Raw genomic sequence first — 54,511 nt, 5'->3', positions numbered from 1 at the left:
AAGAACTATTTTTTAGCAAGTTGTTGAAAATACAGCAAATCAAGAAAAATCTATCTCGCATTCCATACCTATGTAGATATATTAATATAGAAGATTTAGCAAGTTAGATTTTCTTGTAAAGTGGTGTTGAAATCCTTTAATATCAAAAATAAAAAAGCAAGTAAGATATTAAATTATATCTACTTGCTTTTTATAAATATACTAATTTTCACTCTGCACCTAATGCCTTAAATACAGCATCTTCTGGGCTTTGGTAAAAAGATGTTTGAAATTTAGCAAATAATTCAGGTGGTACTGTTGGTATATCTACAGCTGATGCCATAGGAAGTAGTATTTTTTTAGCTCCTGCATCAAAGCATACTTGAAGTACATTTGCTAATTCTTCTACTTTATTTACAGTTCCACCAATACTCATTGATCCTAAAATAACCATTTGACTTTGAATAGATCTATTCATTGATCCTGAACATAATGCTATAAATGCAGATAAAGACAATTCACTTGTAAGTCCTATTCCATGAATATCTTGTATATGCATCATAAAATCCTTTGTCTTAACACTTATAGTTCCACTTATATTTTTACTATTTGCCTTAAAATAATTGAATGCTGTAGTAATACTTTCTTTTGCATCTCTATCAGAAGCAAGACCTGTTCTTTCAAATTTACCTGAACCATTTACTACTTCTGTTTCAACTTTATAAGCTCCAATCATTCCTGATTTTCCTCTAGCAACAGTATATATATGGCCAGATTTATTCATACCTTCAGGAATTATCTTAGATCCTCCTTGTTCTGGTACAGAAACAAAGTTTTCTTCTAAATTTTCATTATCTATATAAGAGAATTGAACATCATAAAATTCCATTCCACCAATCTTTTTAAGCTGCTCTTTAACTCTTCTTCTTCCAATCAAAGCGTATTTTAATATTTCTTCTATGTCTTCTTTTGTAAATTCTCCATTTGGATAAATTAATTTTACAAGTCCTGATACAGTTTTTCTAACAGCTATTACATCTCTTTGATTTAAGTTATTTCCTAACTTAAAGTATTTATCTATAGAATCTGAAAATGATCTTTTTCTCATTTCTCTAAAAAATTCTGCTATATAGTCTGTAATAAATCCATATTCATTAGTAAAAAATTCTGGCCTAAACTTAGGAATCTCCCATCCTGGAATATAATAATGCATTCTATCAAAGAAAGCACTATCATAAGCCATGGCAGCTGGAAATGGATCAAATAAATGAGATGTCTTTAATAATACATCTACACTTTGATTTATATTTCCAACAAACACCATAGAAGCTGAAGCATTCTTTTCTTCTCTTCCTCTTGCAAAAGATCCTGATGCCATATAATCTTTCATAATTTGAATTCCATCTTTATCTTTAAAAGTAATACCAGCAACTTCATCAAATGCTACTGTATCCCACATACCAACAAGTCCAATTTTTTTACTAGACATATTATAAAATAGGTTCGCAACAGTAGTTTGTCCACCTGAAACAAGTATTGAATTTGGAGAAATTTCTTTATATATATGAGATTTACCTGTTCCTCTTGGACCAAGCTCACACATATTATAGTTATTCTCAACTAGAGGAATAATACGAGCAAGTAAATGCCACTTTACATTTTCATCAATATTTGCTGGTTCCATACCAACAGATTTTAATAAAACATTTATCCATTCATCTTTAGTAAAACTCTTTCTTCCATTGAAAATTTCTTCTAAATCTAGATTAGGCATTTGTATAGGAGTTAAGCTTGATATATTAAAAGGGCTTACATCTTTTACTTCTTCATCAAAATAGTAATCCATCTTTAATATACACCATATTCCACCAGCTAATAGTTTTTCATAATCCTTTACATGATGAGGTGCTATTTCTACACCTTTTAAACCTAAGTTAGAAAACTCAGCTTCGTATATATCCTTTTTTTCATTAAGTTTTACATTTATTTTATCTATTACTGTATATTGACCCAATTCTCTAATCTTAGATTTTATTTTTTCTGCTTCATCGGGTCTTACAAAATTATCAGCAAGAATATTTTTTACTTTTTCTACTCCCTCATTAATGCTATCCGCATCATCTGTTGCACAATACATTCCAAGTAAGTATTCTAAAACATATACAGGGACATTTGCTCCTTCTTTTATTTTTTTAGTTAAATCTTTACGAACAACTCTTCCCGCAAAAAAATTATTAAGTTTTTCATTTAAACTCATCTCTATATCTATACCTTCCACAATCTCACCTACTTCTCATATTAAAAACCAAAATCATTAGTAATTATTAAGTCAATTATAAATGGAATTTTTTCATATATTTTTTCTACTGTTTCATTTTCATCTTCAAGTATTAAATAATATTTTTTAGTTTTATTATAAGGAATATCTTTTAAAGTAAACTTTTCTTTGAATGTACGCTCATTTGGATCAGATGACCTACTATCAGCTATAATAATATTCTCATTTGAAATTCTATTTCCTTCTTCATCAACAAAATAAGCTTTTAAGTTTAAAGATAGCTTTTTATCTTCTACTTTCTCTGTTTGGAAAAACTCTAAACGTGTAATTCTATTAGTAATCTTTCTTGATATATTTGTAAGTTTTACTTCAACCTTCTTAGCTTTAAACTTATCATCTCTCATATTCTTAAATTTAACAACTGGTATTATAATTTCTTGTAAAGATGTACCCCCGTGTACATAATTAGCTCCTGTACCTTGTACTTTAAATCTATTTTCTCCTCTTGGAACAATTGCTTTTACACCGCTATTTTCACCTAATATATAATCCATAGAGATACTTAGTGTGCCATAAATATTTTCACTATCTTTAGTTAATATAAATCTTTTATTTTCATGTATAGAATTTATTTTTTCTTTAGGTATTTTATCACTTTCATTAAGCTCTGATTTTCTATATATAAAGCCATGGTCAGCTGTTATATAAATATTAGTTGCACTTACATTGTTAACTAGGTTTTTAATAATATTATTTAGATCTTCAAAAGTTTTCTGGGCAGCATCAAAAACTTCATCTTCAGTTGAGCCATGGTCTCCTCTAGCATCTATTTTATTATGATAAATATAAACTAGCTTTTTACCTTCAAATAACTCTTTATATCCATCTCTTTTCATATCTTTTATATCATCATATTGAACTGCAATTGATTCCTTACAATAACTTAAAAGAATTTTTTGTCTATTTTCTGTTCCTTGAGTATTTATTTTATCTACGTAAATATCACCTTTATCATTTATCTCAATTTCTTTATTAGGAAGCAAACTTGCCATGCCAAGCTTTGTATAAGAAGGAATTACCCCCTGCATAAAACTAATTTCTGTAGTTCCTCTTCTTTGTGTACTTAAAATATCACTAAACTCTTTTGCAGCTTCATATCTAAATGCATCTGAAATTATTACAAATACTCTTTCATCCTTATTTATATGCTTTGATATAAATCTGTTATAAAAATCCCTTTGTGATATTAATCCTCTTACATTCCAATCATTTATAAGTTCATCTTCTATCATTCTAGACCACTTAATTGATAATTCATCTAAATACCAATGTGCATATGTATGCTCTACTTTTTCAGATAAACTAATAAAATTATCCTTGTTATCTATTTGATTATAAGCTGTATAGAACTTTCTATAAAACATATCTAATAAATAATAATTAGTAGTATAGTTTTCTATCATTTCATAAGCATTACTACCCTTAATAGTTTTCTCTAGCTCTTTTTCCATACGAAGAATTTCCATGGCATAATATATAGCTTCATATTCTTCTTCGAAATCTTTAAACCAACGAGTAGCTTTTCTATGATTTATTATTTTTCTATATTTTTCAAACTCTCCTACATTTTCAAGAAGATTTTCTATTAATTTTGAAATTATTTCTTCATCAAATATTTTGAATGTATCACAATCAATATAACTTTCTATGTCCAGCTTATTTAAATATTCTTTTATATTAAGTTTTGACTGAATATCATATGATATTTTATCAAAATACTCTTTATCAGTTGCATTGTTCATAAAATGACTCATAAACACTATAGAATTTGCTTCATTTTTAGATATATACTTTTCCCAAGTGCTTGGAATTTTAACTTCTAAATTATAGTTTAGATTAGTTATCATAAACATAATTATAAGATTTTCTAAAGTTTTTTCTTCTAATGTATATCCATATTTATTTTCAGCTAGTTTCCAAACTGAATTTAAATCCCCATGCTTCTCTATATTTTTCAAATATCTATTTTCTTCATTTAATTCTTCTTTAATTAAAGTCTTAACTATTAATTCAAAATCAATTATAGGTAGTTTGCATAAGGCACAAAGAATTGCCATATCTATTTTCTCTTCTGTATAATCTTCTATATTATAAGAAGCAAACTTTTTATATCTTTCTTTATTATTAAAAAACTTCATATACTTTTTAAATACATCTTTAAGAGAAAAGTCTTTAACTCCTAGATTTCTCATTATAACTGTAGTTTTATCTGTAGAAAATTCACTGCTGTATTTTAGTATATCAAGTAAGAAGTTTTCTCTTGGTGATGGCTTTGGTATTGATGAATATATAAGATAATTTGAAGTAGTATCAACTTTTTCAAGTTGATACTTTATAAAAAAGCTGTTATTGTCATTAAGCTTTAGCATTTTTGCATTATCTAAATTTATTTCATCTATTTCCTCTATAAATTCACCATCTTCATCATACCAAAACACTATATTTCTCTTTTTTCCATCAGATAATTCTTTATTTAAATTTTCATTTAGTACTTTTTGTATTTCATTTAGTTCCATTACTTCACCTGCTTCATTAGAATAAAATTTCTCCGTCCCCATTATCATTAAGATAAATCTTTCCATATACCGCATTAGAATTTAGAAAATCAAACTTAACAATTCCATCTTCCCATTGTTTTATCAATCTCATATTTTCTACATTTTTTAAAATAACAGAATTTTCATTTTTAATGTTTGATATTTTTTCTTCTCTAAATGCACTATAAAATTCTATATTCTCAAAACTTTCAATACCTAGTAATCCCGAAATAGCAAGAACATTTGAAACTGCACCTTTAAATTGTTTCAATGATTTTGATAGTGTTCTAATATTTATAGTTTTCTTAAATTCTATTATCTTAACTTTCCATAATCCTTTATCATTTCTTTGAAGTATAATAGCATCCGCACATTTTCTATCCTTTAGATATTCAAATATATACTTATCTGCATTCAAGAAAGCAACAGTATAATCACTTACTTTACATTTAAGTTTTGATTTTCCACTTTTTTCTTTTTCTTCAATTATAAATTCGTCTGAAGATACAACCACCTTATTGCTTAAATTCAACAAATTCAATCTATCATCAAAATTTAGATTAATCATCTTCCCCTTCCTCCAAAGTCATTACTTCATTAGTAAGTTTGTAAATAACTTCATTAAAAGTTGGAGATGGAAAACCAGTTTCGCTTCCTTGCAATTCAATTACTTTTGTTTTATCATTTTCAATATCGAATTCATAAACTCTTATATCATCAACATCTAAGCATTCATTTTCAGTGAATCCAAATTCTTTTAACAATTCCTCTTTATTATTATGAGCATTTAATTTTATTAGATTATTTATTTGTTGAAAAAATGTATCACTATGAGTAGTAAGCCAAACATTAGTGCCTTGATTTATAAGCATTGCTACTACCCTGGCCATAATAATTTGTGCTTTTAAATGCAAATGTGCCTCAGGCTCTTCTATAACTAGTGTCTTAAAATAGCTATTAGCATCACTTAAAAATAATATTAACGGCGTTACTTCTGTTACAAGTGATGAGGTTAAATATAAAGGTAAGTTATCATTTAAATTACTTGGCTTATAATAAATATTCTTTACTGGTGATTCATCCTTTACGATTCTACCTTTAATTAATTCTTTTTCAATAAATTTTACAGCATCAAGATATTCTTTATTTGCATCTACATCTAAATTTACAAACCTATTTAAAAAATTAATAATAGGTGTTGTGAATTTGCTTCTATCACTTTTTTCATTCCCAAAACTACTTCTTACACTTTCTTTAAGCAAAGTTTTATAAGTTAACATAAATCCTGTTCTTGATGCTGGTAAAAATAATGGCTCTTCTACATTAGTTGCAAGTTTCTTATAATCACTAAATAATACGTAGTAACATAGATTAGCCAATATTATATTTTTGTCTTTTTCTACCAAATCAAATATACTCATTTGTCCTTTATTGTATATTCCTTCTAAATGATCTAGATTAACCTTAAAATCTTCGCCCTCAATTAATCTTAAATTTATATTTCCTATTTCTACATATTTATTAAAAATATTTTCACTTAAATCTTCTTTATTTTTATCAAGAATTTCATTAAACCAAGATACTATCATTTGCTTAACATGGTTATCTATAAGCACATCTTTTCTATTATCTAATGAATGTAACCACTTCTCACATTGTTTATATGAAAAAAAGTCAACATCATTACCATCAATTAATAATGTATAACTTTTATTAATCAGTCCCCATAATAAACTCATAAGATAACTTTTACCACTATTATTATCACCTAAAAAAATCATCAAAGGACTTACTTCGATTTCAGCCTTTTGTATTTTACCAAAATCTTCAACATAAAGACTCCATCTTTGCTTCACGTTATCCCTTCTTTCTTATAATAACTTCTAACTCATAATTAGATAGAGTTAGAAGTTATTAATATTTTTACTTATATCTTAGCTAATAAATTAGCTACCTGCTTAGATATCTTCTTAATAGATTATCTTAAAAATTATTATTCAATAGCATAACATGCCCATGAATCTCTTATCTCATCTGCCTCAATAATAATTTTTTCCTTCAATCCGCATTCATCTTCAATTAATCCATCTAAACTTTCATCTGGATATATCTCCAGATCATTTAATTTGCGGATTACTCTCTCCATTGCTACTTCTTCTTCGCTAAAGAATTCACTTCCTCTTATCCTAATAAATCTCCATCCTAACCTCTCTAGAATTGCCTGTCTATTCATATCTTCTTCTAATTTATCTTCTCCATGCCATTGTTCACCATCACATTCAATTGCTACTTTACTATCTTTATAAATTGCCACCATATCTATTCTAAATGAACCAACTTCCCATTGTGGCACTATTTTATATCCTCTTTCGATAAGATATTTCATTACTCTTTTTTCAAACTCAGATTCGGCTTTAATCACATTCTTTTCAAACTCTACTTGTCTTGATTTGTAATTTTTACAGTAATCAATCAATTCTTTTCTAATATCTTTAAGTTTTAAATCATTTTCCGAATCTACAGAGTGAATAAGCCACAGTTGATCTTTCGCACGGCTAACTGCAACATTATATCGTTTTTTATACAAATTATCAGTTCCATATGAAGTTAATCTCATAGGCCCTATACCTTCATTTGCATCAACCATTGATAAGAAAATGATATCTCTCTCATCGCCTTGAAAGTTGGCTGGATTTCCACACAAGATATTTCTATTGCTATACTCAATTGGGTCCATCTTACTTTGCAGCAACCTATCTATCAATGTAGCTTGTTTTTCTCCTTTTAAAGTTATTACTCCAAAGGTTTTACCGTTATATTCTTCATTTTGACAACAAGCTAATATCAATGATACTATGGCTTCAACCTCTTTTTGATTAGTTTTATTTATAACCGTGGCATCCGATATTCTGTATGTTATAATTGCTGGTTTTGTTTTAACCTCACTAGTTTCCCTCAGAGCCTTTATTTGTCCATTATAAGATAGTATATTTGAATACTCTATAATTTCTGGTACACATCTAAAATGTTCCTTTAGCCTAACTGGTTGATATCCTGATGCTTGTGCTAAATCATATATTGAAAATTTACCAGAGTATAAAAAATGATTTGGCATGTCATATAAGTATTCTTTTGTTAGTCTTTCTATATCCTCTGTCTTTTCTCCAATAGCCAATGGACTTACTTGTTCATTATCACCAACTATAATTACTTGTTTAGCTAAATATAAAGCAACTAATGCCATAACATCAGCTTGACTTGCTTCATCAATAATAACTACATCAAACTTATTCTCCTTAGGATTAAAGTTCTCTACAACTTTATTTAATGGCATTATCCAAACTGGAACTGCACTCTGACACTGTGGCATAAGTTTTCTTGCTTCTGCTTTTAATCTTTCAGCATTCTTTCCTTTTCCTGCTCCTATCTTTCTTATTAATTGTCTCCATCCTTCAATTGCTTGTACCTGTTTTTTATTATTATTGAATTCACCCAACTTGCATAGCCATGCTTTATTAAATGCTAACTCTGCTGTATTACTTTTTAATACTTTTTCTAATTCTAATATTCTTTGCTGTAGTTCATCTATAGACATTCTATTTCTATATTTAATTTCTTCTACAAATTGACAATATAGCCAAGCTTCTTTAACATTATTTGGTACATTTCCTTTTGCAAACTCACCTTGTCTTCCTTTTATTTGTTCTGCCCAAGCAGGTGCACTTGCCTCCAGTTTATTTAATAGTTCTCTTCTTCTTTCAATATCTTTACCTAATTCCTTTATTGCTTTTATTGACTCATAGCACTCCTTATATAAAGCTACGTCTTCTTTCATTACAGCTGTTTGTAATTCATTAATTATCTCGCTATTTTGATTTTTAGAATATTCATTAACAATACTTTCTATTTTCTTTTTATTATCGTTTATTTCATTATATTGCACTCTATATATTTGAGCCTCTATAATATCTATTAGATTTTTTCCCAACTCTAACTTTATATATTTAAGGTTGCTGAATTTGTCACTTGAAAGGTCTGGTTTGTTTTTTAGTTTTTCTAAGTTTATACCAAAAGCTTTTAAATCCTTTATTATTGGGTTCCATATTTCTTCATACCAATTTATATTATCTTCAATTATTGAACAGTACTTTTTACATGTTAATTCAAAATTTTCACCCATATTCTCAGCTGCTTCTGCTCCTAAAGTTGCAATTTGTCTATTCCATCTATTTTTCAACTTTTCCCTTGCTATCATTAATTCATGATAACTATTTAATGCTTTAAATTCATTTATATCAGTTGGTATATGGCCATTTACTCTACAAGCATTTATGAAATTCTTTAATGCTTTATTAAAAAATAAATTTATTTTTGTTATCTTTCCTCCATTTTCAAGCTTTTCAATTATTGATTTTAATGATAACTTTATGTCAGTCTTCGGATCTACTCCTACAAATTCTGGATTATAATTTAGTATACTTTCTGAACAATCAAGATATAATTTATATGTTTCCTGTATTTCATTTATTAATGAAATCCAATTATTTTTCAAAACTTCTTCTTTAGCAGACTCAATTGTTTCTAATGTCCATGGCATATCTATATCTATATTTGCTAGCGCTTTAATTATTCTATTATTAATTGAATCTAAATTAGCTATTGAATTTTTTTCTTTTCGCTCACTATCCCAATATTCTAGACCACTTGATAATTTTTCACTACTAAATGTGTTCTTTTTGCTTATTATTTCATTAAATTCAATTGGTGTTATTAGTTCATTTAAATTAGGTAATTGGCTGTCATATTCTTTTTCCTCTTCTAAGCTAACCTTAATATTACTAGTATATAATTCACTAATTTCTTCTTCACTCAATGACAAACTTTTCCCTAAGCTTATAGGAGTAGGCATCCAATTTGCATCATTTTTATACTTGTTAATATACTTTGCTGCATCAATTGGTTTATACTCTTCTCCACCAATAATTATTGGTCTATATTCATTAGTCCTTGCATTTTTCAAATCTATTTTTAGCTTATTTAATTTATCTATGTGTTCTTTCCTTTGTTTTTCTAATATCTCAATTTTTTCTTCTAAATAACTTGGTTCTAGTCTAGCCCTATTTTCATTAATAACATCTAGACTTTTTTCCATTTCACGTCTACTTTCAGTAGTCGAAAGTAGGCTTAAGCATAGTGATTGTAGATCTTCAACTACTTTTTCCTTTAATACTGATAACGCTTTTTCACTATAACTTGTAACTAATATACTCTTACCTTGAGATAATAGATGCCCCACCATATTAGCTATTGTATGAGTTTTTCCTGTGCCTGGAGGTCCTTGAACTAAAACTGCTCCATTTCGCTCTAAGTGCTTTGCTACTGCTAATTGCTCTGCATTAGCTGGTTTTGTTAATAATACATTTTCATCTATTCCATTAGCACTTAAAAAATTATTTTTCTGATCATTGCTTACCTCTTCTTGCGAATTATCATATTCAATACCTGCTATATCCCTTAAAAATCCTGGTATTTCTTCTGCATTACTCAAATCTTCTATTATTGAATCTATAGCTACTCCAAATCCTAGATTTCTTTTTCTAACAAATAATACAGGTCTTCTATAAATTTGAGGATAACTATTTGCTCCTTCATATTGTTGTATTGACTCTAAAAATTTTCCATCTGATGCTAGAGCATGAGAAAGTCTATTTAAAAATGAATTACTTTCTGCAAGTTCATATGGTGTAAATTGACTAGTATCAAATTCCTCATATATGCTTAATAATAGCTCATAATTCAACTCTGTAATATTGCTAAATAAGCTCTTATATAGCTCTGGACCTCTGTCTTCTGATACATTAACCTTAAACTGTGGTATATTAGCATCAAATTCTAAATTTACAGCTTGAAGTAATATTGGATGATTTATTTTTTTATTTCCTAAATAACTTAAAATTCCATCTCCTAAAACCAGTTCCACAGCCTCTGCTTCTTTTTTTAACAGTGAATAAAGTGAATATAAACCATTAAATATTACGTCCGCTTCTCTTGCCTTGCTTTCTTCCTCAACCCACTTTTCTCTTAATTTTTCCCATTTATCAAGAGATACTACTCTATTTTTATCATCTTCAAAATTTATTGTTACTAATTTTTCTATTTTTTTATTAGTATCATCTATTTCGTATTCAATTTTTTCTATTTTTTTCTTCACTACAACTTCTTTACTTATATTGTGCCACTCTTTTTCTAACCAATCTTTAATTTCTTCTGGCGGAGTTGGGCATTCTGTTAACTTCGGTTTATCAATACTAAATAAAGTATCACTATCGTTTTGAAAATTATATATATTGTTTGTTATACTTTCATGTTCTGGAATACTATCCATCCATTTTATCCACTGCTGGTTATTTATATCTGATATTATCGGATTTTTTATATCATTAAATCCTTTTAAAAATTCAAATAGCTTAATAAGCTTCTCTTTCTGCAAATTATCTGTCATCTACCTTACTCCTTCTATCCCTTTTTACTTAATTCTAAATTTCTTCTAATTTTTTAAAACTTTCTTGGACTGATTTATATTTTTCCCAAGATATATTTCTTAACATGTTATCAATAGTTGTAAATACCTTATCTGGATACATAACAGCAAGGGTAGTAGATAACTCGCCTTTTACTCTTAATCTTTCTGTATTCAAATATTTAGTTAAATTAAAATCATTAATGAAAGATTTACATCTATTGATTAACACTTTTTCTTCATCCCCTAGCTCACTTATTGCATCAAGTAAAAATGTTTCTAATGCTCCTTTTTTATCAAAAGGAATAATTAAAGTTAAACATTTTACACTCATTTCATCATCAAATTCATTCTTATATATTCCATCTATCCATTCATTATTTTTAAGATTTAAAAAGCATTCTTTATCAGAAAAACTCTTATCTAAATCATTTGAAATATCCTCATCATTTTCAAAATTATCTCTATCTCTTAAAATAATAATTTTGTTAAAAACATCTTCTTCATTAGCTATTTTATTAATATCAATAATTTTTGAAATAGCATAATCAAAATTATCTTTTCCACCTACTGCCCAAATTGATAATAAATCATCATTTAACTTATACCAATTAACTTCTTCTGTATCTTTATTTCTAACAGGAATATTTAATTTTTTCTTATTATCCCTATGATAGTTCCACCCTTTTACTTTTCCTAGATAATAGCTTAAAATTATAGCGTCTGTTTTTCCCTCACAAAGTAAAATACTTCTCATCATCTCAACTCCAGATTATATTCTTCTCTGCTTTTGTAAACTTCGAAGCCATCTAATATTCTTACTTTTATATCTGAATTTTCATTTTTCTTTAGAGTAATAACTCTTAAAGATTCTTTTAAACTATCGCTATCATCTATACTTTCAATAATTGCATCTACAACTTCTATACTGTGTGAAGTCATAAATACTTGAACATTAAACTTTTTACATACTTTTATAAACCATCTAAATATTTCTACCAAAGCACTATAATGAATTCCTGTTTCGACTTCATCTATTAATAGTACTCCATCTTTAGCTTGAACCACAGCTGATGCCATTAGTAATACTTTTCTAAGTCCGTCTCCATAAGTAGATAATGGCATTAACCCCTTATATTGGTTCTGAATATATGTAACTATTTTTTCTTTTTCTCCTATCATTTCAAGCCCTATGATATCTTTATCAAAAACTCTTATTATATTTATTAGTTCTTCTTTATTACCAGATTTTATAACATTATTAGTTAAATCTTTTAGCATATAATCAAAAGATGAAATATGAACTATATTAGTAGTCTTAAAGCTATCTTTAGGATTTATTTTTAAAGCTTTAGTATTTTCATCTATAGATATTTTTTTATCTTTATTATTAAATTTTAAAATTCCTTCAAATGCAGTTGTTACATAATGCGGATCTTCCAATACTTCAACTTCTTCTCCAAAAATTCTAAAATCTATTTTTTTATTTTTTATCAATGCATTTATATCAATTTTCATTTCTTGATTATCATTGTTTTTATTGAATGTATTAATAAAACTTGAATAATAACTTAACTTACTACTTCCAAAAGTATCTCTTTTGGAAGTAGCTTTTATATAATTTCCTATTTCACTAGGATATTCTAATACACTAATAGCTTCTAATATAGAAGTTTTACCACTGTTGTTTTTTCCAAGAAGTATATTAATATTTGCTAAGTTTTCAAGTTTCAAATTTTGTATACCTCTAAAAGAATTAATATTTAACTTTTGAATGTGAGTCAACTTTTTCACCTCTAATATTTTTAGATTTTGGCTAATAAATTAGCTTTTTTATCTTTCTTATTTTCTCCTTGAGAAATCACTATCTCTTGGAATTTAGCATAATTCACATTAACTCCATCATCTAAATCTATTTCTGCTTTCTGATCTGCAACATGTGCAATAACCTCATCATATGCTACACACTCAATCATTTGCTTACTTATCTTATCTTTCTTTTTCTTAGCAGCACTTTTTTCTCTAGCTGAAACCTCTGAATCTATAGTAATATCTAGTCTATTCATTTCTGAATCGTATTTCTTTTGAAGTTCATGTAGATAATCCGTTCTTACTCTTGCAACAGTTGATGAATCATATCTGTGCATATATACAAGTGCCTTAAATCCATCTTGCTTACCACTATCAAACATCCAATATATAGGCTTTTTCTTATATGTTTTTAAATGGTCTTTATAGAAATCTTTTAAGAAGTATCTTCTTATAGCTTGTCTTGATGTTTCACTTGATTTCTTATTTAGTTTATCTGCTATATAATCAAGATTTTCCTCTATTGTTTCTTCTCCAAATGTTATTTTTACAAACTCTATAAATCTACCAACTATATCATCCTCAAAGTACGAATCATCTGTTATAGGTATTACATTATCTTCATCTACTTTAAATGTTTCGTATCTATCTTTATCAAACTCTCCACCAGCAAATACAAGTCCTTCTTCATCAAGTGAATATCTTCCGAACATACATCCTACTACGTAAGATATAAATGACTTTATATCCCTTACTTCATCTGCTTTATTTATTGTTACATCTTTATCTTCAACTTCTGGAGTAAGTTCTTCTTGAAGTCCGTATATGTCAATGAATATTCTGTTTAGTTCTTCTTCGTTATGTTTTAATTGTTTAAATTGATTATCTGCAAATTCTGACCAATTATTAAATGATTGTTCTATTGTATTTGCACCTTGCTTGTATGTAAGTAGTGGATGCTTTTTAAAATCCCATGATGTTTCAAATGAATCCCAGTCTTCTTTAGATAAATTTATACACTTTGCTCCTATGCAGTCGATATTTTCTTTTATATTTTCATTTACTATTGTTGGTATATTTCCTACTGCTCCAACTGTAAAACTCAATGTAGGTGCTAATACTTTTAAAAATTCCATAGAAACTTTTGAATTTAATAAACTTATAAAATAGTATATATTTTTATCAGAAGGGAATATCGATCTTCCCATACTATTAAATGTGAATCCTTTTCCAAAATATCTACAACTAAAATTTCCTGAGCTTATTCCTGCATATGTTATCCCTGAATTAAAAAAATAATCTAAATTTCTTAAACTAGATCTTAATTTACCTTTATCATCTCTAAAATTTCTAATTTCATATCCATCATTCATCCAATCTACTACATAATCGTTGTTTCCATACCATTTTCTATAACTTCCACCTTTATTATGCGGAAACCATCTATATCCATTTACTTCACTTTCTTTCCTACTATTAGTATTATAACCAATCTTTTTTATTGATACCTCATGCCATATTTTTAAGAATCTATCATTATTTCCTGTATTTATGCCTTCTTTCACAGGACTTTCATCTATTAATTTTTTACAATCTATAAACTTTTTTATCATAGCATCAGATAGTGTGTACGCATATACATAATCAGGCATATATTTAAAATTTTTCTGATTATATATATATTGAATTTTAGTTGGTAAATTTATTTTTATTTCATTTTCTTCTCTATCTTCATTAATAATACTTTTAGAAGTATCTACTTGGTAATTATTAAAATCAAACTTAAAATATATATTTTTCTTTGAATATAAAAATATTTGTTCTATATCATTCATATCAATATATTGGAAAGTTCTATTAAATAATTTGAAATATCTACCTTTATAATTATTTTCAACCTTATTTCTTAATGTAAATGCCGAAGATCCAAAATCTATACCAAATATTCCTCTTCCCATATGTAGCATACTTTGAATTGATGTATTTTTTACAACATATTCCCTTAATATTTTAAACGAATTAGAATTTAACCATGTAGGTTGAGTTATCAAAGATAAAAATCCATTTTTAGAGGTATATTCTTTTGCTACTTTAATAAATACTGAAAATAAATCTATATCATATTTTTTATATTTTTTATCAGCAAAACTTGCTAATTTATTCGACATACCTTTTTTTCCCATATACGGCGGATTCATTATACAAATATTATATTTTTCACTCATTATTCTTCCCTGCTTTATAAGAGCAGGTAACTTTTCAATTATCTCATTCTTATAACCTGTTTCAAATAAATTTTCATTATAACTTTCTCTTATCTCCTCAAGCCTATTAGCAATACCATCAAAATTAACCTTCTCCACATTAAGTATTGACCCATATTCCTTAGCATCTTCAAATACATCTACAAGATATGTAGTATCTTCTTTTAACTTTTCATTATTATTTGCAAAGTAATTTATAGCTTCTTTTGATATTCCATTACTTTCACTAATTGAGCAAATATTTAAATCTATACATTTCCTAAATATTCTTCTGTTCTTACTTCTGGCTTTCATCATTAATGCAAAGTATGCAAGTTGCCCTGCTCTATCGTCTATATCAAGTCCATATAAGTTTTTCTCAAGTATTAAAGCTGGTATTTCTCTTTCACTGTATCCCGCACTTGAGTAAATATCATAAAGTACATCAAAAGCATAAACTAATATATGACCACTTCCCATGGCAGGGTCAAGTACCTTTATATCCTCAGGGCTTAAATCTTTATTTATTATTTTTTCTAACTGTTCCTTAACTTCTGGCTCTTGCTCTGCTTCTTCTAAGTAGTATTTCCAGCTTTCTTTAAGTTCTTCATTTGGATGAGATTCTAGCCATAGTCTTCCCAGTGAGTTTTCAACCATATATTTTACTATCCATTTTGGTGTAAATAGTTGAGTTGCTGCTGGTATATTTTCTTTAGTTATCTTTTTATTTTTCTTAAGTCCTGCAAATACTTCATCTTTCTTTTCTGATATATAGTATTGATATAGCCAGCCTATTATCTCAACTTCTTCTTTGAAATCATCTTCTTCTATACCGTCTACTAAATCTCTTATTATTGAGTTTTCTGCTAGTAGGTTATCAGGAAGTAAAAGTTCAGTATAGTCTGCTATTTCTTCAAACATATAAGGCATTATTTTACCTAGTTCATTGCACTGTTTAACTAATAAATATCTGTATAAATCATGGGTTTCATTGTTATCTAAAAGTCTATATATTATTTCTTTATCTACATCTAAGTCTATATTTTCAGCTTCAGTTATAATGTCGGGTTCAGTTTTGTTATCCTCTATTGAGGATAACACTCTGACACCACTTGGAAGGTATTCATTTACTTCCATAAATCTAAGGGCAATGAATCTATTAAACCAAGTATAAGAGACTTCTTCTATTACTTGCTCTATTCCCTTTTCACTTATTATTCTTATAAGTTGTTCTCTCTGCTTTATCTCATGCTTTTTGAATATTTTGCTGTTTTCTCTATCTTTAACTCTAAATCCACCTTCAAATGTTTCTATTTCTTTTGTTTCTTCTTTAGTTATTCCCAGTTCATAAGCTTTTTGTGTTATATTATCTATTAGCTTTGTTCTTGCATTTATTGCAAAGTTTTTGATAGCTGACTTATTCATAATTTTACCCCCTGATGTTATATAAGTTTAACTATTGTATCTTCTTTTAATTCATCTTCTAGTTTTCTTCTTATTTCATTAAGTAAATTATCTATATCTTGTTTGCTTTCTATGCTCTTTGCTCCATGTAATATATTAGACATACTGACATTTACAGTCTTCTTGATTTTAGGTATATATGGTTTTTCACCATCTTTTGCTTCTATTTCTTTCTTTTGATTTTCTTGTTTTTGGTTTAATAATTTTTCTTGAATTTTTTGATTAATTCTATCAAAGCATCTTATCTTTAATCTATCAGATTCTTCTTTCATTGCTATGGCTTCATAGAAGTTATTAGCTGAGTCTAATCTATTTAATAAATCTTCAAATTGATTTTTAAATTGATTATAAAGTTCCTCTTTTAAATCATATAATTCCAGTTCACCAATTACTTTCTTATAATCGCTTTCAATTACATTTTTTACTGGTTTACACTCTTCTTCTAAAAGATCTGTAAATTTCTCTACAAATTCATTTATTAAATCTGGTAGTTTTTGAATTTCATTATATGGTTTCTTAGAATTTGCTATTTTATCTATTTTGTTTACTATTTCTATAGTTTCATTATCTAAAACGTAAGTTTTATTTTTTGAATAAATACTCAATTGATGAAGAGCTTTATCAAATTGATTTTTTTGATTTTCAAAAAATTTCTTTATATCGTATACACTTTCTTCATAATCTAAAAAATCATCTTGAAGTTCATATAATTCTTCATAAAACTCTTTTACATCTTTTATTTTTATAACTTTTTCAAATATCTCTTTTCCTTTTTCTAAAATATCTTTTCCTGGATACTTTTTGTCATTTTTGTACTCTCCTAATAATTCTTTAATGCTATCTGATTTTTCATAAAGCTCATTATAGCAAAGTTCTTTAAATCTATTCATAAGTCCATCTTCATCACTTGGAACTGCTGCATGATTAAATACTTCTTTAGCCAAAGTTTTAGCATTATTTATATATTTTACTGGAGTTTTTATTCTCTTTTTAATCACTAATCTATCTACATAATCTCTCTTAGTAACGTATCTAACTATATCTTTATCCGATGTAGTTAAATATTCATGATTAAGAACTAGCTGTATTTCTTGTTCTTTAAATAATGTTAATACGATTCCTGCTATATCTAAATCTCTCCATCCATAAGGAGCTCTAGAATATAAAGTAGTTATAGATTTTATACTCATCGGAATATTTCTTTCTGTATTTCTATGAACATATTTATTTACATCATCTATTGCTAATTTATTTTTTCTATCATCTGTTAATGCTAATTGGATTTTATTTTCTGCTAATAGTTCATGTAATTGCCTTTCATTTTCTATAAAATCTGTCATATAGTGAAGCTTATTATACATATTTTCAATAAGATTTTTAAATCCATCATTTATCCTATCTGCTGGATTTTTAGATTTTATATCTAGTTTTTGAGAATTAACAAATATATCTCCATCTTTTAAAGCTTGTATAATAAGTGTCGTTACTCTTTCTTTTCTTTCTGTTATTTCTCTTTGCTTTCTTATTTTTATTTCTTCATTTTTATTTGATGATGTTGAAGCTTTTTGGCGTAAATATGTTTCTATTTTTAATATTTGTTCCATCTCTTCTAAATACGATGTGTCCATAGGAAGTTTAACTATTAAGTTGTTTTCTCTTGATGACATCATTTTTAGTTCTTGCTCTGTAAGTTCTACCCCTGTATCGTAGTAAGGTGTTATTATTTTCAGACCTATTTCATGATTTTGAGAAAGCATTGGTCTATCATCAATTATTTTATTAAAGTCAAAAATATATCTTGAATTATATTTATATTTCTTATCACTGTATATTCCACTAAATATCTCTTCTCCAATTTTTAAAATTGTTTCTCCTATATCTACTTGTATATGTTGAATTTCTTTATTTACATCTTGTTCTTCATTAGTTAAGAATATATATTCTTCTCCATTTTTCTGTATTAGAGTCTCTTTTAATAATCTTCTTAAAGATCCCTCTATATTCTTTTTAAGATCTATTTTATCATCATCAATATTTGAAACCATTAAGGTTGCTATATTCTCTATATTTGAATGTATTTCCTTAACATACCTAATTAAAAATAGTGTTTTTAAAACTTTCATATCAAAGTCATTTAAGTTATCATTATCCTCTGCATGAATCATTACTGTTCTAATATTAGAATCTAAGAAAGCTTCTATTGTTTCATAAAAAGCTGAAAAAGGTATTAATGTTCCTACTTCTTTATCTACATATCTTGTTGCTGATTCTTGGAATGCACTCAGAAGTGATCTTTCTCCTTCTGATAAATGTTTTCCACTTGCTCCATGTAGTCTTATACCAGTAAACACCGATTGAAGCAAGTTAAATTGGTATGGTATAAATGGATAAACCTCTATAAAATCTTGCTCTGATTTATATGTTTTCATCTCAGCTGCATCTGTTGAAAATGTGATTAAGTTTTTAAGTATCGCTTCTTTATCTTGATAAACGAGTCTTAATGTTTCTTTTGCAGGAGGATTTTTAAGAAGTATACGCTTTTTAATTACTTCATCTACATTTGCACTTGATAAATTTAGTCTTGTATTAAATCTACCTTGAATTTTAGAGAAGTCATTTCCTTTTACTTTAGTTATAGAATCTATATCTTGTTGTGATGTAACTAAAACCCATGCTTTACCTCCACAGTGAGTTCCTAGATCCTCTATAACAGTTTGAAGATTTAGCATTAATCCTACATCATCTCCTATGTACTGACCAATTTCATCTACCAAGAATACTACATGATGGTTTTTGCCTTTAGATTCTATGTATTCTTTAACTTTTTGTGCAAATTTTTCAACACTTAAAGAGTAGTTTTCTTCAGCCTTGTTGTACCAGTTCCTTGCAGCTTCTTCACTCATTTTAGTAGTTTGTGATAAAGCTTCAATTATATTGTCTTCTTCAAAATAAAAGTCTTCTCTAGATTCTTCCCATTCACTTCCTGATAACTCTTTAAATTTAGACTTAAAAGTTTCATAGCTATTATCTTTAATCATTTGTCTTTCAAGATCTGCAAGCCACGGCATAGAACCACAAAGTCCCTGCATTTCATTAAATACCTTCATAAATACTTTAACGATAGCATCTTTATTAGATTTTGAATCTGAATCAGATTTTGAATCTATATTAAATAGCACAACGTCAGTAGTAATGTCCCCCACCATTTTCATATCAGCAACTACCATAGGATCTTTAATTTTGTCATCAAAATATGATATTGCCTTATTTCCTTTAACTTCTTTGTTTTCTAGAAGGTATGATAGGATTTTTAAAAAATGAGATTTACCACTTCCAAAGAATCCTGAAATCCATACCCCCATTTTATCTGTATAATCATGTACCCCTTTTTTATAAGCTTCAAAAAACTCACTAAAGTGCTTTGAAAGTTCTCTTGTAACTACATACTCTTCTAACTCTTGATATACATTTGTATCATCTTCTTGTCCTACTTTTATAACCCCTTTGATATCCCTTGTGATGTCTTTGTCAAACATTTTCTTAAGCTGCATATTTTTCTCCTCCCAATTTTGATTATTATATCTATCCGAAAGCTAAAAGTTCTAAAACTCCATCCTCTTAAGTTTGGAGTTAAGAACTTAACAGCTTCTGGATTAGCTCAACTAGAAATTCAGTTGGAGTAAAAACTCCATCTGAATTAAGTTTCGCTTTATATAAGTTTGAATGCTCTATAGTAGTTATCATCTTTTATTTCATCAAATAATTGAAGTTCTAATCCATCATAAGTACCTGGAAAAAACATAATAAGAGGTACGTAATCTACAACTGAATGTAACGTATTTAAGATAGTATGAGAACGAATTATAGGCCATGCTTTTCCTATCCCTGTTAAAAATACAATATCGTCTTTTTCTACTCTTTGCCTAATATGATCTACTATTAAATCATTATTTTGAGTAAGTCTTAGAGTCTTCTTTATAGCATCTATTGCCTTTTGCGTACTTTTCTTTTCTTCCATTTCTATTGTCTTTTGTAAATATCCCTTTTCTTGTAATATTTCAATTATAATTTCATACAAGTCAAATTCTTTTATTTTGATTTCTGAGTTTTCATTATTTATCTTTTGTTTTAAAAATTGTATATGCTCTCTTACTAGTATTTCATCTTTTGGATTGTAATCAAAAATATAAAATCCAATTTCATTTCCAAGACCTTTATTTTCTCTAAAACTTGTATCCATTAATTTAGGTAAAATCAGATCTAATCTTTGATAAATATTTTTTTTCATTTATATCTCTCCTAACATAGCATTTAAAAATGCAGTGTCACCTTTTTCTTTTAAATGCTCTATTACTTCTATCTCCATAATAGGAGGTATTATTTCAATGTTTTTATTGTTTTTCTTTGCAAATCCTGCTTCTATCAAAATTCTCTTATATACTTGTTTTAGTTTGTAAAATGTATATTCTTTCCACGATGCAATTTTATCATTTTGCTGAGCTTTCTTTTGAAAAAATATATCCAAATCTTTGTCTTCTATTATAAAGTATCTTAGTATATATTTATCTTTATATACATCATTCATAAATTCAAAAAATAGCCTGTCTGTTTTAAGTATAGAATATAGTGCTAATTGTTTACTTGTTTGTAAGTTTCCATTTGCAATTTTTTCAATTGAAAATTCATCTAAAGCTTTAATTCTTTTTGCAGCAGTTGAAGCAATTTCTTTTTTTCTACTTTCAGAATTAACCATAAAGATATTTTCTTCAATTGATTTTTGTTTTAATTCTTTTTCTTGTACCCCTTGTAACACAAGTTTACAAGCTATTTTTAACTCATTATACAGAAAAGACATTGATTTAATTGTAGAAGTATATTTATCCATTTTTAAAATCCTCCATTTTTTTCGGTCCACTTTTTTATGTCATAATTTGATTATATCACAAGTTTAAGATTTTATTCTAAACAAAAAAAATTACTGGATAATGATATCCAGTAATTTTTTCGTTGCTAACAATTCCATTCTAATTCAGGTGTTCTTTTTCTAAACTCATTTAATTTATCTAACTTCTCTATAAACCATTCTTCTATTTCTTCAAATTGATTATCGCTAGCTATAAAATTAGAAAGTGGTTCTTCAAACCATGCATCACTTCTATTATCTTCTATATCAATATATTCAAAAAAATCCTCATTTTTTTCTATGTATTTCTTAAACTCATCATATTTGCTATTATTTTTCATGCAATATACACTTACAACTAAGTATGGTATTATTTTTCCGTCACATTCTGAAAGACTGATACCTAAACATACTTCTGAATATCCTTCTCCAAATGCGTTATCTCTCCATAACCAACAGCCATTAGTATCTTTAATTTGTTTTATAGTCGAACTATGATTTAATTTTCCAAAACCATCTGAAAATATACTTCTTAAATTATCAAAACACTCATTTATTTTTGAAAAAGTAGCATTAAGATTAGCTAAAACTATTAAATCTTGAAAATTAAAATTTCCTGCAGTAACCATATCCTCACCCCTTAAAAATTCTAAAAATTCTCTAATCATTTTATTATTTTCGTATTTTTTTAAAACTCTATATACATTAACCCATCTAAACTGTTTAAAATTAATGTCTATTATATCTTTCTTATCATAATATTTAGTACAATATCTTAGATATATATCTTTATTTTTTTCTTTTTGTATATTATTTAAAACCTTACTATATCTTTCTAATTGTCTTTCTCCTTCTGATGAATTGACTTTATTTTCAAGAAAACAAATTGTATCTTGATTTTCAATTACAATATCTACTATAAAATCAGTGTCATCTTTTAGGTTAAATCTTCTTTGAGATTCAATTTGAAAATTATCTCCTGGAATTTCTAATATATTTTTTGCAAAATCTCTAAATATTTCTTTATTAGCTTCAATTAATCCAACTAGAATTTCTGTTGCATAATCTTCCAATGGAGTCTTTCCTGAATCTATATTTTTCTATATAGCCTTAATAGTCTGCTGTAAATACTACTCATAATTTCATCTCCCCAGATCTAACCTTTCGTATATTTAATGTATCTTATTTACTCACTTTTGCAATATTCATTCATAGTAGCTACTTCCTCCTTAGTTTGTTCTGAAGTAAAATTATTACTATATTTATTAAATAATATTTCTAGTTCTTTAATGTAATTATTTCCACTGTCTACTTGCACTGAAGTAGTTCACTGTTTTGAATATATAGATTTTCTATTTATACAGTTTTTCCATTTAAAATATTGCAAATATAATCTCCATATTTTTCTACTTTCTTTTCTCCGAAACCTTTAATTTTAAATAATTCTATTTTATTTTTAGGTTTAGCTTTAATAAGTAAATCTAATTCTTGGTTATTAAAAACCATATACGCTTTTATTCCTTCTTCTCTAGAAGTTTTTAATCTGTATTCCTTTAATGCTATATACATATTTTCATCCAATGAATTTTTTATTATTTCATTTTTTCCCTGTTGATATAAATCAAAGTCTATATCCGATAATTTATATTTAGACATATAATCAATTTTTAATGATTTGTTATTTTTTACCAAAAAATCTGATATCTCAAACATATACTTTTCAAGAATATTTTTTTCATTATCTTTATTATTTAATTCTTTTTTCAAAATATTTATTATCTGATCATATTTATATATACTATTTTGAATATATTTTGAACACTTACTTTTATTTAATATTGTTTTTGGATTAGCAATAATAACGGCAGATTTAACTGGTAAAGTTTTTATTATTCCATTTTTAGTTAAAATTTCTTTAAGTATATTGACATGGCGTTCATTTTGAGATATTGGACTATACATGCCCTCTTTCTTAATTGTTTTTCCATAACTATTTTTTATTATTCTAATAAAATCACCCTCAGCAGTAATTTCAATATCCCCTGTAAGTTTTTTTGTTTCAAGTACCAATATGAATTTATTAGTAATAATAATAAAATCAAATTGAGCAACATAATCTCCATATTCAAGTCTTATATCATGTAAGCATATCATTGGAATAAATGAATTTTTTAATTCGTAATAAACATTGTTTTCACCATCTAACCCATATTTTAATAGAGTTATATCTCTATCTATAAATTCCTTTTTATTAGAAATAACTTTTTGTGAAAGTTCAATTAAATCATTGATTTGAGCATTATTCTTATCGAATTCTTTTAAAAATATCGGCTGATTTATTGTTCTCTTCTTAAATATAGAAAGTAAAGCATCTTGTACTAAAGACATAACAGTTCTCCCCTTTATATTATTTTCTATTACAATTATAGTTTAAATAACTATAATTTAACATAAAATAATATTTTTTTACATATTTATTTAAATAATGTATTCTATCTTCCAAATGTGAATATTTTGCAAAATCAACTTTTAGATTACTCTTTGTTTTCATTATATGCATACCAAAAAATGACGCTTATTAAAATGTTAGCTACTGGTTTTTAATATTTTTCTATAAAACTTAGATTGCGGCGTTGTAATATCCGTTAAGAAACTTCTTTTGTCTGAACAGAGCGAGTTTAAGAAGTTTTAGGATATTGTATAAGACACAATCTTTAGTTTTATAAAAATATTATTACAGTAGCGGTATTTTAATAAGCGTCATTTCGGCTTAAGCACTATACAATTTTCTAATTCTTTTTTCTAAGAAGTACAACTGTTTCCATGTGAGGCGTGTTAGGGAACATATCCATTCCTTGAACCTGAACTATTCCATATCCACCTTCTTCAAATCCAACCAAATCCTTAACCAAAGTCTTAGGATTACAAGATATATAAAGAATCTCTTTAGAGTTAAATCCTATTATATCCTTTAAAGCATTCTTATGAATACCTGGTCTTGGTGGATCAACGATAATTAAATCTGGCTTTGCCTTTATAGACTTAACCTTTTGAGCTACATCACCTGCTATAAACTCACAATTAGTTATATTGTTTATTCTAGCATTTTCCTTAGCAGCTTCTACTGCTTCTTCAACAATCTCTATACCTATAACTTTCTTAGCACTCTTTGATACCATTTGAGCTATAGTTCCAGTTCCACTATATAAGTCAAATACAACCTTATCTTTTTGATCTCCTATAAATTCAGAAGCTATTTGATAAAGTCTTTCCGCACCCTTAGTATTAGTTTGGAAGAATGAGAATGGAGATATCTTAAACTTAAGTCCAAGCAACTCTTCATATATATAGTCTCTTCCATGAAGTACATTCAACTTATCACACTGAACTGCATCTGCAAGTCCATCATTTTCTGTGTGAAGTATACTTACCATTTCGCCATTAGTACCAAGATTTAATAACATATCCTTGTACTCAGTCATATCAAAATCAGCTTGAGTAGAAGTAACTATATTAACCATTATCTCATTAGTATTAAGTCCTTTTCTAACAACTAGATTTCTAAGATAACCTGTATGAGGCATAGTCTTATAATATGCAAGTCCTTTATCTGCAAAGTAATCTACGGTACTCTTAAGTATCTTTCTATAATCCTCATCTATTAACATACAAGTATCAACAGTTATTATATCCATTGCTCTTCCCTTTTTATGAAAACCAAGAGTCAAAGGACCATCCTTCTCCTCATCACCAAAAGTATACTCCATCTTATTTCTATACTCACGATTTTGAGGACTGCCCTCAACACCTAAAAACTTAAATCCAACAAAATTTTCTTCAGAGAATAAATCAAGTATTTGACCTTCCTTTATCTCAATTTGCTCTTCATAAGGAACAGAAAGCATTGAACATCCACCACAAAATCCGAAATGATCACAAGTATCACAAGTTTCCATATCAGACTTTTCTATTAATCCAAGAGACTTTCCTTCTATCTTATTCTTTCTAACCTTCTTTATTAAAACCTTAAGAGTCTGTCCAGTAATACCACCCTTAACATCAACTCTTTCACCTTCTATAAATCCATATGAATTTCCACCAAAATCCATCCCATCTATCTTAAGCTCTACTATATCTCTTTTTTTCACACTTAACCTCCACCGTACAATATTTTAAAACTATAATAATCATATATCTAAAAATATTCATATCAAAATATATTTACACGAACGATATTTTTATATGAATATTTTTGCTCACAACCAACTATAAAGTAATTTAAGAAACTAGGAATTATTAAAGTTTCGAACGACTTTTAAATATTTATTCTAACCTTGTTATGTTTTTATAAATTAGAATAAAATTTAAGTTAAGAGAGAAAATTTAATAATTTTTAGTTTCTTTATAAAGGATATAATATTAATTACTCTTTATTTTAAAAGTTCTTTAAAATCCTTAATATTTTTCTTTCCTTTAGAATCCAAATAATCTATAAAACTCTCCAATGAGTTATTCACAACAAGTTCATCTGGAATTCCAGCTTCCTCAAATACTTCCCTAACATGATCAAAGTTTCCTATTTGGAATGCTATATGAGTATCTGTTCCTGCAACTAATTTAACATTCATCTCCTTAGCCATCTTAATTATTTTAATACAGTTTTCCCTACTTCCCGGTCTACTCTTTCCAAATGAACTGTTATTTATCTCTATTAATACATTGTTATCTTTTGCAGCTTGTAAAACTCTCTTTGCGTCTATATCAAATGATGGATTTCCAGGATGTCCTATTATATCTACATACTTGTTTTCCATAGCTTTAATAAGTGCATTAGTGTTCTCTTCCTTAGTTCCAGGCTTTATACAAACATCATGAAGACTTGCCAATACTAAATCAAGCTCTGGCAAAAATTCTTCATCCATATCTAACTTTCCATTATAGTCTATAATATTAGCTTCAACCCCTCTTAACACAAATACACCATCTATAACTCTAGGTATAACCTTTTGATTAGCTATATGATATACATGTGGTCCACCTGGCATTGCTGGTGCATGATCTGTTAAAGCAAACATCTTAAGACCTACATTTTTAGCCTCTCTTGCTAAGTCATGAACAGTACTGTATGCATGTCCACTAGCAATTGTATGACAATGTGTATCAAATTCAAACTTCATTTTATCAACTCCTATTTTGTCTCTAATAATTCTAGTTCTTCTTTAGTTAACTCTCTATATTCTCCAAGTTCTAATTTTTCATCTAATTTTAATTTACCCATTTGTATTCTCTTTAAATATACTACTTTTTTGTCTACACTTTCAAACATTCTCTTAACTTGATGAAATTTTCCTTCATGTATAGTTAAGTTTATCTCAGATATATCACCGCTTTTTAATATTTCAAGCTCTCCTGGTAAAGTCTTATATCCATCATCTAATACTACACCTTCTTTAAATGCTTCAATATCTTCATTCGTTACTACTCCATCAACTTTTGCAAAATACGTTTTGGGAACGTGTTTCTTAGGAGACAATAATCTATGAGATAACTTTCCATCGTTAGTAATTACTAAAAGACCCTCTGTATCCTTATCAAGTCTTCCAACAGGGAAAGGATCGAATGCTATATGCTCCAGATCTAATAAATCAATAACCGTTTGATCATATTTATCAGTTGTTGCTGAAATACAACCTGCTGGCTTATTCATGATTAAATATATAAATTCTCTATAATTGATTTTTTCTCCATCAAATAATATCTCATCATTTTCTGGATCTACTTGAGTTGAATTCTTTTTTACAATCTCTCCATTAACAACAACCAAACCTTTTTTGCAAGCTATATTAATCTCAGTTCTACTTCCATATCCTATATTAGATAACACCTTGTCTATTCTCATTTTTTTAGCCATAATATCCTCCTAAATCCATCTCCAGGATTTTTCATATCCGTTTTTTAATGTTCCTTTATTTAATTTTCCAAATCCAAGTGGGTATCCGTTTACACATACCAGGTTTAATCCATTTTCACCCTCTGTAAATATTGTTTCTCGCTTTAGATACTTTATAACATTTGGATCATTTGAATCTAAATTTATTACTCTTTTAAAATCTTCTTTTTTAAGTGCCATACAAAGTGCCTGTGATGGCTTAAATCTATTTTTAATTACTTTACCAAGTAAAAGACCGGTTCTAACTGCCTTTAAGTTCTTAGTTTCTATCATATCCTTTGGAGCTAAATATAGATTATCATTTATAGTTATAAAGTTCCCATCTAAAGTCGTGTTCATGTTTTCTTTTTCAAATTCTTGAAAGCACTCTGGCTTTTTCTTATTTTTTAAACTTTTGTACTCTTTTGTTTCCCCGTCTACCTTTTGTAAAAGAGCTAAAAAATGCCCTTCTCCATTTAATTTATGAGGCCATAGTCTTGCAACTCCTTCAAGTCCTAAACCTTCAGAAATTCCGCCGATTTTTTCTATATTAAGTAACTCAAAGTTATCTTTTTTATCTAAAAATTCTTGTATCATATTCTCATTCTCATCTTTATTGAATGTACAAGTAGAGTATACTAACTTTCCTCCAACCTTTAACATCTTAGCCGCTTCATCTAATATTTCTCTTTGCACATTAGGATATATACTTATATCGTCTTTTTCCCAACTCTTTATAAGTTTTTCATCTTTTCTAAACATACCCTCACCAGAACAAGGTGCATCTACTAAAACTCTGTCAAAAAATCCTTCAAAGTTATTACAAAGTCTATTTGGCGAGTCATTAGTAACTAATACATTAGATACTCCATACATCTCTATATTCTTTACAAGAGGTTTTACTCTACTTGAACTTATATCATTAGTTACAAGAATTCCTTCACCTTGAAGTCTTGATGCTATTTGAATACTCTTACCACCAGGAGCAGCACATAAATCCAGTACCTTATGTCCTTTTTGAACATCTAAGAATTCAACAGGAGACATAGCTGATGGTTCTTGTATATAGTAAAGTCCTGCATTGTAAAAAGGTGATTTGGCAGGTCTTATATCTTCTTCATAGTAAAATCCATCACTACTCCAAGGAATTTTACTCAAATTAAAAGGAGAAATGTTCAAAAACTCATCAACTGAAATTTTAAGTGTATTTATTCTAAATCCGTAATATCTTTTTTCATCGTAGCTTTTTAAAAAAGCATCAAATTCATCATTTAATATATCTTTCATGTTATCTAAAAATTCAACTGGTAATTTCATATATCTTCTCCTAAAAATGCTCACCGTTTTCATAGTATTTTGCTTTATCAAATGTAGTAAAAGCTAAATCTAAGCTTTCAATGTTAAGACCTTCTCTTATACTATCAGTTATAATCTTAGCTACCTTATCTTGAGTATCTTGTCCTCTATCAAACCAAGCAACCTCTATAAATGGATATACTTCTTCTATTTGTCCATTTCTTATGGCTACTGATTGAATACACTCTATCTCAAAATAATCTCTTGGGCACTTAACAATATTAACTAATTCATCTATCATTTTTTCACTTATTTTACAAACCTCATTGGCTTCAATTCCTCTTATTTTAATTTGTGGCATATTTTTTCCTCCTATATTCTCTTCTCTATCATTATTGTCAAATATTATTATACTTTTTATTCTTGATGATTACAATATAACCGCCCTTTATGTGGGTTTAAAATGCTTTTTTCAAATATATTTTTTATTTTTATATTTTAAAATATAAAAATAAAAAATTTTATATTTCATATTTTATAATTTTGGATTATAATATTGGGTATAAAGAGAATAATACATATATATTGTTTTCTATTAAATTTATTTAAATTCAAAATTATGGAGGTTACTTTATGTTAGTTTCAGCAAAAGAAATGTTAGTTAAAGCTAGAGAAGGTAAATATGCAGTAGGTCAATTCAATATCAATAACTTAGAATGGACTAAGGCGATTTTATTAACTGCTCAAGAAAACAACTCACCAGTTATACTTGGCGTATCTGAAGGTGCAGGTAAGTATATGGGTGGATTTAAAACTGTAGTTGGAATGACTAATGGTTTAATAGAAGAGTTAAATATCACTGTTCCTGTTGCACTTCACTTAGACCATGGTAGTTATGATGGAGCTTTAAAAGCTATGGAAGCTGGTTTCTCTTCTATAATGTTTGATGGATCTCACTACGAAATAAAAGAAAATATAGCTAAAACTAAAGGAATAATAGATATAGCTCATAATAGAGGTCTTTCAGTTGAAGCTGAAGTTGGTTCTATCGGTGGCGAAGAAGACGGTGTTGTAGGTGCTGGTGAAATAGCTGATGCTTCAGAATGTAAGTCAATAGCTGAATTAGGTGTTGATATGTTAGCAGCTGGTATTGGTAATATTCACGGTCAATATCCAGAAAACTGGGCTGGACTTAACTTTGAAGCTTTAGCTAATATTCAAGATGCTACAGGAAATATGCCACTTGTACTTCACGGTGGAACTGGTATACCTGAAGATATGATACAAAAGGCTATCTCTTTAGGAGTTGCTAAAATCAACGTTAATACAGAATGTCAATTATCATTCGCAGCAGCTACTCGTAAGTACATCGAAGCTGGTAAAGACTTAGAAGGTAAAGGATTTGACCCTCGTAAAATATTGGGGCCTGGATTTGAAGCTATAAAAAATACTGTTAAAGAAAAAATGGAGTTATTCGGATCTGTAAACAAAGCTTAATTAACATATAACAAGGGTAAGAATTTCATAATTATATCAAGAGCATAGAATTTATTTTCTATGCTCTTTTACTTTTCCTAATTTAAGTGTATAATGTTTAGTTGTAATTAAAATTCCGTATGAAATGAGTTCTAAATTTGAATTCATTCTTTATAACGCGAATTAAAATTATATAAATCAAGAAATTATAAAAAAGTCTTTCTTTGAAAGATTCTAAATGAATATAATTTCCTATTCGTTATAAAATTTTAATTTTATTAATATTTTTAATAGCAGAACTACATTTTCAACTATTTTAAGCAACGGAGTCCATAGGATTCGTTGGAGACATGAGTCAATGCGTAGCATTAGACGAATTTTTTAACTACATATATTATTTTTAACTACATATATTAAAGGAGGAATTTTATTATGCCATTAGTTACTACTAAGGAAATGTTCAAACTTGCTTATGAGGGAAATTTCGCTATAGGTGCATTCAATGTTAATAACATGGAGATAGTTCAGGGAATAATTGCTGCTGCAAAAGAGGAAAACGCTCCCGTGATTCTTCAAGCTTCTGCTGGGGCTAGAAAATACGCTAATTCTATATACTTAAAGAAATTAGTTGAAGCTGCTATTGAAGAAAGTGAACTTCCAATTGCTCTTCACCTTGATCATGGTGATAGTTTTGAGGTTTGTAAACAATGTATAGATGATGGATTCTCATCTGTTATGATAGATGGATCTCACCTTCCATTTGAAGAAAATATAGCTCTTGTTAAAAAAGTTGTGGACTATGCTCATGAAAGAGGAGTTGTGGTTGAAGCTGAGCTTGGAAAATTAGCTGGTGTTGAAGATGATGTTAATGTAAGTGCTGAAGATGCTACTTATACAGATCCTGCTCAAGCTGTTGAATTTGTTGAAAGAACAGGTGTTGATTCACTTGCTATAGCTATAGGTACTAGCCATGGTGCTTACAAGTTCAAAGGTGATGCTAAGCTTGATTTTGAAAGACTTGATAAAATAACAAAATTACTTCCTAACTTCCCATTAGTTCTTCATGGTGCTTCTTCTGTTCCTCAGGAATATGTTGAAATGTGCAATGAATTCGGAGGAAATATCCCAGGAGCTAAAGGTGTTCCAGAAGAAATGCTAAGAGAAGCTGCTAAATACGGTGTATGTAAAATAAACGTAGATACAGACCTTAGACTTGCTCTGACTTCAGCTGTTAGAAAAGTATTAGCTGAAAACCCAGCTGAGTTTGACCCAAGAAAATACTTAGCACCAGGTAGAGATGCAATCAAGAAGATAGTACAACATAAGATAAAAGACGTATTCGGTGCTTCTGGCGCTGCTTTAAAATTAAAATAAATTGTGAGGGTGTCTATTTAGACACCCTTTTGATATTTATTAAGAAATTATATAGTTTTTAATACATTGATAGTATTTACAAAAGAACTACAATATCAACTATTTTGAGCAACGGCGCCCGTAGGACTCGTTGGCGACATGAGCCATGCGTTAGCATGAAGCGAATTTTATTTTGTATTTATATAAACAATTCTTTCATCATCAGGTTTTTGTATAGAAAGATTTTTTAATGCATCTTCATTTATTATTATTTCCATTTTTTCTCCTGTTTTCATAGGCATCTTAGAAATATCTTCTCCTTTTAGAACTTCAACTGCCATTTTTCCTGATTCATATCCTAGTTCATAATAATCAATACCACAAGTTGCTAGAGCTCCTAATTCCACTGAGCCTTTTTCAGATGCAATAATTGGTATATTTTTTTCTTGAGTTTTTTGAACTATAATTGGCATTGAAGATACTACTAATTGATCTGTTGGTGCATATAATACATCTACTTTACTAACCAAACTACTTATAGCAGTATTCACTTCATTCGTACTAGTAACCCCTACTTCAACAACAGCGTACCCGTATTCTTTACAATATTTTTTCAATTCATTTACTTGAATTTCAGAATTCACTTCGCTCGTATTATATATAACTCCTATTTTTTTAGCATCTGGAACTAAAGTTTTTACTAATTCTAACTGTTTATTTACAGAAATATAATCACTTGTTCCAGATATATTTGTGTTTGGTTGTTCTAAAGATTCAACAAGCCCCGCCGAAACTGGATCTGTTACAGCGCTAATTACTATCGGTATATCTTTAGTTGAATTATAAGCTGCTTGTGCTGAAGGTGTTGATATAGCAAAAACTAAGTCCTTGTTTTGAGATACGAAATTTTTAGCAATAGTCTGCGTTGTAGATATATCTCCTTGAGCATTTTGAAAATCTATATCTATATTTTCTCCATCCTTGTATCCATTGTCTTCAAGTGCTTTAATAAATCCTTCTTTATTTTCGTCAAGAGCACTGTATTCTACTATTTGAGTGATACCTATTTTAATCTTTTCATCATTTTTTGTTACGCATCCAGTTAATACACTAACTCCCACTAACCCCATTAAAATCATGTTCTTTACTAATTTTGTTGTTTTCATAAAAATACCTCCTACTATAATTTATACTTATATATAAAGCTATAACTTTGTTTTGTAAATAACCCTGTTAGAATAGATATACTTGCAACTATTTTTGAGCAACGAGCCCGTAGGACTCGTTGGCGACATGAGTTATGCGATAGCATAAAGCGAATTTTTATACTGTATACTCAAATTTTTTGAGTATATCTTCAACCGTTAATCTCTTTTTCATTTCTTCATTTGCGTCTAGTATTATTTCTCCTTTATGTAGCATAATTAATCTATTTCCATATTTGAGTGCATGACTTAGATTGTGTGTTACCATCAATGTTGTTATATTTTTTTCTTTTACAATCTTATTTGTTAATTTCATAATCTCATTAGATGTTTTAGGATCTAAAGCTGCGGTATGTTCATCTAAAAGAAGAAGTTTTGGATTATTTACACAAGACATAATAAGGGAAAGTGATTGCCTTTGTCCTCCTGATAAGTACCTAGCTTCTATGTCTAAATACCTCTTTAAATCAAGTGATATATCCTTTAACAGGTATTCCAATTTCTGATTTTCATACCTAAGACATTTTTTGAAGTTTAGTAAGTCTCCTTTGTTTAAAGCAAGAGATAAATTTTCTCTAACTGTCATTGAAGGGCATGTTCCCATCGATGGATTTTGAAAAACCCTACTTATAATTTTAGTTTTTTCATGTTCTTGTAGTGATGTTAAATTTGTATCTTCTAAAAAAATTTCTCCTGAAGTTTCTTTTAAAACACCTGATATGATATTTAATAAGGTCGATTTTCCTGTTCCATTACTACCTATAATACTTACAAAATCTCCTTTATTTATTTCTAGTGAAAGATTTTCAAATAATTTCTTATCTTGCCCATATGGATTTTGAAAGCTTTTGGATAGTTTGTTAATTTTTAGCATATATACCCCTCCTCAAAATAGATATTTTTTGTTTTAACATAGGATTTTTAAAATCACCTAAGGATAAGAATAAAATTATTATAAAAGAAGTAATAAGCTTTAAATCTGTTGAAGTTAATCCTGCATTTAAAGCTATATAAATAACAAGCTGATACAAGATAGTCCCTAAAATAACTATGTTTGTTTCCTTGATTTTAAATATTTTACTTATAAAGGATTTTCCTATAATAATACAAGCAATTCCTAAAACAAGAGTTCCCATCCCCATAGATACATCTGAAAAGCCTTGATACTGAGCCATAATACATCCTGAAAAACTAACCAATCCATTTGATATCATTAGTCCTAGAATCTTAATTTTCCCAACTTCTATACCAAGTGATTGAACCATTTGAGAATTATCTCCAACAGCCTTTAATGTATATCCAAGTCCCGTTTTTAAAAATAAGTCTAATGAAATTTTACATATACATATAATTACCAAAGAAATTACTATCGAAGAAAAACCTGATTTAAATATGTTATTCATGTTAAATAAAGCAACATTCGCCTTACCCATAATTCTTAAATTAACTGAATACAAAATTCCCATTACTAATATTCCTGACAGCAGATTTGAAATTCTCAATTTAACGTTCAAAATTCCAGTTAAAAAACCTGCTATTAAACCTCCAACAATTGCAAATATACATCCTGTAATAGGTGAAAAACCATTTTTCAAAGATACAGCTATAATTGCTCCTCCTAATGAGAAACTTCCATCCACAGACATGTCTGGAAAATCTAATATTTTATAACTTATATACACCCCCAATACCATAATTCCTAAAATTAAACTTTGCGTAACTACTCCAACTAATGCATCCATATACATTCTCCTCTCATCAATTAACTTATATAAAAAAAGCCCCACGGAATTTTCCATGCGGCTTTATATAATAATAGATATAAAAAAGCCGCATAGATTACCTATGCGGCTTTTATTCATATATTAAAGAATGAATAATTTTTCAAATTTAATAGCCAACATAGATACAAACCCTAAATGTTTAATCGATTTCGTTTTCGTACGAATTCGGGGCTTGCATCTATGTTTTTATTTCAAACTAGACACAAACCCTATCTAAATTTGCTATTAAAAAAGAAGCTATTTTTTATATTTAATAAATTATTCATTCTTCATCTCTCCTCAAATATTTTTTCTAAAATTTATTTAACATTGATTGTATATTCAAATAAACTATTTGTCAATATTTTTTTTAAAATTAATTGAAATGAAAAACAAGAAAATACTATCATCTCCCTAATTCAAATCCCAAAAAATTTCTATTATCTAGTCTAACTTTATGCCCCTTATCACTAGTTAATATAAGTTCTTGAACCGTTCCACCTCCAGATGCATTTTCCAAATTTTTATCCCAAGTAACATTATAATTATCTAAACTTAATAAAAATGATTTAGTCTCATTACCTTCTAACTCAAACACTGCTAGCTCTCCATCAAAAGTATAAAAACTAATATACTCTATTCCATCTTCTCTATCAAAAGAACTATCAATACTCAAATAAAAAGTCTTTTTTTCATCACTATAATTAGTTAGTTCAAATTCAGCCGTAAATTTAACAAACTTATTATTTTCTAATCTATAATCCATACTGCTATTCGCAGGATTATATCCTATTGCTAATAATCCAGAAGAATTTTTCTTTATATTTTTTGCAGTCATTCCTACAATTGAGTAAAATATAATAATTAATGCTACAAAAATCAAAAACACACTTCTTATTCTAATATTCAACCCATCTATAGCATACTTTCCTACTAAATGTAAAAATATCATAAAAAGAATTCCAAAGTATATTATCGTTAGATGGTTACCACTATAATCACCAGTCCACGCCCTTAATCCAACAAATTCTAATATATAATCTCCTAAAGCATGAGTATACGGAGTTGTAAGCATCATATAAAAAGTAATTGACATTAAAAATATCAAAATTCCAGCTTTTATCTTATTATTCATCCCACCACCACCTTCCTAGTAACTAATTACACAATCAAATATATATTACTATAAAACAACAAGTTATTTCAATTAATTTCCATATTACCGAAACATAATTAAGTTCTCACCCTCAAAACTCATTTAGAATAGTTATACTTGCTTTAGCATATGGCGATGTAAAATTGAAGATGATAATAATAGTATATTTAAAACTTTCTATGACAATGTTAGTGAATACTTTTAGATATTTTGACTACTATAACTTAGATTTTATCGTTTAATAATCCGTCAAAAAATTTATGTGTTTGACCGTAGGGAGTTCATAAATTTTAGGATTATTAATAAGGTAAAAACTTAGTTGTATTCAAAATATTGTTGTATTCACGGTATTTTCATAGAAAGTTTTTGATAACCCACAAAACCCAAATAAAAAATAGGCATCTCATAAGAGATACCTATTTTCTAGTTGAAATACTTTGAAGAACCTTTTAATTGTCTTTTTGAAACTATTCTAGCTAGATCAACTAACTTTGCAGTTTCTATATTTTTAAATGAAATACAGATTACAAACTTAACATCTGTAAAAGTTTCATCTAAATCATAAATTTCATATTTGCATTTTATATCTTCATATTTGTATTCTTCTTGAAGATCATCTGCTACATCATCACATATTTCTTTTAAATACATTTTTATATCTTCAAACAAAACTTGTAAATATTCTTCTTGATCTACATCGTATTGTTCATACTCTTCTTCTTCTAAAAATTCAAATTTAAAAACAGATTTATCTAATTTACAATCAAATACCATAATATCTTTTTGGTTTATAGAATCTGATATATCCTTTACATATCCAAAGTCAGCCTTTACAGTCAAAATTTCTTCTACTGATTCACTTTTAACCGTTTTTGAACCTTGTTTATTTTCAAAAGTTATCTCTATCAAAATTTCCCCCTCCTATACAGTGAAACTTAATTCAGATGGATTTTTTTCAACTCCAAAAGCTATGCAATTCTATCTTAGCTTTTGGATAACGACATTGTATCTATTATATTTTCTATTTCATTCCAATTCATAACTCTTGTTACATTTTCTAACTTTATATCCTTGTTATAATTTGCATCCATTAGAAGTACCTGTATTCCGGACTTGGCCAAGTCTTCAGTATTTTGAGGATTATCTTCTATGAATAAATCACAGTCTAATTCTCTAGCCTTATCCACCTTGTAATATCCGCCTAGATAATATACCTTTATTTTAGGGAAATTATTGACCCTCATCCATTCCTCTGTTACATCCTTTAATCCTTCATTTCTAGCCGTTACAAAATACAAATTATGCTTTTTATTAAGCTCGTGTATAATCTCACTCGATGAATCTAGTGGATTTGCACTAAGATGTATATCATAACCTTTATGAGTATAAAATTCAAGTATTTCTTCAAGAGTTGTATCATATAAATCTTCTAATTTACACGTATTCATATCTTCTTCTTTTAAATCTTTATTAAAATGATCATTAAAATATTCAATAAAATAATATGGATCAGTAACTGTTCCGTCTATATCTATACAAATGTTTAATTTTTTCATCTATTACCTCCGTAAAACAAACCTCTAAATAAGCCACTTATTATATTATTGTATATTTTTATATAAAAATCAAGTAAAACAAAGACTCTTATTATTTTTTAATATTAGACTTGACCTTATTCATTTTATCAATACAACTATGAACCAATTTATCCGATAATTTCAAACTATCTTTTATTTTAATTATATACTTTGGATTCTTATTGTCTAAAAACTCTATACCGTAATCCATGGCCTTTTTTCTTATATAAAAGGCCTTTTGTATATCTAACTTTGCATCCTCTAGAAGCTTTGTATTCTCTTCATCTTTAAACTCAGGAACTTCCAACTCTTTATACATTAATTCTACTTGTTCACATTTTTGCCTGCTATTTTGAGCTTCTTCCAATAACTCATCCATATTAGCTTTACCCTTTTGTAATTTTTTTAAAACTCCATAACAGTTTCTAAGTGGAACAAGACCTTGTTTCTCTATATCTTGTATTTCTTTTTTAAAATCATTAAACATTTTTATTTCATCAGTTTCCTTTTTATTGTCTTCATCAACATTATTCAAACTATTCTTAACATCTACTTGATCTTTATTTAAATTCTTACCATATGTTTTATTAGAATTTATAACCTGCAAATGCGAATTGTCATCCAGAACTTCTTCTTGCAAATTTTCTTCATTAGAATTTATCTGATTATCTACTTTTTGTTTGAACACAATCTTTTGTTCCTTATTTTTTTCATAGTCTATTTTCTTATTGGTATTATTTATACTTATCATATTTCTTATTTTATTATTTTCGTATTTAATAGCCTGGATGCTCTCATCCATATCTCTATTCATTACAAAAATGGACAATAACGTCAGTACATACATTAGTGTAAACATATATTTATTTTTATTTTTATATGTTAGAATTATAACTATAGGAAATAAGTATATTATAAATAATAAAATTTTATTCATAAAATTTCACCTCTTAATATTTTTTCAATATTACTATATTATTGTTTGATAGATGAAATTTTATACACTTCGAGGAGGTCTTATTATGAATGTTTCGCCTATATTCCAAATATTAAGTATGATTTTTTTAATATTTATTGTCTACTTCTTTGTAACTAGGATATTTAAGTTGCCTATAAAGGTATATTCTTATTTAGAGAATATGGACAAAAAAGAGTGTAATAAAAACTTTTTACCAAAAAAATAGATATTTCAAATAATTGCTTCACTTGTATTTATTTGTATTTTTAGATATAATATTTTAGTTTTCATCTATATATAAATTACAAGGGAGGTTTTTAGTTGAACAATAATAACAAACTTGGTTATTTAGCTGTTATTTTAAGTAATATAATCGTAGGACTTTCTTTTTTATTTACAAAAAAAGCTGTGACCATTACTGATCCTATAACTACTTTATTTTTAAGATTCTTTATATCTTTTATAGTTATAACATTGACCATTGTATTTAAAATAGTTAATGTTAATTTGAAAGATAAGAATATAAAAAAACTTGTTTTTATGTCTATATTTTTCCCAAGTGGATTTTTCTTATTTCAAAGCTTTGGACTTAAATATGCATCATCGTCTGAGGCTGGGATTATAAGTGCTTTAACACCAGCTATAATATTAATTTTTAGTATTATATTTTTAAAAGAGAAAACTAATATAAAGCAAGCATTATCTATTATTCTTTCAATACTTGGTGTTATATATATATTCTCAATGAAAGGTATGTCTTTAAACTTAAATAATTTATTAGGAATAGTTCTAATTTTTATTTCTTGCATATGTTTTTCTACATTCAGCATATTATCAAGAAAATTCTCACAGGAATTTACACCAGTTGAAATATGCTTTTTTATGCAGTTATTTGGATTTATCGTATTTTTAATTATGTTCATTTCAAATGGTAGCAGTTTCAACAATGCAGTATCATTATTTAAAAATATATCATTTATAGGGCCAATACTTTATTTATCCATTTTGTCTACCCTTGTAAGTGCTATTCTTAATAACTACTCTTTGTCTAAAATAGAAGCTTCAAAGGTAGGCGTATTCTTCAATATATCTACAATAGTATCAATATCAGCTGGTGCATTAATACTTAATGAAAAAATATTTTATTACCATATAATCGGATGTGTACTTATAATAATAGGAATATTTGGAGCAAATTACTTTTCTCCTAAAATAGAAAATAAAAAAGCAACAGAACAAAAAAAAGAAGCTAATTAGCTTCTTTTTTAGTTAGTGCACCAATTTACTTAAAACGTTCTTAACATATTCCTTAGCTCCAAAGAGCGACATATCTCTATAGTTCCCACACTGTATTTCATTAACAGCTGGGATTTCATCAGCCTCTAGTACTTTCTTAAGGCTATTTATAAGCGCTCTTAAAACAGTTTCTTCTTCTATATCCCCTACTAATATAAGATAAAATCCTGTTCTGCATCCCATAGGAGATAAGTCTACTACATCATTCAATTCTTCCCTTATAAATCCAGCCATCAGATGCTCTATAGCATGAAGAGATGCAGTTGGTATAGCCTCTTTATTAGGTTGAGTAAATCTTAAATCAAACTTGCTTATTATATCCCCCTTAGGAGTTTGAATTCTTCCACACTTTCTTACAAATGGAGCTGTGACTTTAGTGTGGTCCATTGTAAAGCTTTCAACTACGATATTTTTCATATTAGATCCCCCTTTATTTTTTACAAGCCCATGTTCTACAGCTTGAGCATGTATTTATACCCTTGCATATGTCGTTCTTATATCCAGTTGGATAATCTCTTTCTCTTATTTGATGTGCCCAACCTATAATTGCTGTTACTGATTTTATAGGTTGTAATAAAAAGTTCGAGCTTACATCTATATCTTTATGAGTTTCTAAAATATCTAATATATTTTTTTGATATGTTAAATCCCAATCTCCATATCCTGGACTAAATCTTAAAGATGAATGAACTCCTCTTAAAAGATTTTTGCTTATCAAATAATTATGGAATTTATCTATTAATATCTCAACTGCATGTGAGCCTAAAATATCTGCTATAGAGCTTTGACTAAACTTTGATTCAAGATATTTTTTTTGTGTATACTTAGGTAGCTCATCCCCTATACTAAGAGCTATTAATGTTACCTTATGGCATCCTAAAAGACCTTTTGATAGATAAGCACTATCTATATCTATTTCATCTAGTATTACCTTATCCTTTTCTATGCTTTTTATCTTCATATCTTTATAATAAATACAGGGCTTTATATATTTTTTAAGCTTTAATACTTCATCTTCTAATCCTCTTAGTTCATCTATGCTTTGGCGTATACTGTCCATTTCTTTATCTATATTAAAATTATATAAAACATTTACATCCATAAAATTTCTCCATATATCATATTAATGAATCTACAAGTTTAACAGCACCAACTGCATCCTCACTGTATCCATTCGCACCTGATTTCTTTGCGAATTCTTCTGTAACTACTGCACCTCCAGCTATTATTTTAATATCGGGAAGTTCCTTTCTTATATAATCTATAGTTGTAGTTATTTCACCCATAGTAGTTGTCATAAGGGCGCTTAAAGATACTATATCTGCATTTTCTTCTTTAGCTGCATTTAAGAACTTATCAGCAGGCACATTCTTTCCTAAATCAATTACCTTATATCCATGTGATCTTAACATAACACTTACCATGTTTTTTCCTATATCATGTACATCTCCTTTGACAGTTCCTATCACTATAGTTGCCTTACTTTTAAGCTCAAAACTTAATGTATTCTTTATAATATCAAATATCTTTTCAACTATTTCTGCACTAAGCATCAGTTGTGGAAGAAAGTACTCCTTGTTTTCAAATTTCTGACCTACTATATCTAGTGCCTTTATCAACCCTTCATCTATTATCTCGGATTTATCTATTTTTTCATCTAATAGTTTTTTAGCTATATCTAATGCCTTATATGACCCGTTTACTATACATTTTTTAAGTTGATCAACTGATATAATGTCATTTAATTCACCTATTTCAGTTTTTATAATACTTTTTTCACTGTTTAAATTTATATAATTAATTGCATTCTCATCTCTATTCGATAAAACAGATGCTGCTTGATAAGAATTCATAATATTTTCATCTAATGGGTTAAGTATTGCAAGGTCTAATCCATTTGAAATAGCCATAGACAAGAATGAACTATTTAATTTACTTCTACTTGGAAGCCCAAAAGATATATTGCTGACACCTAAAACTATGTTTACATCTAATTCTTCCTTTATAATTTTTATACTCTTTAAAGTCTCCATAGCTGCGTTGCTATCTGTAGATACACTTATACACAATGGATCTATGTATATGTCTTTTTTAGGTATATTATATTCAATGCATCTATTGACTATTTTCTTAGCTATTTCAAGTCTTTCTTTTGCGCTATTTGGTATCCCCTTTTCATCAAGAGTAAGACCTATAACCCCTGCTCCATATCTTTTGACTATAGGAAGTATAGATTCAAGACTTTTTTCTTCTCCATTAACAGAGTTTACTATAGCTTTTCCATGATAATTTCTTAAACCTTCCTCTAAAACATCTTTATCTGTTGAATCTATAGATAAAGGTGCATTTACATTCTTTTGAATCAGATTTATGAGATTTTTCATAACATCTGCTTCATCAATTCCATCAACACCAACATTTACATCTATCACATGTGCTTTATTTGAAACTTGAATTTGTGCTTCTTCTTGAGCTATTAAAAAATCTCCATCTTTTATTTTTTGAGATAGTTTTTTATTGGCTGTAGGATTTATTCTCTCTCCTATTATTTTTGGAAGATAATTCTTGCCTACCTTTACTATTTCCTCTCTACTTGCAAGTATTGATACTTCCTCTAAATCTCTTTCTATAAGTTTAAAATTTTTAATTTTTTCTTTTAAAAACTTAGTATGCTCAGGAGTTGACCCGCAGCATGACCCAAATATGTTAACTCCTATTTCAAAATAAGGTTCAATTTTTTGTATAAAATTTTCTCCATTTAGTGGATAATGTATACTTCCATCTTTGATAATTGGAAGACCTGCATTTGGTTGAACTATAACAGGTAAATAGGTTGTTTTACATATTTTTTTAGTAACTTCCAGTAACTCCTCTGGTCCTCCCGAGCAGTTTACTCCAACAGCACTAGCACCTAAAGATTCTAATACTATAGCTGCCGATTCGGGGCTAACCCCTGTTAATGTTCTATCTCCTTCATAAGTTAGTGTACATATAACAGGTATATTACATACATCCTTTGCTGCTAAAAGAGCTGCTCTTATCTCTCCTAAATCATTGAATGTTTCAAGAAGTATAAAGTCTGGATTTTTACTTGCCAAAGCGTTTATTTGTTCTTTAAATATTTCATATATATCATCAAAACTATTGTTTCCTATAGGTTCTACGAATTTTCCCGTAGGTCCAACAGATGCAGCTACATATTTGTTGTATTTGTCAGCTATTTTTCTAGCTATCTCTACTGCTTTTGAGTTAATCTCATACACTCTATCTTCAAGGCTATACTCTTTAAGTTTTACACTACTTCCTCCAAATGTATTAGTAGTTATAACATCTGCCCCTGCCTTCAAATATTTTTCATGTATTTTAATAACCTTATCTGGATAATCTACATTCATAAGCTCAGGACAGCTACCTGGCTTTAATCCGTTTTCCTGTAGCATAGTTCCCATGGCACCGTCAAACACCAATAATTCTTCTAATATATTATTCATATCTATCACCCCTGTAATAATTCTAAAGTTAAATCATAATCCTTCATAGGGAATATATGGACCCCTTTTGATATACTCTTTATATTCAAGTATGTCTCTTTTAATATATTTAAAGTCTCTTTTTTCCCATCTTTATCAAGTCTATCTATAAGTTTATCAGGAACATCTATCCCTGGAACATTGTTGTTTAGATACTTTGCAAATTTGACAGACTTTAAAGGCATAAGCCCGTATAATATTGGAACATCTATATGTTCAACTTTTTTTGTGAATTTATCTAGTTTTTTAATATCAAATACAGGCTGAGTTTGGAAGAAGTTTACTCCACTTTCTATCTTTTGATAAAACTTATCTATCTCTTTTTCTAAATCATCACTACATGGATTTACTACTCCGCCAATGAAAAAATCAGTTTTTTCTTCTAATTTATTTCCACTAAAATCAAATCCACCGTTTAACTTAGATACAACTTGAGTAAGACCTATAGAGTCAGTATCGAATACACCAGTTGCATTTTTATGATCTCCAATTTCTGGTTTATCTCCTGTTAATGTTAATATATTTTTAACTCCTAAAGCATTTGCACCGAGTAGTTCTGATTGTATAGATAAAATATTTCTATCCCTACATGCAAAGTGAAATATAGCTTCAATATCAAGCTTACTTTGTACTATACTCCCTAAAGCTATAGGGCTCATTCTCATATTCGCCATAGGGTTATCTGGTATATTAACTCCATCTATTAAATGAGCTAACTTTTGTATCCTATCTATCTCTGATTCTGAACTACCGGACTTTGGTGGTTCTATCTCTATAGTGGTTACAAATTCATTTTGTTTGATTTTTTCCCTTAATTTTTTCATGTTAATCCTCCCTATCTTATTAAGATCAAAGAGATAAGAATCCTAAATAAAAAAACCTCTTTCGACTGAAAGAGGTTACAATTCATAGAAAGCTTATCTTTCAGCTAATTAGCTGCTGGATTTAGCACCGATGCACATTTGTGCCGGTTGCCGAGATTTCACTGGGCCAGTTCCCTCAATCTCTCTTGATAAGAGTTTATTTTGTTTTTTTACATACTATATCATCTTCAAATATATGTCAAGCTTTTTTAGAATTTATTATAATTTCTAATATCTTATCTAGATGCTTTTTCATCTTAATTATATTACTCTTATTCTACTTCCTAATTCATCTTGAAGGTAGTACAATCTTTCTGGATTATCTGGTATCAATACATAAAAAAAGAACCTTAAAAGAATATATAAATATACTCTTTAAGGCTCTATACTTTATATTTTTTTATATTTTGATATACATGTTATTTTATATATTATTTTTCTAAATTCTATCTTGGAAATCTAGACATCAATAATCTGGCATCCAAATGTATCTTCCAGACCTATTTATGTAACCCAATTCTCCATCTAAATATAACTTAGCAACACCATTTTCAAAATCTTGTACTTCTTCAAATTCTATATTTTTTATAATATTTCCTTTTTCATCTATAAATCCCCACATTAGATTACCGTCTTCAAGTGCAACAGCAGCTCTTCCTTCAACAAAATCTCTAGCTTCATCAAATTTAGCTTCAATGACTATATCACCATTTCTGTTAATATATCCATATTTATCATTAATTTTTACTAATGCTAATCCATCTGAAAAATAGCTGGCATTTTCAAACTTAGGTTCAATTATAAATTCACCCTTTCTATCAATATATCCCCATTTTCCATTTACTTTAACATTAGCCATACCTTCAATAAAAGTTCCTGCAAAATCAAAAATAGGTTCAATAACCATCTTCTCATCTTTATCCATATATCCTTGCTTACCATTTATAGTAACAATAGCTAAGCCATCTTGAAATACATCAATATATTCATATTTAGGCTGTATTACTATATTTCCATTTGTATCTATAAGTCCCCATCTGCCATCTAAGCTTACGGGAGCTAAACCTTCTATGAAAGGAAATATTCTTTCATCGTATTTGAGTTCAATTACCATATTTCCTTTTGTATCTATGCATCCCCACTTACCTTTAACTTTTACAGATGATAATCCACTAGAAAATGGAGCTAATTCATCAAATTGCGGTTCTACTATTATATTACCTTTTGTATCTATATATCCCCATTTATCTCCTAATTTTATATCTGCAAATCCATACATAAATGATCTCGTTTCATCAAAATATGATTTAATAACTAAATTGCTGTACTTATCAATATATCCAAATTTTCCTTCTAATGTTTCTATACGTGCTAATCCATCTGAAAATTTTTCTGCATATTCAAATTGAGGCTTTATTACAATATTTCCATTTTTATCAATGAATCCCCATTTCTTATTTTTCCTAACAGGAAATAAATCATCATCTGATAAAACTGCTATTTCTTCCTTTGTAAGCATTCTCTTTTCTGTATTCTTAGTTGCATCATAATAGAATGTATATGCAAATCCTCCTAGAAAACCTATTATAACTACACAAATAAATATTTTTTCTAAAATGTCATTCTTTTTATCCTTTACAAGCATTCAATCACTCCTTGTTTTAAAGAACTACTTTTTCTTTTTTCTAGACTTTTTGTATGCATCAATTCCTATTTGTATAGAAGCTGCATCATTAACTTCGCTTCTGCTTCACTTAAATATAGTTCTTATGATACATCATATTGATATCCTGTGTATCCAAATGTATTATCTGATTCTTGCTAGTTTTGAGCAAACTTTTTAAATGATAGTGGTCTTCCAAATTCATCGTAGTTATAGTGTGCTGATGTTTTTCCATCTTCTCCTATTACTCTTATTGTACTTCCTAATTAATCTTGAAGGTAGTACAATCTTTCTGAATCATCTTATAAATTTGTTTCTCTTTCATCTGGAATCCATCCATTTTTGTTATCTTCAGTTTTGGTGCAAAATCACAAATTGTAAAAAATACACATCAAATTTAATATTTACTTATTCCTTAACTCTCATAATTTTATTTATGAATTCAATTTCAGAAAGGGCACATTGAATTTTTTCAACCTGCCCTTTCCTAATTATATTCATTGGTTTGATTCCACATATAAGTTTTTCTACTGTTTCAAAACTATTAAATCCTAACAGTTAACTCTCTATAGCTTAATGCATATTTTAAATACCATTAATTTCCTGATTCAAATTAATGCTTCTTTAAAATTTCGTCTATTGTAATTTCTCTATCTTCTACTAAATCATAGAATCCTATGTGCACATCTTCTTCATATAACCAGCACAAATCTGTTCCGTATGGTGCATCAAAAATCTCTAAGACTACAGGAGAAAGTTTATAAATAGATTCTGCACTTAAAACCACAAAATTACTGCTATTATTAACATATTCATCATCATCGTTCATAGAATATAGATTCCAACCATTTAATTGTGGTATTGAACTTTTTTCACGAAAAGAATATCTAATGGGTACGCCTGACACAATATTTTTAGATACTACGAATCCACCATAATCATTATTATTTATTTCCATTTTCAAACTCCTTTATTATTCTCATAACATCATTTCGCCAAGAATATTCATTAGCATAATCTACACAAGATTTTTCAAAAATATCTTTATGATTATAGTCTGAACCTTGCTCAAGTAAATACTGATAAATTGACTTAATATCTTGAGTAGCTAGTTTTGTTATAATTATAGCATACTTTAGTGGAATCGCATTATACTTATCCGCTCTATTAACATCAATACCATTTTCAACTAACAAATTTGTAACTTCCAACATATATTCACTAGAAGGTCTCAGTACATTGAAATAAAAGATATGTAATGCATTTCTCTTATCTTTTTTATCTGTAAAATTAATGTCAATACCCTCTGGAATTAAAAACTTTATTATTTTAATTTTTTCATTTGGATTCTTATCATTAGCTATTGCAAGACTTAACAAATTCAATCCCAAACTATCACTTACAGCATTAATATTTCCAGTATAAAATTTTATAAACTCTTCATATGTTCCATCCCTTACAGCATCAAAAGCATTTGTGATTTTCAAAATATCTTCTCCTTTTCATTCACTTTTACATTTTAGATATTTCAAGACAGCTATTTCCCCTAACGTCTGAAATCGTGTGGGGAAGAATCCATTAGAATATAAAAAAGAAGTCTTAAGAGAGTATATAATACTTCTTAAGGCTCTATAATGTGCTGTATTAAGTTATAGTAGTGTATCTCTACTTACTTTATTTATTGTAGTTTTACTTAGGACTCTTTCACCTCATTTTTTCTTTAAAAGAATTGTGGTGCGTATTTACGATAGCTAGGTTGAAATTGTTTATAATTTGATAGACACCTATACAAAAAAAGGACGGCTATCATAAAATAACCGCCATGGTTTCTATCGGTGCTTTAAATAAATTCAACTTAATTTGTGATACAATTTTCTGTCTTCTATCATTATATTATTGACTCAAATGCACACCAAACATATATACAAAATAAAAGAATGAGTAGATAGAAAAGACTATTAAGTTAGCTAATATATAGTTTAATTCTTTTCCTACCTTGTTAATAAGTTTTATGGTATTTATTTCTTAACTTACCATTATATGATCTATATCCATTCTATTCTTTAAGTACATACCATATAAAACTAAGCTTATTAATAAATTCAGTGTAGAACTAATTAACATAATCTTATCTGTTTGATCAAAAAAAGCCCCGTCAGCTATAGAGTACATACTATCTATCATATACTCTATATTGATAAAAATTATAAATATCTGTATGTTTAATCGGCTAAGTATATTATTGCTAAAGTTCAAAACGTTCACTCCTTATGTACCTATATTAACCTTACTATTAATATCAATATATACATATATGCTGTAAGACTTATTAAATAAAACAGCACCTCCAACCAGTTGCTTCTTCTATATTTCATATAGCTTACAATAAAATTTTCATTTATCTGATCTACTAACATATTCTTTAGATATTTATTTACTCCCTTATATAGTTGTATAAATTCATAAATATATGTAATATAAACTCCTATACCTAGCATTAAAATAGTATATCTAGTAAATTTATCTAATTCGGGAATTTTAACATCAATATCAAAAGCCATTGCAGGTAATATTATTATAGTAACATTTAGAAATACACTAAACAATATAATTAATATTACTAATGCTTTGTTTTTAATTTTAGTTATTTCTCGATATAATGTCTTATCTTCCATATTAACCTCCATTCTTTATTCTTTTACAGTTCCCCACTAAAATATGGAATTATATCAAACAAGTAATGTCCCGCTGAAGCTTTACTTAGCTTATTGTTATCGTTTGGTACATAATTATATGTCGGTCCATGATCTGAATCATCTAAAAGTTTTCCAGTTTTTTTGTTGTAAATAGCTTCCCTACCATCTGAATGGATATACGGTTTTGGTGCAAAATTATAATTTGTAAAAAATGCCTATCAAATTTAATATTTCCTTATGCCTTAACTCTCATAATTTTATTTATGAATTCAACTTGTTTTTTCTGTTGAACCCTAATTCAATGACCCTTTCTTTGAATTTTGCTACATCCTCAAAATCAAGTGCTGAATACACCTGTGGCAATTCTGCCATAATCTTCGCTTCAACGGCTTTCTTAAAGCTATCAACTGCACTTTTTATTTGATATGGTACATAATTGTCCCCCTTATCCTCCTGTCTCTTTTCTCTTTGCCTCTCCCCACAAATCTGCTCCAAGGCTTCCTGATATACATCTGAACATAACATCCCTCGTAACAGCTGATTCTTCGTTCTTTCAGATACATTCTTTACCTCTTTCATCTTACTTCGATACGCATGAAGGACTTCTGAAAGTATAATGTATCCGTTCATCCTTAGTTCATCGTAAATGAAATAGGTATTGTTATGTTTCCTTTCAACCCTTAGAATCTTCTTGTCCTCCAATTCCTTGATGTGATTCTGTACTGTGATATGGGATGCCCCACAATTAAATGCCAAATCCTCAATAGATGGGTATGCATGGTTCTTATTCCCCATATAAGCAATAATGTCAAACAATATGAACTTGGCGGGAAGACTGATGTTGATACACCGAAGTAACTTGTGGGGTATCTGAACAAAATATTCATGGAACAGTTTCGTATACTCGTCCTCCGCCAGTTTTTTCATCACTTCTGTTGCTCCTTGTTTTGTAATCGCCAGTTGCTTTTCATTTGTCATGTCAATGACCTCCGTTTCGTTTATTGGAAAAAGCATCTCTTTGCCCTTTCACTCTCTAAGTCGTATATAAGTAATCTTTTGTTGCGAAATAATTTTTACTTAATAGCTAAATATTTTTATAGACCATGAGCGGGCGAGGATAAGGGAATTCCATCAAAGCATAGAGGTATCTAGGCATATCTATTATAAGGTGCTTATTCGGGGTATACAGTTATACCCCCAGATAATAAAAGTGGCTTAAAACGGCTTTAAACAAGCCTACCAGAGAAGAAAAAAGATGCTTTAACTATCTCGGTAAAATAGTCGAAGCATCATGTATTGGAGGTGTTTCTGGATAAGGGAAGTTGTTGTTCTTATCTCCTAATCTATAAGTCGTTTTGGTCTGCTATATTGTTGCGAAGATTTCCAAGATTTTATTCCCACTCGCCTGATTTAGAAATTTTACAGGTAGAAGCCAATGGATAAATGAATCAAAAAAAATACCCAGTCAGCAAGATAGTAACTGGATATTTTGATAAAATTTTCTGTGATATTTTCCGACTGAAAATGCATCGTTTTTTCAAGCCTTAACCCAGAACCAGTGGGCGGGAAATTTCAGAAAAATTTCTCACAGGTACTACAAGGGTTACCTCTTGTAGTAATAATGGTTTTGGTTTGTTAGGCACTGGGTTGGGTTGATTGCCCCTCTCATTAAAAATTTATATAGAATCTATTCTCCTCACAAACTATTGACCATTCACATTCATTAACATCATACTTCACTTGCTCAATAATCCATGAGTAATCTTCCTCTTCGTTATTATCGATATACAACGATATTGAATCATTGAACGTTATGCATAATTCACCATCAACAACAGAAGTATCAGATACTCTTGAATCTTCCGACCATCTTAATATCGACAGTATAAATGCTTGTACTGGTTCATCTTCTTCAACTGCTTTGGAAGTGTCAAACTGTTTCTTATAATCTCTCCATTCGACTTTAGACCCGACTCTCCATTCAGAAGTTATAACAAGCTTAAAATTACTTGGTAATTCTTTGTCTCCTATAAATCGCTTTTGACTTCTACTAAACATAAGGCTGAAGTTAGTATCAAACGAAAAGCCAACATATGTACTGTCTTTAAACAACTCGTTCAGTGCCTCTCTATAATTTTCTAATAACTTTGCCATATCATTCTCCTATTCTATTTCTCATTTGTACTGACCATGAATATGCCCAATGGCTTTTCTGTCTACTTTAGGAACTGCACCTGTAATTGGAGAGCCATTTGGATAAACATATTGTCTTGTTCCTGGTACGGTGTTAATCGTTCTAGGACCTTGATAAGCCCCGCCATCAACTCTACCTTCCATTACTCTTATCTCCATTGGTCCATTTGGTGTATCCATATGGAAAATCTGACCTGCTTCTGTGGTTTGACTTGTATTCCCCACCTTAACAGCTCCTACATCTGTTATACTATCTATCATCTCTGTTTGATTAGCATGAACAGCTGTTCCATTTTTTGAAACAATGAAGTCTGTCTGAATAACATCATCACCAGTTTTTACCGTACCCTTATTCAAATTGTAATAATTATAAGTGTTTTCCCATAATTTAACCAGTCCATATCCAGATATATATAAAGCCGTTGTATTAACTCCTCTATCTATTTGTGTTTCAATATACTCAGATTTTGTCCTAACTAATTGTGGGTTAGCTTCTAGAAATTCTTCAAATTTCATCATCTTTGGATTATTGTAATTAGCTTGTACGTATCTCGAATACTTATTTGTTGCTTCTAAATCAAATACATACCTGTTCTTAGTGGGTTGTGTATTACCTTCATTTACATTTAAGCCACAACTCCAATTTGAATTATTATTAGTTTTGTTATTTACAACTTCTTTAGTAACTTTATTTATAGTATTTACTTTTGGTTGATTTTTCTTATTAGTTTTTGTACTATTATTAGGTTTTGGTTTTGGTTTTGGTTTTGGTTTTGGTTTTGGTTTTGGTTTTGGTTTTGGTTTTGGTTTTGGTTTTGGTTTTGGTTTTGGTTTTGGTTTTGGTTTTGGTTTTGGTTTTGGTTTTGGTTTTTTAATTGTTTTTTTTACTGGCGCTTGCTTTGGTATAGATGATTTCTTTCCTGAGTTGAAATCTTTAACCATTTGTAATGTTTTTTCTCTATTTTTTGTACCTGTTGCTATTTTATTTTTGTTAATATATGGACTACTTCCTCTATCATGTCCACTAGGATCAATATAAACAATAGGGTTATTTTCACAATAAATATACAGATTTAAACTAGCTGGATTAACTATTGTTCCTTTATAGCTGTCTTTTGATATAAATCTTCCTATCTCTGGCATATAGTATCTTGCTTGTGCATAGTATAGTTCTGATGATACATCGTATTGATATCCTGTGTATCCAAATGTATTATCTGGTCCTGGCCAGTTTTGGTCAAACTTTTTAAATGATAGTGGTCTTCCAAATTCATCATAGTTATAGTGTGCTGATGTTTTTCCATCTTCTCCCATTACTCTTATTGTACTTCCTAATTCATCTTGAAGGTAGTACAATCTTTCTGGATCATCTGATAAATTTGTTTCTCTTTCATTTGGTATCCATCCATTATCGTGATCTTCAAGCATCCATATATCCATGCTTATTCTATCTAATCCATATGTGTATCTTTGGATTTCATAGTGATCTCCATACATAAAAAAAGAACCTTAAAAGAATATATAAATATACTCTTTAAGGTTCTATTCTTTATATTTTTTTATTTTTTGGTATATAAATATTGTTATCTATATTATTTTTCTAAACTTCACATTAAAAATCTAAAAACAATAAAATTATCCCCAATATCGTTTCAATCATAACCTTTATTCATGTATTTTCTTTTAGTCTTAACATTTTTTTACAACAAAATAAGTTTATCGATAAAAACTAGCACTAAATAAAATCTCAACAACTAATATAAAAATAGTTGCTAAAAAAGTACATATTTTATAAGTATTAATGAAAATCTTAGGCTTTTGAATTTTATTACAGTAAGATATTATCTTTAAACTAACTACTAAATAAAGTGTAGGTATGACAAATATGGTAAATATATTATATAATTCTATAGGTAAAATACCTATAATCAAAATTAAATATAAAACACTTAATAATATGTGAACTATTATAGGCAATACTATTTGAAAAATAACATTCTCCTCCTTTCATCAGTAAAGCGAAAAAATCTTTTTAAAAATACATTTCAAAGAATTTGACATAGTGTTTATATCATATACTAAATTAAAATGAATAAACACCATACAAAAATAATTTATAAACAAATTCATAATAATAGATACTATTTTAAGCAAACTTTATTTAGAATATTGTTCAGGAGTGCTTTGCCACCAATAATATGTTAGCATATCAAATAAATAATGACCCGCTTCGCTTTCTGATGCATTTATATAATTATATGTAGGTCCATAATCAGGATTATCTTTTAATGTCATACGAGAGTATCCTTTTAATACTTTTGATACTACTTTAACAGCTTTAATTTGCTTTTCTACATATATATAATTTGCTTTATAAATAGCTTCTCGTCCATCAGCATGAACATATTTTAGATTTCCCTCTAGTGAACCATGATATATAGCTTTATGGCTTGGTAGTTCTACAAACCCTTCTTTTTTTGCATCTTTTGGTGTCAATGGTAAAGTATAATCAGAATTTAATGTAACCCGTTCTTTATAATGAATATTATCTCGCCATTCACTATTGCTAATAAATTTATTCTTACTTTTGTCAAAATACATAAAATTATTTTCATTACTAAGAAAAGAATCTGATATTTTAACTGCATCTACTACTACATCTTTTTTCATTGGTAAATCATAACTATACCATTCTTTTGAATATACTTTTCCTGAACGTGTAGCTGAAAATGTATTTTTATTCAATTTAACATATATTTGGTCTCCATGACCACCTTTTACTTTTGTTCCAACTTGACCTGCTAACATCCATCTATTTATTATTTTTCCTGAATGGTTATATTCAGCAATTATAATACGATTATTTTCTACTGTCTTTTTATATTTATTTCCATTAGGTAACATATCTTTTTCAAAAGATATTGTATTAAAATAGCTATCTTGTAAACTAGTGCTTCCTGAAAGATATCCAAATCCAGAGCATCCATTCCAGCTTTTCTCTGCTTTTAATCCCAATGGATCAACGTACTTTAATGGGTTATTAAGCACATAAGGATATGGATTTAATGTATTCGGTTGATATAAATCCCCATTCCAGGGATCTTCTGATATAAATCTTCCTATCTCTGGCATATAGTATCTTGCTTGAGCATAGTATAGTTCTGATGATACATCGTATTGATATCCTGTGTATCCAAATGTATTATCTGGTCCTGGCCAGTTTTGGTCAAACTTTTTAAATGATAGTGGTCTTCCAAATTCATCATAGTTATAGTGTGCTGATGTTTTTCCATCTTCTCCTATTACTCTTATTGTACTTCCTAATTCATCTTGAAGGTAGTACAATCTTTCTGGATTATCTGATAAATTTGTTTCTCTTTCATTTGGTATCCATCCATTATCCTCATCTTCAAGCATCCACATATCCATGCTTATTCTATCTAATCCATATGTGTATCTTTGGATTTCATAGTGATCTCCATACATCATAAGTACATCATTATATTGTGATGTTATATCTACTACGAAGTTTTGTTCCATGTAGTCTCTTTTGTTTTGATGTCCCCAACCTGGATGTGGGTTACCACTATTTCCTGGATTTTCTTTATCATGTCCATATGCATTTCCATTGCCATTTCCTGGTTTATCTGGTCTATTTCCTCCACCTGGATGGTCTAAGCCTACTATTGTTTTTATTCTGTTGCCAAATCCATCGTAGAAATATCTTGTTTCATCATCATGCTTATTTGTAACTTTTACTAAAC

General features: G+C 28.4%; 43 protein-coding genes and 1 riboswitch. Of the genes, 4 read left to right on the top strand and 39 right to left on the bottom strand.

Annotated features, from left to right (window positions below):
- Nucleotides 1–208: 208 nt before the first annotated feature.
- From brxL to Tmeso_RS13120, 19 genes are all read right to left on the bottom strand, one after another.
- Nucleotides 209–2,257, bottom strand: a complete 2,049-nt coding sequence (gene brxL / locus Tmeso_RS13205) for a protease Lon-related BREX system protein BrxL (RefSeq protein WP_330400359.1) — start codon at nucleotides 2,255–2,257, stop codon at nucleotides 209–211.
- A gap of 20 nt (nucleotides 2,258–2,277) precedes the next feature.
- The gene (gene pglZ, locus Tmeso_RS13200) at nucleotides 2,278–4,899 is read right to left on the bottom strand and encodes a BREX-1 system phosphatase PglZ type A (RefSeq protein WP_242967930.1); all 2,622 of its coding nucleotides are present in this window, start codon (nucleotides 4,897–4,899) and stop codon (nucleotides 2,278–2,280) included.
- Nucleotides 4,850–5,422, bottom strand: a complete 573-nt coding sequence (locus Tmeso_RS13195; RefSeq protein WP_099191964.1) for a hypothetical protein — start codon at nucleotides 5,420–5,422, stop codon at nucleotides 4,850–4,852. The genes pglZ and Tmeso_RS13195 overlap by 50 nt, the downstream gene beginning before the upstream one ends.
- Nucleotides 5,415–6,710 (bottom strand): AAA family ATPase, encoded by a 1,296-nt coding sequence (locus Tmeso_RS13190; RefSeq protein WP_099191962.1) that lies wholly within the window; start codon nucleotides 6,708–6,710, stop codon nucleotides 5,415–5,417. Before Tmeso_RS13190 ends, Tmeso_RS13195 begins: the two co-directional genes overlap by 8 nt.
- A 137-nt stretch (nucleotides 6,711–6,847) precedes the next feature.
- Nucleotides 6,848–11,356 carry an AAA domain-containing protein gene (locus Tmeso_RS13185; protein WP_099191960.1) on the bottom strand — a complete coding sequence of 1,503 codons (4,509 nt, stop codon included), beginning with the start codon at nucleotides 11,354–11,356 and terminating at the stop codon, nucleotides 6,848–6,850.
- 34 nt (nucleotides 11,357–11,390) lie between these two features.
- The gene (locus Tmeso_RS13180; RefSeq protein ID WP_099191958.1) at nucleotides 11,391–12,131 is read right to left on the bottom strand and encodes a DUF3226 domain-containing protein; all 741 of its coding nucleotides are present in this window, start codon (nucleotides 12,129–12,131) and stop codon (nucleotides 11,391–11,393) included.
- Nucleotides 12,131–13,168, bottom strand: coding sequence for an AAA family ATPase (locus Tmeso_RS13175; protein WP_278281470.1), 1,038 nt, complete (start codon nucleotides 13,166–13,168; stop codon nucleotides 12,131–12,133). Before Tmeso_RS13175 ends, Tmeso_RS13180 begins: the two co-directional genes overlap by 1 nt.
- A gap of 11 nt (nucleotides 13,169–13,179) precedes the next feature.
- The gene (gene pglX, locus Tmeso_RS13170; protein ID WP_099191954.1) at nucleotides 13,180–16,851 is read right to left on the bottom strand and encodes a BREX-1 system adenine-specific DNA-methyltransferase PglX; all 3,672 of its coding nucleotides are present in this window, start codon (nucleotides 16,849–16,851) and stop codon (nucleotides 13,180–13,182) included.
- Between the two features lie 17 nt (nucleotides 16,852–16,868).
- Complete coding sequence (gene brxC / locus Tmeso_RS13165; protein ID WP_099191952.1) at nucleotides 16,869–20,441, bottom strand: BREX system P-loop protein BrxC; 3,573 nt, start codon at nucleotides 20,439–20,441, stop codon at nucleotides 16,869–16,871.
- Nucleotides 20,442–20,599: 158 nt separating this feature from the next.
- Nucleotides 20,600–21,178 carry a DUF1788 domain-containing protein gene (locus Tmeso_RS13160; RefSeq protein WP_099191950.1) on the bottom strand — a complete coding sequence of 193 codons (579 nt, stop codon included), beginning with the start codon at nucleotides 21,176–21,178 and terminating at the stop codon, nucleotides 20,600–20,602.
- The gene (locus tag Tmeso_RS13155; RefSeq protein ID WP_099191948.1) at nucleotides 21,179–21,775 is read right to left on the bottom strand and encodes a DUF1819 family protein; all 597 of its coding nucleotides are present in this window, start codon (nucleotides 21,773–21,775) and stop codon (nucleotides 21,179–21,181) included.
- A gap of 125 nt (nucleotides 21,776–21,900) precedes the next feature.
- A complete protein-coding gene (locus tag Tmeso_RS13150; protein ID WP_187296358.1) occupies nucleotides 21,901–22,866 on the bottom strand; it encodes a PD-(D/E)XK nuclease family protein in 966 nt (321 codons plus the stop codon).
- Between the two features lie 113 nt (nucleotides 22,867–22,979).
- Entirely contained in the window at nucleotides 22,980–23,111 is a 132-nt protein-coding gene (locus tag Tmeso_RS16990; RefSeq protein ID WP_278281469.1) for a hypothetical protein, read from the bottom strand.
- Between the two features lie 38 nt (nucleotides 23,112–23,149).
- Entirely contained in the window at nucleotides 23,150–24,181 is a 1,032-nt protein-coding gene (locus Tmeso_RS13145) for an NERD domain-containing protein (RefSeq protein WP_099191944.1), read from the bottom strand.
- 401 nt (nucleotides 24,182–24,582) lie between these two features.
- Nucleotides 24,583–25,941: a 23S rRNA (uracil(1939)-C(5))-methyltransferase RlmD gene (gene rlmD, locus Tmeso_RS13140; RefSeq protein ID WP_099191942.1), complete on the bottom strand. Its 1,359-nt coding sequence runs from the start codon at nucleotides 25,939–25,941 to the stop codon at nucleotides 24,583–24,585.
- Nucleotides 25,942–26,223: 282 nt separating this feature from the next.
- On the bottom strand, nucleotides 26,224–26,970 hold the full coding sequence (locus Tmeso_RS13135; RefSeq protein ID WP_099191940.1) for a phosphatase: 747 nt from the start codon (nucleotides 26,968–26,970) through the stop codon (nucleotides 26,224–26,226).
- Between the two features lie 11 nt (nucleotides 26,971–26,981).
- Nucleotides 26,982–27,704 (bottom strand): pseudouridine synthase, encoded by a 723-nt coding sequence (locus Tmeso_RS13130; protein ID WP_099191938.1) that lies wholly within the window; start codon nucleotides 27,702–27,704, stop codon nucleotides 26,982–26,984.
- Nucleotides 27,705–27,713: 9 nt separating this feature from the next.
- Nucleotides 27,714–29,039, bottom strand: a complete 1,326-nt coding sequence (locus Tmeso_RS13125; protein ID WP_099191936.1) for an RsmF rRNA methyltransferase first C-terminal domain-containing protein — start codon at nucleotides 29,037–29,039, stop codon at nucleotides 27,714–27,716.
- A gap of 10 nt (nucleotides 29,040–29,049) precedes the next feature.
- Nucleotides 29,050–29,379 carry a DUF1904 domain-containing protein gene (locus Tmeso_RS13120; RefSeq protein ID WP_099191934.1) on the bottom strand — a complete coding sequence of 110 codons (330 nt, stop codon included), beginning with the start codon at nucleotides 29,377–29,379 and terminating at the stop codon, nucleotides 29,050–29,052.
- 272 nt (nucleotides 29,380–29,651) lie between these two features.
- Here Tmeso_RS13120 and fba (Tmeso_RS13115) point away from each other — a divergent pair, with 272 nt between their 5' ends.
- The gene (gene fba / locus Tmeso_RS13115; RefSeq protein ID WP_099191932.1) at nucleotides 29,652–30,515 is read left to right on the top strand and encodes a class II fructose-1,6-bisphosphate aldolase; all 864 of its coding nucleotides are present in this window, start codon (nucleotides 29,652–29,654) and stop codon (nucleotides 30,513–30,515) included.
- A gap of 411 nt (nucleotides 30,516–30,926) precedes the next feature.
- On the top strand, nucleotides 30,927–31,868 hold the full coding sequence (gene fba, locus Tmeso_RS13110) for a class II fructose-1,6-bisphosphate aldolase (protein WP_099191930.1): 942 nt from the start codon (nucleotides 30,927–30,929) through the stop codon (nucleotides 31,866–31,868).
- A gap of 167 nt (nucleotides 31,869–32,035) precedes the next feature.
- Here the strand turns inward: fba (Tmeso_RS13110) and Tmeso_RS13105 are convergent, their stop codons facing one another.
- From Tmeso_RS13105 to Tmeso_RS13075, 7 genes are all read right to left on the bottom strand, one after another.
- Nucleotides 32,036–33,013 (bottom strand): ABC transporter substrate-binding protein, encoded by a 978-nt coding sequence (locus tag Tmeso_RS13105; protein ID WP_099191928.1) that lies wholly within the window; start codon nucleotides 33,011–33,013, stop codon nucleotides 32,036–32,038.
- A gap of 157 nt (nucleotides 33,014–33,170) precedes the next feature.
- Complete coding sequence (locus Tmeso_RS13100; protein ID WP_099191926.1) at nucleotides 33,171–33,926, bottom strand: ABC transporter ATP-binding protein; 756 nt, start codon at nucleotides 33,924–33,926, stop codon at nucleotides 33,171–33,173.
- Complete coding sequence (locus tag Tmeso_RS13095; RefSeq protein ID WP_099191924.1) at nucleotides 33,913–34,794, bottom strand: ABC transporter permease; 882 nt, start codon at nucleotides 34,792–34,794, stop codon at nucleotides 33,913–33,915. The genes Tmeso_RS13100 and Tmeso_RS13095 overlap by 14 nt, the downstream gene beginning before the upstream one ends.
- Nucleotides 34,795–35,221: 427 nt before the next feature.
- Nucleotides 35,222–35,950 carry a hypothetical protein gene (locus Tmeso_RS13090; RefSeq protein WP_099191922.1) on the bottom strand — a complete coding sequence of 243 codons (729 nt, stop codon included), beginning with the start codon at nucleotides 35,948–35,950 and terminating at the stop codon, nucleotides 35,222–35,224.
- Between the two features lie 444 nt (nucleotides 35,951–36,394).
- The gene (locus Tmeso_RS13085) at nucleotides 36,395–36,880 is read right to left on the bottom strand and encodes a hypothetical protein (RefSeq protein WP_099191920.1); all 486 of its coding nucleotides are present in this window, start codon (nucleotides 36,878–36,880) and stop codon (nucleotides 36,395–36,397) included.
- A 74-nt stretch (nucleotides 36,881–36,954) separates the two neighbouring features.
- Nucleotides 36,955–37,527, bottom strand: a complete 573-nt coding sequence (locus Tmeso_RS13080) for a 5' nucleotidase, NT5C type (protein ID WP_099191918.1) — start codon at nucleotides 37,525–37,527, stop codon at nucleotides 36,955–36,957.
- Between the two features lie 91 nt (nucleotides 37,528–37,618).
- Nucleotides 37,619–38,485, bottom strand: a complete 867-nt coding sequence (locus Tmeso_RS13075; protein ID WP_099191916.1) for a hypothetical protein — start codon at nucleotides 38,483–38,485, stop codon at nucleotides 37,619–37,621.
- A gap of 85 nt (nucleotides 38,486–38,570) precedes the next feature.
- Between Tmeso_RS13075 and Tmeso_RS16515 the strand changes: the two genes are divergently transcribed.
- Nucleotides 38,571–38,732, top strand: a complete 162-nt coding sequence (locus tag Tmeso_RS16515) for a hypothetical protein (protein ID WP_187296357.1) — start codon at nucleotides 38,571–38,573, stop codon at nucleotides 38,730–38,732.
- A 95-nt stretch (nucleotides 38,733–38,827) separates the two neighbouring features.
- On the top strand, nucleotides 38,828–39,763 hold the full coding sequence (locus tag Tmeso_RS13070; RefSeq protein WP_099191914.1) for a DMT family transporter: 936 nt from the start codon (nucleotides 38,828–38,830) through the stop codon (nucleotides 39,761–39,763).
- 12 nt (nucleotides 39,764–39,775) lie between these two features.
- On the opposite strand, the gene Tmeso_RS13065 is transcribed toward Tmeso_RS13070, so the two are convergent.
- The 13 genes from Tmeso_RS13065 to Tmeso_RS13005 form a co-directional block, all read right to left on the bottom strand.
- Complete coding sequence (locus Tmeso_RS13065) at nucleotides 39,776–40,219, bottom strand: S-ribosylhomocysteine lyase (protein ID WP_099191912.1); 444 nt, start codon at nucleotides 40,217–40,219, stop codon at nucleotides 39,776–39,778.
- Between the two features lie 13 nt (nucleotides 40,220–40,232).
- Nucleotides 40,233–40,904, bottom strand: coding sequence for a hypothetical protein (locus Tmeso_RS13060; RefSeq protein WP_099191910.1), 672 nt, complete (start codon nucleotides 40,902–40,904; stop codon nucleotides 40,233–40,235).
- A 16-nt stretch (nucleotides 40,905–40,920) separates the two neighbouring features.
- Nucleotides 40,921–43,293, bottom strand: a complete 2,373-nt coding sequence (locus Tmeso_RS13055; protein WP_099191908.1) for a homocysteine S-methyltransferase family protein — start codon at nucleotides 43,291–43,293, stop codon at nucleotides 40,921–40,923.
- A 5-nt stretch (nucleotides 43,294–43,298) separates the two neighbouring features.
- Nucleotides 43,299–44,156, bottom strand: coding sequence for a methylenetetrahydrofolate reductase (locus tag Tmeso_RS13050; RefSeq protein WP_099191906.1), 858 nt, complete (start codon nucleotides 44,154–44,156; stop codon nucleotides 43,299–43,301).
- Between the two features lie 90 nt (nucleotides 44,157–44,246).
- Nucleotides 44,247–44,351: riboswitch (SAM riboswitch) on the bottom strand.
- 310 nt (nucleotides 44,352–44,661) lie between these two features.
- The gene (locus tag Tmeso_RS13045) at nucleotides 44,662–45,840 is read right to left on the bottom strand and encodes a WG repeat-containing protein (protein WP_099191904.1); all 1,179 of its coding nucleotides are present in this window, start codon (nucleotides 45,838–45,840) and stop codon (nucleotides 44,662–44,664) included.
- Between the two features lie 631 nt (nucleotides 45,841–46,471).
- The gene (locus Tmeso_RS13040; protein ID WP_099191902.1) at nucleotides 46,472–46,816 is read right to left on the bottom strand and encodes a DUF2185 domain-containing protein; all 345 of its coding nucleotides are present in this window, start codon (nucleotides 46,814–46,816) and stop codon (nucleotides 46,472–46,474) included.
- Nucleotides 46,803–47,345: an ankyrin repeat domain-containing protein gene (locus tag Tmeso_RS13035; protein ID WP_099191900.1), complete on the bottom strand. Its 543-nt coding sequence runs from the start codon at nucleotides 47,343–47,345 to the stop codon at nucleotides 46,803–46,805. The genes Tmeso_RS13040 and Tmeso_RS13035 overlap by 14 nt, the downstream gene beginning before the upstream one ends.
- 538 nt (nucleotides 47,346–47,883) lie before the next feature.
- Complete coding sequence (locus Tmeso_RS13030) at nucleotides 47,884–48,114, bottom strand: hypothetical protein (RefSeq protein WP_099191898.1); 231 nt, start codon at nucleotides 48,112–48,114, stop codon at nucleotides 47,884–47,886.
- 20 nt (nucleotides 48,115–48,134) lie between these two features.
- Nucleotides 48,135–48,533 (bottom strand): hypothetical protein, encoded by a 399-nt coding sequence (locus tag Tmeso_RS13025; RefSeq protein WP_099191896.1) that lies wholly within the window; start codon nucleotides 48,531–48,533, stop codon nucleotides 48,135–48,137.
- 282 nt (nucleotides 48,534–48,815) lie between these two features.
- Nucleotides 48,816–49,532: a helix-turn-helix domain-containing protein gene (locus Tmeso_RS13020; RefSeq protein WP_187296356.1), complete on the bottom strand. Its 717-nt coding sequence runs from the start codon at nucleotides 49,530–49,532 to the stop codon at nucleotides 48,816–48,818.
- Between the two features lie 690 nt (nucleotides 49,533–50,222).
- The gene (locus Tmeso_RS13015; RefSeq protein WP_099191892.1) at nucleotides 50,223–50,708 is read right to left on the bottom strand and encodes a hypothetical protein; all 486 of its coding nucleotides are present in this window, start codon (nucleotides 50,706–50,708) and stop codon (nucleotides 50,223–50,225) included.
- A 21-nt stretch (nucleotides 50,709–50,729) separates the two neighbouring features.
- Nucleotides 50,730–52,244, bottom strand: coding sequence for an RHS repeat-associated core domain-containing protein (locus Tmeso_RS13010; protein ID WP_099191890.1), 1,515 nt, complete (start codon nucleotides 52,242–52,244; stop codon nucleotides 50,730–50,732).
- Between the two features lie 660 nt (nucleotides 52,245–52,904).
- A partial coding sequence (locus Tmeso_RS13005; RefSeq protein ID WP_145993164.1) for an RHS repeat-associated core domain-containing protein occupies nucleotides 52,905–54,511 on the bottom strand: 1,607 nt, incomplete at its 5' end.

The organism is Tepidibacter mesophilus (assembly GCF_002724055.1).
GTDB classification, from domain to species: domain Bacteria; phylum Bacillota; class Clostridia; order Peptostreptococcales; family Peptostreptococcaceae; genus Tepidibacter_A; species Tepidibacter_A mesophilus.
The sequence above is the reverse complement of the archived record's forward strand: the minus strand, read 5'-3'. Positions and strand labels throughout refer to the sequence as shown.

What these genes read in the sequence shown, in the direction of transcription:
- pglZ (WP_242967930.1), bottom strand. Translation starts at nt 4,899, where the DNA reads ATGGAAAGATTTATCTTAATGATAATGGGGACGGAGAAATTTTATTCT.
- Tmeso_RS13195 (WP_099191964.1), bottom strand. Translation starts at nt 5,422, where the DNA reads ATGATTAATCTAAATTTTGATGATAGATTGAATTTGTTGAATTTAAGC.
- Tmeso_RS13185 (WP_099191960.1), bottom strand. Translation starts at nt 11,356, where the DNA reads ATGACAGATAATTTGCAGAAAGAGAAGCTTATTAAGCTATTTGAATTT.
- Tmeso_RS13180 (WP_099191958.1), bottom strand. Translation starts at nt 12,131, where the DNA reads ATGAGAAGTATTTTACTTTGTGAGGGAAAAACAGACGCTATAATTTTA.
- pglX (WP_099191954.1), bottom strand. Translation starts at nt 16,851, where the DNA reads ATGAATAAGTCAGCTATCAAAAACTTTGCAATAAATGCAAGAACAAAG.
- brxC (WP_099191952.1), bottom strand. Translation starts at nt 20,441, where the DNA reads ATGCAGCTTAAGAAAATGTTTGACAAAGACATCACAAGGGATATCAAA.
- Tmeso_RS13160 (WP_099191950.1), bottom strand. Translation starts at nt 21,178, where the DNA reads ATGAAAAAAAATATTTATCAAAGATTAGATCTGATTTTACCTAAATTA.
- Tmeso_RS13155 (WP_099191948.1), bottom strand. Translation starts at nt 21,775, where the DNA reads ATGGATAAATATACTTCTACAATTAAATCAATGTCTTTTCTGTATAAT.
- Tmeso_RS13145 (WP_099191944.1), bottom strand. Translation starts at nt 24,181, where the DNA reads ATGTCTTTAGTACAAGATGCTTTACTTTCTATATTTAAGAAGAGAACA.
- Tmeso_RS13135 (WP_099191940.1), bottom strand. Translation starts at nt 26,970, where the DNA reads ATGAAGTTTGAATTTGATACACATTGTCATACAATTGCTAGTGGACAT.
- Tmeso_RS13130 (WP_099191938.1), bottom strand. Translation starts at nt 27,704, where the DNA reads ATGGCTAAAAAAATGAGAATAGACAAGGTGTTATCTAATATAGGATAT.
- Tmeso_RS13125 (WP_099191936.1), bottom strand. Translation starts at nt 29,039, where the DNA reads ATGAAATTACCAGTTGAATTTTTAGATAACATGAAAGATATATTAAAT.
- Tmeso_RS13120 (WP_099191934.1), bottom strand. Translation starts at nt 29,379, where the DNA reads ATGCCACAAATTAAAATAAGAGGAATTGAAGCCAATGAGGTTTGTAAA.
- fba (WP_099191932.1), top strand. Translation starts at nt 29,652, where the DNA reads ATGTTAGTTTCAGCAAAAGAAATGTTAGTTAAAGCTAGAGAAGGTAAA.
- fba (WP_099191930.1), top strand. Translation starts at nt 30,927, where the DNA reads ATGCCATTAGTTACTACTAAGGAAATGTTCAAACTTGCTTATGAGGGA.
- Tmeso_RS13105 (WP_099191928.1), bottom strand. Translation starts at nt 33,013, where the DNA reads ATGAAAACAACAAAATTAGTAAAGAACATGATTTTAATGGGGTTAGTG.
- Tmeso_RS13100 (WP_099191926.1), bottom strand. Translation starts at nt 33,926, where the DNA reads ATGCTAAAAATTAACAAACTATCCAAAAGCTTTCAAAATCCATATGGG.
- Tmeso_RS13095 (WP_099191924.1), bottom strand. Translation starts at nt 34,794, where the DNA reads ATGGATGCATTAGTTGGAGTAGTTACGCAAAGTTTAATTTTAGGAATT.
- Tmeso_RS13090 (WP_099191922.1), bottom strand. Translation starts at nt 35,950, where the DNA reads ATGAATAATAAGATAAAAGCTGGAATTTTGATATTTTTAATGTCAATT.
- Tmeso_RS13080 (WP_099191918.1), bottom strand. Translation starts at nt 37,527, where the DNA reads ATGAAAAAATTAAACATTTGTATAGATATAGACGGAACAGTTACTGAT.
- Tmeso_RS13075 (WP_099191916.1), bottom strand. Translation starts at nt 38,485, where the DNA reads ATGAATAAAATTTTATTATTTATAATATACTTATTTCCTATAGTTATA.
- Tmeso_RS16515 (WP_187296357.1), top strand. Translation starts at nt 38,571, where the DNA reads ATGAATGTTTCGCCTATATTCCAAATATTAAGTATGATTTTTTTAATA.
- Tmeso_RS13065 (WP_099191912.1), bottom strand. Translation starts at nt 40,219, where the DNA reads ATGAAAAATATCGTAGTTGAAAGCTTTACAATGGACCACACTAAAGTC.
- Tmeso_RS13060 (WP_099191910.1), bottom strand. Translation starts at nt 40,904, where the DNA reads ATGGATGTAAATGTTTTATATAATTTTAATATAGATAAAGAAATGGAC.
- Tmeso_RS13055 (WP_099191908.1), bottom strand. Translation starts at nt 43,293, where the DNA reads ATGAATAATATATTAGAAGAATTATTGGTGTTTGACGGTGCCATGGGA.
- Tmeso_RS13050 (WP_099191906.1), bottom strand. Translation starts at nt 44,156, where the DNA reads ATGAAAAAATTAAGGGAAAAAATCAAACAAAATGAATTTGTAACCACT.
- Tmeso_RS13045 (WP_099191904.1), bottom strand. Translation starts at nt 45,840, where the DNA reads ATGCTTGTAAAGGATAAAAAGAATGACATTTTAGAAAAAATATTTATT.
- Tmeso_RS13040 (WP_099191902.1), bottom strand. Translation starts at nt 46,816, where the DNA reads ATGGAAATAAATAATAATGATTATGGTGGATTCGTAGTATCTAAAAAT.
- Tmeso_RS13025 (WP_099191896.1), bottom strand. Translation starts at nt 48,533, where the DNA reads ATGGAAGATAAGACATTATATCGAGAAATAACTAAAATTAAAAACAAA.
- Tmeso_RS13020 (WP_187296356.1), bottom strand. Translation starts at nt 49,532, where the DNA reads ATGACAAATGAAAAGCAACTGGCGATTACAAAACAAGGAGCAACAGAA.
- Tmeso_RS13015 (WP_099191892.1), bottom strand. Translation starts at nt 50,708, where the DNA reads ATGGCAAAGTTATTAGAAAATTATAGAGAGGCACTGAACGAGTTGTTT.
- Tmeso_RS13010 (WP_099191890.1), bottom strand. Translation starts at nt 52,244, where the DNA reads ATGTATGGAGATCACTATGAAATCCAAAGATACACATATGGATTAGAT.